Origin of the sequence: Phenylobacterium sp. (assembly GCF_019636135.1) — a bacterium.
Taxonomy (GTDB): domain Bacteria; phylum Pseudomonadota; class Alphaproteobacteria; order Caulobacterales; family Caulobacteraceae; genus Phenylobacterium.
The window spans coordinates 55,059-108,152 of record NZ_JAHBYD010000018.1 but is presented as its reverse complement, the minus strand read 5'-3'; the positions used below and the strand labels follow the sequence as shown (position 1 = coordinate 108,152).

Below are 53,094 nucleotides of genomic sequence, written 5' to 3'. Positions count from 1 at the left end.
TCTATTCCTGGCTGCCGCCCGAGCTCCGCGCCGCCTGCATGGCCTTCCTGGGCGAGCGGCTCGCGCCCGACGGGGCGGTCTTCCTCCACTACGCCGCCCTGCCCGGCAACGCCCAGATCGACGCCCTCTACGCCCTGATCCGCGAGGTGGCCGCGGGCCTGCCGGGCGACAGCGTCGAGCGCTTCCGCGCCGCCTGCGCGGTGATCGGGCGCCTGCGCAAGGCCCAGGCGCGGTTCTTCCGCGTGAACCCGCAGGCCGACGCCTGGTTCGGCCAGATCGAGAGCCAGGACCCGCGCGGCATGGCCCACGAGGTCCTGAACGCCCGCAGCCTCAGCCTCTCGGCCCGCGACGCCGTCGACGAGGCCGCGCCGCACGGCCTGGCCTACGTCGCCAACGCCCAGCTCGAGCTGAACGACCTGGCGCTCACCGCCCCCGACGCGCTCCGCGCCGACCTCCAGGGCCTCGCCCCCACCGCGCGCGAGATGCTGATGGACGCCGTGCGCAACACCCACAGCCGCATGGACGTGCTGATGCGCGATGGCGGGGCGCCCGCGGTCGAGCCGCCGCGGATGTGGGTCGATCGCCTCACCCGCGGGCCGCTGGCCGACGAGCGCCGCGACCTCTCCGGGCGCACCGGCGTCGACCTACGCGCGGCCCCGTACGGCGCGGTGCTGGAGCGCGTCGACGGCCAGGCCGCGCCGCTCGCCGACGTCCTCGCCGACCCCCGCCTCGGCGCCGACGCCGCCCAGGTCGTGCAGCGCCTCGCCGCCCTGAAGCTGGTCCACCTCCTGCCGCGGCCCTACGCGCAGGCCCCCGCCGGCCGGCCGCGGATCTCGTCCCGCCTCAACGCCCTGGTGCTGGACGAGGCGATCGACTCCGCCGGCCCCATGCCCTTCGCCTCGCCGGTGGCGGGCACCCAGGTGCTGCTGCCGCCGCAGGACCGCCTGGCGCTCCTCCACCTGGTCGGCGGCGACTTCGACGCCGCCTGGCGCCGCCTCGCCAAGGCCGGCCAGACCGCGAAGATGGACGGCCAGGCCATCACCAGCGCCGAGGGCCTCCGCACCGCCGCCGCCCGCCGCGCCCAGGCCATCGGCCCCGCCATGACCGTCCAACTCGGCCGCCTGGGCGTCCTCAGCGCCTGAGGCACAGCTTTCCCTCCATCTGAACGTCATGGCCGGGCTTGTCCCGGCCACCCATAGACACCGATTGGGCCAAGAAAGTCCGTGAGCTCGACGCCGCAGACAACCCGCAACGTCTGAGTTCATGGGTGGCCGGGACAGGCCCGGCCATGACGTCCTGGGAGTTGAGGGCCGAATGGAGGCGCTCCAACGCCCGGCGACCGCCGGTATGCACGCAGCCGCTTCGCCGCGCATAGACCTTGCGGCCCGGCAGGCCCGCCCCGCGCACTCCGAATAGAACCTTCCCCGCGCCCGGCTATCATGCGCCCCTCGCAAGGGGGTTCCTCGCATGACACGCGCTCTCCTCGGCCTGCTGGCGGCGCTGGCCGCCTTCGCCGGCGCCTCCGCGGCCACCGCCGCCGACGTGGTCGTCCACGCCGGGCGGCTGATCGACGGCACGGGCGGCCCCGTGCGCGAGCGCGTCTCGGTGGTGATCCGCGACGAGCGCATCGCGGCGGTCGAGCCCGGCTTCGTCACCCCCGCCGGCGCCCGCGTCGTCGACCTCTCGCGCGCCACCGTGCTGCCGGGCCTGATCGACAGCCACACCCACGTCACCTACCGCCGCGGCGGCTTCGCCGAGCGCCTGACCGGCAGCGACATGGAGGACGTGCTGAAGGCCACCGGCAATGTGCGCAAGCTCCTGATGGCCGGCTTCACCTCGATCCGGAACCTCGGCGCCGAGGGCGGCACGGACCTGGCGCTGAAGAAGGCCATCGCCCGCGGCGACGTCCCCGGCCCGCGCATGTGGATCTCGCTGGAGTACCTGGGCCCCACCGGCGGCCCGACCGATCCGCGCGCCGGCATCGACGAGAGCTGGCACAACGACGACTGGGGCCACAGCGTGGTCGATGGCCCCGAGGCCGCCATCCGCGAGGTGCGCGACCATAAGCGCCGCGGCGCCGACCTCATCAAGATCCTGCCCTCCGGCGCCGTCGGCGTGCCCGGCGACAGCACCAATCCGCAGGCCAAGCTGATGACCGACGACGAGATCCGCGCCGTCGTCGACACCGCCCACGGCCTGGGCATGAAGGTCGCCGCACACGCCCACAGCAAGGCCGCCATCGACGCGGCGCTGCGCCTCGGCGCCGACTCCATCGAGCACGGCGCCTACGGCGACGCCGAGAGCTTCCGGCTCTACAAGGCCCGCGGCGCCTTCCTCGTCCCGACCGTGCTGGTCCCGCAACTGGTGGCCGAGCGTGCCGACCAGCGCCCGTCGATCGGCGGCCCTTCGCCGGCCGAGAAGGCCCGCATCGTCGTCGACCAGCTCCGCGGCATGTTCCGCGAGGCCAACCGCGCGGGTGTGAAGATCGCCTTCGGAACCGACGTCACCGGCCTCGTCCCCTTCGACGGCAGCGCGCGCGAGTTCAAGGTGATGACCGACCTCGGCATGTCGCCCGCCGGCGCTATCCTGACGGCCACCCGCAACGCCGCCGAGCTGATCGGCTCGCCCGACATCGGCGCCGTCGCCCCCGGCCGCTACGCCGACCTCATCGCCGTCGCCGGCGACCCGCTCAAGGACATCACCGAACTGGAGCGCGTCGCCTTCGTCATGAAGGGCGGCGCCGTCGTCCGCGACGACCTGACCGCGCGCCCGGCGCCGCCCTGACCTTGATCGTGCGGCCGCTTCCGGCCTTCATCACCCCCGCGCGGCGCACCATCGCCGCGAGCATGGGAGAGCCTATTGTCCTGGGTCCATTTTGCGCTGGCGGCCGTCACCGGGATCGCCGGGCGCCTCGCGTTCTGGGCGTGACTGCGGCCAGCCGGTCAGCGCGTGAACACGCGTTCCCCGAACGGACCGACACACACGATCTGCGTCCCGCCGTGCGTGCAGATGGCGACCTTGCCGTTGAACTGGGCGTTGATGCAGCCCACCGTCCGCAGCATCAGCTTCGAGCCGTCCTTCGACAGCGTCTTCTCGGTGCAGGCCATGTCGAAATCCCAGATCAGGCTTTCGGTCCCCTGGGTCCACTCGGCCCTGGCGCCGGCGCCGGCGATCACCAGCGCCCCGTCGAAATCGCTGATCTGCATGACCCCGCGCGGCCCACGCCAGGTCCCCGTCCAGTCCGCCGCGGAAAGCGCCAGCGCCGGCGTGGCCGCCAGCGACGCACAGAGGGCGAGGACGCCCCAAGCGGCCCGCATCATGAACTCATCTCCCTCGGTCACCCGGCTCTGCGAGCCGGCCTAGCACCCTCCGGCGCGCCGCCGGAGTAGGCCGATCGGTCTACTCGCCGCGGCCGTGCGACCGGCGCTAGAGCTGGGCCTCTGCGCGTTGTGGAGAACACCGATGAAGACGACCGTCCTGGCCCTCGCCGCCGGTCTTGCCGTGGCGATGGGCGCCGGCCCCGCCGCGGCGCAATCCGGCCAGGGCACGCACTACTATTGCTACGCCTGGACCGACGGCTACGGCCGCGTCTACGTCACGGACAGCGTGCGCTACGCGGCGAACACCGACCTCAGCCAGGCCGTGCAGGCGTTCGTGAACACCGTGCGGGCCACCTATGGGGTCTCCACCATCCTCGCCAGCGGCTGCCGGCCGCCCAACGCCACCCCCGACCGCGACGGCGTCGAGAACGAGCGCAACGTCTTCATCCAGCAGGAGCGCGCCAACGGCAAAAACGTGGTGGTCACGCGGTGGTAGGTCGCACGCGCGCCTTGGCCGCCGCTCTCGCGCTCTGCGCCGCGGCCGTCGCCCCTCCCAAGTTCTGACTTCCCTCCCTTAATGGGGAGGGACAGACGGCGAAGCCGTCAGGGTGGGGAAGTGTGGGCCGGGACGCGGGCGCGTCGGGGTTGGTCAATCTCTCTTCGCCGAGTTCTGGATCAGGCCTCCCCACCCTGGCCGCTCCGCGGCCTGTCCCTCCCCATCAAGGGAGGGAACGCCTCTGCGACGTGTGCGCGCAGGCTCATCTGAACATTGATTAGAAATAATGATGCAACGCGGGTCTGCTCCGTTATGATCTGACGTAGCATCGTATTGCGAATGGACCCGGCCCGGAGCGAAGAGCCCGGCCGCGGCCCCTGGGAGGGATATCGGGATGACGCGCATCACCGCGCTCGCCGCCACGACGGCGGCTTCGGCTCTGCTCTTCGGCTGCTCCACGGATGGCCAGGCCCCGAACGCATTGTCGGCTGCGACGCCGACCGCCGCGGAGGTCGCCGCCGCGCCGGCCACGTCGGGCGTGATCGACAACTTCATGCTCGCCGACACCGACTACATGGGCCACGAGCTCTACCGCTCCGACGCCAAGGTGATCGTGCTGATCAGCCACGCCAACGGCTGCCCGATCGTGCGCAACCTGGCCCCGGCGATCCGCGCCCTGAAGGCCAGGTACGAGAGCCAGGGCGTCGAGTTCCTGATGGTGAACTCCGCCGTCCAGGACAGCATGGACGACATCGCCAGGGAGAAGGCCGAGTACGGCTTCGACGTGCCGATCCTGAAGGATTCGAACCAGCTCGTCGGCGAGCAGCTCGGCGTCACCCGCACGGGCGAGTTCTTCGTGGTCGATCCCAAGACCTGGAAGGTCGTCTACCGCGGCCCGCTGGACGACCGCCTCGACTACGGCTCGCAGAAGGCCGTGGCCGACCATCCCTGGGCGTCGGACGCCATCGAGGCCGCGCTGGCCGGCCGCCAGGCGATGGCCGCCACCAAGCAGAGCCCCGGCTGCCTGATCGACTTCCCCGAGCGGGGCAAGGTCGCGCAGATCTCCTACGCCAAGCAGGTCGCGCCGATCCTCGAGAAGAAGTGCGCCACTTGCCACACCGAGGGCGGCATCGGCCCGTTCGCGCTCTCCAGCTACGAGATGGCCAAGGGCTTCTCGCCGATGATCCGCGAGGTCATCCGCACCGACCGCATGCCGCCGTGGAACGTCGACGCCCACGTGGGCAAGTTCGCCGACGACAAGAGCCTGTCCCCGGCCGAGATCAAGACCCTGGTCCACTGGGTGGAGCAGGGCGCGCCGCGCGGCGACGGGCCCGACCCGCTGGCCGCCGCCGCCAAGAAGCGCGTGGTCCAGCAGTGGCCGCTGGGCAAGCCGGACCTCGTGCTCGAGATCCCGTCCTACACCATCCCCGCCTCGGGCGTGGTCGACTACCAGCGGCCGATCGCGGTCAACCCGCTGACCGAGGGCAAGTGGATTAAGGCCTCCACCTACGTGGTCGGCCAGCGCCAGGGCGTACACCACTTCCTGTCGGGCTACCTGAAGGACATCCCGAAGGACGGCCAGGGCAACGAGAGCCGCTGGGGCGCCTCCATGGGCGGCTACGCGGTCGGCGCCGAGTCGACCCTGTGGCCCAGGAACGTCGGCACCTACCTGCCCCCCGGCGGCGCGGTCGGCTTCCAGGCGCACTACACGCCCTTCGGCAAGGAGGCGACCGACAAGTCGCTGCTCGGCCTCTACTTCTACAAGGACGGCGAGAAGCCGGGCCTGATGATGCGCAACTCGGTGGTGGTCGACAACACCATCAGGATCCCGGCCGGCGAGGCGCGCCACAAGGAGACCGCCTACCTCGACGTGCCCAAGGAGATGCTGCTGTACTCGGCGTTCCCGCACGCCCACTACCGCGGCTACGCCAGCGACCTGTGGGTCCAGGCGCCCGACGGGACGAAGACGCGGATCCTCGCCATGCCGCGCTACGACTTCAACTGGCAGCGTGAATACACCTTCGCCGAGCCGCTGAAGATCGCCGCCGGCTCGAAGCTGATCGCCAACTACTGGTACGACAACTCGAAGAAGAACCCGGCGAACCCGGACGCGACCAAGACCGTCGTCTGGGGCGACCAGTCGTGGGAGGAGATGTTCTACACCGCCATCCGCTACCGCTGGACCGACGAGACCGCGACCAGGCAGGTCAACTACGACGAGCTGATGGACCAGACCCGCCTGCTGGGCATGTTCGACGACAACATGGACGGCAAGATCCAGCTCTCCGAGCTCAAGGGCGAGCTGGGCGACAAGCTGAAGCCGTTCTTCGCCCAGATGGACCGGAACAAGTCGGGCGCCATTGAGAACGACGAGCTGATGGCCGCGCTCAAGGTCATGGGCGGCCGCCGTCGCGAGCAGGCGCAGCAGCAGCCCGCGCCGGCCCCGGCTCCGGCCGCCAAGCCCGCGGCGGGCGGCGGGCGCTGACGTCCTGGCGTTCACGTCCCTCCCTGGTTAGACACGCTCGCCAGGGAGGGACCGATGCGCCTGCTGATCCACGAGAAGTCCTACCGCCGGAACCGGGCGGCGATCGACGCGCATGGCGCGGCGATCGAGCTGCTGCTGATCGACGACACCGGCGAGATCCGCCTGGGCGGCCAGGCCGTCTCGGTCGACGACGCGAAGCCCGAGGCCGCCTGGGCCAACACCGACACCTTCTTCTCCGGCGCCGGCCGGCCGTTCATGACCGCGGTGCTGAAGTCGCCCAACCTGACGTGGCTGCAGAGCGGCGCCGCCGGCTTCGACAACCCCGTCTTCGGCCAGATCGTCCAGAAGGGCGCGCGCCTGACCACCAGCCACGGCCAGGCCGTCGGCATGGCCGACTACGTGATGTGGGGCGTCCTCGACGTGCTGCAGGACGGGCCGGGCCGCCGCGCCGCGCAGGCCGCCCACGAATGGACGCGCCGGCCCTTCCGCGAGATCGCCGGCACGCGCTGGGTGATCTTCGGCTTCGGCGCCATCGGCCAGGGCGTCGCCGTGCGCGCCAGGGCCTTCGGCGCGAATGTCACCGGCGTTCGGCGCAACCCTGCGCCCGAGGCCTGCGCCGACCGCATGGCCACGCCGTCCGAACTGCCCGACCTGCTGCCCGACGCCGACGTGTGGGTCCTGGCCGCGCCCGCCACCGCCGAGACCCGCCACATCGCGGGCGCCGAGGCCTTCGCGCGCATGAAGCCCGGCTCGATCCTGGTGAATGTCGGGCGCGGCGCCCTGGTGGACGAACCCGCCCTGCTGGCCGCCCTGGACCGGGATGCGCCGGCCCATGCCGTCCTCGACGTCTTCGAGGCCGAGCCGCAGCCCGCCGACGGCCCGTTCTGGGACCACCCGAAGGTCACCCTCACCCCGCACTCGTCCGGCATGAGCGGCGGCAACGCGCCCCGCAACGACGCCACCTTCCTCGACAACCTCCGCCGCTTCCTCGCCGGCAAGCCCCTCGAAGGCGAAGCCAGGCCCGAAGACGTGCTGGCGAAGTAGCAGTCTCCGCGCTGGAGGCCGTTGGCGACTGCGGCGGATCGGCGAGAGACGGCAAGGCCCTCCTCCCCCGCGGGGCAGGACGATCGCATATGGATGCGGGCGGCCGAAAGGCCGTCGGTCGAACCGCAGAGATCGCAGAGATACGCAGAGGATTCCGGTGGACCCGCGACCCCCTCTGCGTGTCTCCGCGATCTCTGCGGTTCATGAATCGGGCGGACGAGCCGCCCACGATCCATATGCGATCGCCCTGCCCATCAAGGGCGGGGAAGCGATGAGGCACTAGAAGGCGATGCGGTAGCGGGCGCCGGTGACGTAGCTGTCCTGGCCGGCCCCGGTGTTCGGGTTCTGCGAGCCGGTCTCGACGCGGCCGAACAGCGCCACGTCGCCGTAGCCGCCGTTGACGGGCTTGAGGTACATGGCCTCGCCCGCGATGCGGCGCTTGCCCGAGATGTCGAGGCTCTGGGTCACGACGCCGATCTCGCCGGTCTGGCGGTCGACGACCTGGACGGTCTGCACGTCGAGGCGGCCCTTCTCCACGAACATCGGCTGCGACACCGAGAGCGTGAAGCGGTCGCCCCTGGCCAGCAGGTCGGCGGCCGCGAAGCCCACCTCGAACGACGAGGTCGTCAGGCCGCCCTTGCCGACCGCCAGCGACTGGCCGTCCGACGCATGGGTGCGGCCCATCGAGCCGGTGGCCATGAAGCTCAGCCTGTCGCTCGCCGTCCAGTTCACCGAGAGCGAGTAGCCGTCGGTGGTCGAGCCCTTGCGGAAGTCCTGCGGGTCGAACGACTGGATGCCGAGCAGGCCCTTGTCTTCGTTGAGCCGCGTCCACGAGCCGGTCAGCGTCAGGTCCGCGGTCGGCCTGTAGGCCAGGGCGAACCGCTGCGCGCTGGCGGCGTAGGTCGCAGCCCCGTTGCCCACGACGCCGAGGGCGGGCTCGAGGTTGCGCTGGCGCTCCTGCTCGCGGCTCAGCAGGCCGGCCTGGAACGAGAGCCGCGGCAGGACCTGGTGGTCCATGCCGGCATAGACCCCGCCCGAGGCCAGGCCCAGCAGCGGGTCGGCGCCGCCGCGGTCGATGTCGTACGAGCCGGCCGAGGCGAAGCCCGTGCTCTGGGCGAGCTGCGGAGCGCCGTCGCCGAAGCCGAAGACCAGGTGGGTCTTCTCGCCGGCGACCTGGAACCGCGACTGATAGGCCGGGCCCTCGTCGCGGTAGCCGTAGCGCGCCTGGCGCGGGGCGACCGACATGGTCAGGTCCATGCCCCACGGGTTGGCGATCGCATAGCTCTGGCTGGAGAAGCCGTTGGCGAAGGCGCCCTTGCCGCCGTTCTTCACCCAGGTGTCCATGCGGCTGAGCAGGTACGACTGGAACTGCTCCTGGCCGCCCATGTAGGTGGTCACGTTCTGGCCGATCAGCTTGCTGGTCAGCGGGATCGCGAAGTCGCGCTGGGTCAGGCCGATCGTTTCGAACGCGTAGAAGTAGGCGTCGGCGGTGGTCTTCCACGTGCCGTTCTGCACCTGCTTGTAGCGCGTGATCACGGCGCTGTTGGTCTGGGCGACCGCCTTGCCGTTCTGCACCGTGAACCACTTCAGGTTCGAGAGGCTGAGCGGCGACTGGCTGGCGGTGACGTCCAGCAGGCCCACGCCGTAGACCGGGTCGATGCCGGGAGCGCCGAGGTCCTTGGCCGAGTCCAGGATGATCTTCGCCGTCTCCGCCGGGAAGTTGGCGAGCCACGGCCAGCGGTCGTGCAGCAGCGCGATGGCGCCCGAGACCAGCGGCGCGGCGAACGAGGTCCCCGTCATGCGGGTCGTGCCGCCCTGGCCGTCGCTGACCAGGATCAGTTCGCCCGGCGCCACGATGAAGTGGTTCTTCAGCTTGTCGCCGAGGCAGAGGCCGACCAGCGTGAAGCACGCCTCGCCCGGACGGTTCGAGAAGTTCGAGATGTTCCCCTCGACGTCCACCGAACCCACGACGATCAGCGCCGGGTTCAGCGGCTGCGGCAGCCACGATATGTTGTCCTTCTGGGTCACGCCGTCATTGCCGGCGGCGACCACGAACAGCGTGTTCTTCAGGATCTGCGTGGTGTAGCCGAGATCGTTGAAGACGTTGCTCCAGCCCTTGTCGAAGGTGGAGCCGGGCACGCCCAGCGACATGTTCACGACGCTGGCGCCGTTGGCCTTCAGGGTCTTCACGCCGCGGGCGACGTCGTCCCAGTTGGCCGTCCCGGTCTCGTCGAACGGGTTGTAGGCGAGCACCTGGGCGTTGGGCGCGATGCCCATCACGCCCTTGCCGTCGTGGTGGCCGACGATCAGCGAGGCCACCGCCGCGCCGTGGCCGTTGCTGAACTCCGAGACGCCGCCCGACTTGACGATGTTGCCGGCGATCGACGCGTCGGTCGTGAAGCTCATGTCGAGGATGCCGATCCTGGTGTCGGCGCCCGAGCCCTGCGTCTTCGTCAGCGCGGGCGTCCAGTTGACGGTCTTCATCCAGTGATCGACGTGGTCGGTCCCGGCGTAGTCCATCAGCGCGTCGTAGTATTCCAGGAAGATGTAGGCCATCTCGTCCTGGTCCAGGTTGGAGAACGACGAGGCGTCGCTGCCCTCGATGCCGCGCGCGGCCAGGAACGGCTTCAGGAAGCCTTCCGTGAACGACTTGCCGGTCTTCGCCTGGATCGACGCGCCCCAGAACGCTTCGGAGTCGCTGAGGATCGTCGTGATCTTGCTGTCGATCAGCGTCCTGTCGGGGTTCGTCGAGATCGCGCTGGAGAAGGCGACCTGCCAGTCGCCGCCGGCCTTGGTCCAGAAGTCGCCGACCTTGGCGTACTCCGGCGCGCCGGCGCCGACCACCGGGTTCGACGTGGCCCAGAAGGTCGTCAGGTCGCCGTAGAAGGCGCCCGTGTCGCCCCAGAACGGGCGCAGGTTCCCCCAGAACGGCCGCAGATTGCCGTAGAACGGGCGGAGGTTCCCGTAGAAGGGCCGCAGGTTCCCGTAGAACGGGCGCAGGTTGCCGTAATACGGCTTCACCGGCCCCGCCGCGCTGCTGGTCGCTTGCGCCGCGGCCGGCGTCGCGCTCAGCGCCGCGGTGGCCAGCGCCGCCGCGGCGACGCTCATCAGCAAAGTGCTCCGAACCATACCCAACCCCCCGCGGCGCTTCTGTGCCGCAGCGCGGAAAATGGCTCGAAAGGCCTTACCGGAATGCTTACACGTAAGGTGTGCGCGCGTTAATTATAAGTTGTTTCAAGATGAAACACCGACATCGGTCGACAAATCGCGGCCAGGTTGGTCCTTGAGTTCCAATTTATACGACTTTAGGGAGAGATTTCTTCTAGATCAACTGGAGTTTTACTCTCCTATATCTTTATATCACGCGTCGTACCTTGCCCGCTCCGTGAGCAGCGTGACGTCCCGGGGCGGGGTTTGCCCTCGACGATGCATCTTCACGTTGCGTAGAGGCGCCCGGGGCGTCTCTGCTTGCCATTTTTCAAACGGCCGTTAGACCGCTGGGCATGGCGAACGATGCGACCCGGAAGACCGGTTCTTCGAAAGAAGCTCCCAAGGAGACCCCAAAGGAGACCCCCAAGGAGACCTACGACGACCGGCCGTTCCACTCCGAGGACCTGCCGCCGGAGGTGCGCGCGCCGCTGGAGCCCTATGCGGGCCGCGAACCGGAACAGCCCGCGTGGTTCAAGTGGGCGGTCGCGCAGGAGCCCGAGCGGACGTTCGTCGAGTCGAAGGGCGCGAAGATCGAGGCGCTGACCTGGGGCGAGCGGGGCCGGCAGGGGCTGCTGCTGGCGCACGGTAACTCGGCGCACGCCGAGTGGTGGAGCTTCATCGCGCCCTATCTCGCCAAGGACTACCGGGTGACCTCCATGTCGCTGGCCGGGATGGGCAACTCCGACTGGCGCGACACCTACCGCTTCGCGGACTTCGCGGCCGACGCCGAGGCCGTGGCCCAGGCGACCGGCCTGCACGACGGGCCGGCCAAGGCGATATACATCGGCCACTCCTTCGGCGGCGGGCAGGTGTTCTTCACCGCCGCGCGCTACCCCGAGCAGATGTCGGCGGCCGTCCTGGTCGACACCGGCTTCGGCGGCCCGCCGCCCGAGGTGCTGGAGGAACGCAGGAAGCGCGCCGAGCTGCTGGCCAACAACCCGAGCCCCGACCGGCCGACGCGCATCTATCCGACGGTCGCCGCCGCCCTGGCCCGCTTCCGGCTGATGCCGCCGCAGCCGGCCGAGAACCACTACATCCTCGACTACATCGCGCGCCGCTCGCTGAAGACCGTCCCGTTTCCGAATGGCGAAAAGGGGCCAGACGGCTCGGGCGAGGGCTGGACGTGGAAGTTCGATCCCAACATGTGGGAGAAGCTGGACCGCAGCGACGGGATCATGGCCGCCGACCGCGGCGCCTTCCCCGAGCTGAAGGTCCCGGTGGTCCACCTCTACGGCGACAAGAGCCGGATCATCGAGCGCCGCGCCTCGGGCGAGCCCGGTTTCCTGGACGGCCGCGTGCCCGAGATCGAGATCCCGGATTCGCACCACCACGTGATGATCGACCAGCCGCTGGCGCTGGTGGCGGCGCTTCGCACGCTGCTGGACCGTTGGCCGCATTGAACGAACCGGCCGGTTCGTGTAGGGCCGGTCTCCTGACCTCCCCATTCCTCGAAGAGTGAGAACCGATGGCCGGACACGGCTCCGACTACCAGCGCGGTCACATGGATATCGCCGAGCAATCCGCGACCTACGAACTGGTCATGGGCATGACCAAGTGGGGCTCGCTCGTGGTCGCCGCGGGCATCCTGTTCTTCACCCTGCTGTTCTGCACGCACACGGGCTTCCTGGGCTCGGCCATCACGGCCGCGGTCCTGCTGGCCCTGGGCGTCTTCTTCCTGCGCGCGAAGCCGGCGGAAGCCGGCGCGCACTGACGCGCGAAGCGTCCAGGCCGGTCTGACGGGCCTCCGCGCGAGCGGAGGCCTTGTCGTGTCCGGAGGGTCGCTGCCGCGCCTCGAAAAGCTCGGCGGGGCGCCAGGAAAGCTGGCCGGGGCGTGGCTGGACAAGCCTTGCCGGGCGCTCCTATGGTCCGCGCGCCTGCTGACGCTTTCGGGGGACGACGCGGACCAATGGCCGTCATCGCTGTGACCAAGGAACGCCGCGCCGGGGAGACCCGCGTGGCGGCCACGCCGGAGACGGTCAAGAAGCTGGTCGCGGCCGGGTTCGAGGTGGTCGTGGAGACCGGCGCCGGAGCGGGCGCCTCGATGGCCGACGCCGACTACGAAGCCGCGGGCGCCAGGATCGCCAAGACCGCCAAGGACGCCGCCGGCAAGGCCGACGTGCTGTTCAAGGTGCGCTCGCCCGAGGCCGACGAGATCGCGGCGCTGAAGTCGGGCGCGTTCGTCGCGGCCCTGCTGAACCCCTACAACGAGAAGCCGACGGTGCAGGCGCTGGCCAAGGCGGGCGTGTCGGCCTTCGCCATGGAGTTCATCCCGCGGATCACGCGGGCGCAGGTGATGGACGCGCTGTCCAGCCAGGCGAACCTCGCCGGCTACCGCGCGGTGATCGAGGCCGCCGAAGCGTACGGCCGGGCGCTGCCGATGATGATGACGCCCGCGGGCACCATCGCGCCGGCCAAGGTCTTCATCATGGGCGTGGGCGTGGCCGGGCTGCAGGCCATCGCGACGGCGCGCCGCCTGGGCGCGGTCGTCACCGCCACCGACGTCAGGCCCGCGACCAAGGAACAGGTGGAGAGCCTGGGCGCCAAGTTCGTCGCCGTCGAGGACGAGGAATTCAGGCAGGCCGAGACCTCCGGCGGCTACGCCAAGGAGATGAGCGCCGAATACCAGAAGAAGCAGGCCGAGCTGATCGGCGGCCACATCGCCAAGCAGGACATCGTCATCACCACGGCCCTGATCCCGGGCCGCCCGGCGCCGAAGCTGGTGACCGCCGACCAGGTGGCCTCGATGAAGTCGGGCTCGGTGCTGGTGGACCTGGCCGTCGAGCAGGGCGGCAACGTCGAGGGCGCCAGGCTGGGCGAGGTGGCGACCACCGCGAACGGCGTGAAGATCATGGGCGTGCCCAACCTGCCCGCCCGCATCTCGGCCGACTCGTCGTCGCTCTACGCCCGCAACCTCCTGGCCTTCGCGGGCCTGTTCCTCACCAAGGAGGGCGCCTTCGCCCCGGACCTCGAGGACGAGATCCTGAAGGCCGCTCTCGTCACCCACGGCGGCGCCGTGGTGAACCCGTCGCTCAACGCCTGAGGCTCCCATGGACGTCGATCCCACCGTCTTCCGCCTGGCCATCTTCGTGCTGGCGATCTTCGTCGGCTACTACGTGGTCTGGAGCGTGACGCCGGCGCTGCACACGCCGCTGATGGCCGTGACCAACGCCATCTCCTCGGTGATCATCGTGGGCGCCCTCCTGGCCGCCGCGGCCAGCGGCGCGGGCGGCGAACTGACCTCCAACGTCCTGATCTCCAAGGGCGCCGGCGCGGTCGCCGCGGGCTTCGCGGCGGTCAACATCTTCGGCGGCTTCCTCGTCACACAGAGGATGCTGGCCATGTACAAGAAGAAGCAGAAGTAGCCAGGACGGGCGGGGGACTACCACATGGACGCGAACGTCGCGGCGATCCTCTACCTCGTCTCCGGGGTGCTGTTCATCCTGGCGCTGCGCGGGCTGTCGAGCCCCGAGACCAGCCAGGCGGGCAACCGCAACGGCATGATCGGCATGGCCATCGCCGTCGGCACGGCGCTGGTGACGCTCTACACGCAAGGCGCGCTCGACGCGCTGACCGCGGGCCTGATCCTGGGCGGCGTGGCGATCGGCGGCGGCATCGGCGCGCTGATCGCGCGGCGCGTGGCGATGACCTCGATGCCGCAGCTCGTGGCGGCGTTCCACAGCCTGGTCGGCATGGCCGCCTGCCTGGTGGCGGTGGCCGCGATCCACACGCCGGAGGCCTACGGCATCGGCAGCACCGGCGCGATCCACGTGAACTCGCTGATCGAGCTCAGCCTGGGCCTGGCCATCGGCGCCATCACCTTCACCGGCTCGGTGATCGCCTTCGCCAAGCTAAACGGCAACATGAGCGGCGCCCCGATCCTGCTGCCCGCGCGCCACCTCCTCAACATCGCCATCGGCCTCGGCATCGTGGCGCTGATCGTCGTGCTGGTGATGAGCGGCGGCTCGGCGCTCTGGGCCTTCTGGGGCATCTTCGCGCTCGCGCTGCTGATCGGCGTGACGCTGATCATCCCCATCGGCGGCGCCGACATGCCGGTCGTGGTCTCGATGCTGAACAGCTACTCGGGCTGGGCGGCGGCGGCGCTGGGCTTCACGCTGGAGAACGTGACCCTGATCATCACGGGCGCCCTGGTCGGCTCCTCGGGGGCGATCCTCAGCTATATCATGTGCAAGGGCATGAACCGCAGCTTCGTCTCGGTGATCCTGGGCGGCTTCGGCGCCGAGGACGGCGCGGCGGCCGGCGGCGGCAAGGTCGAGACGCGGCCGGTGAAGCAGGGCTCCGCCGACGACGCGGCCTTCATCATGAAGAACGCGTCCAAGGTCATCATCGTCCCCGGCTACGGCATGGCGGTGGCCCAGGCCCAGCACGCGCTGCGCGAGATGGCCGACAAGCTCAAGGAAGAGGGCGTGGAGGTGAAGTACGCCATCCACCCCGTGGCCGGCCGGATGCCCGGGCACATGAACGTGCTGCTGGCCGAAGCCAACGTGCCCTATGACGAGGTGTTCGAGCTGGAGGACATCAACTCCGAGTTCCCCACCGCCGACGTCGCCTTCGTGATCGGCGCCAACGACGTCACCAACCCGGCCGCCAAGACCGATCCCACGAGCGCCATCTACGGCATGCCGATCCTCGACGTGGAGAAGGCCCGCACCGTCCTCTTCGTGAAGCGCGGCATGGCCGCAGGCTACGCCGGCGTCGAGAACGAGCTCTTCTTCCGCGACAACACCATGATGCTGTTCGCCGACGCCAAGAAGATGGTCGAAGGGATCGTCAAAGGACTCTGAGTGAGCGTTCCGGCGCGCACCTACATCCGCTTCGTCTGCTTCTTGCTGGTCCAGGGCCAGCGGAACAGGCTGGGGCTCTTCCAGGCTCTGAACGAGGCGCGCGACAGCGACCATGCACCGGATTGGGCGCTTAAGGAGATCGGCGAGCTCCGCGGCTGGTTCGACGACAACCTCGAAAGGCCAGAGACCTTCGGGCGTGGGCAGTCAGGCCTGTCTTGGTTCAAGCCCGCAGCCGCCGAGCATATCGCCAACATGCACAGGCTGAAGCTCGCCCTGGAGGCTTGCGGCGTGCATGTGGAGGTGCTGACGACGCGCGATCCCGGGGCCGTGGTCTGGCAGGACAAGCACCAGGTCGTCGCCCAAGCGGGCGCGCGACGCTTCTAGAGGCTGTTAGGACTCAGCGGTGCTCGATGGCAAGCGCAACGCCCTGGACAATCCGTTGAAATAAAAACCTTTCGTCATGGCCGGCCTTGTGCCGGCCACCCATGGACACCGCGTTGCGGGGCGTGCTGCGGCCGCGTCGGCCTCCATTCCGCTCGGTCAGTGTTCATGGGTCGCCGGCACAAGGCCGGCGATGACGATCTTTGAGGGCTCCCGCGGCCTCTGACAGTCAGGAAGTTCCCAACAGGCTCCAGGTCAGCCCACCGGGTCCGGCGGCAGGAGCGCGTGGCCGACGCCGGTGTTGATCGGCGGGTCCCAGTCCATGTCGCCCGCGGGCTGCGGGGGCATGGAACCGCCCCGGTGGCCGACCAGGATGTAGCCGTCGGCGACGCCGTCGCCATCGACGTCGATCTCCACCCGGACGGGCGGGTTCGGCCCGATCAGCGTCGGACCGACAGGCAGGGTGGTCGTGCCGAAGTCGAAGCTGTCGCCGTCGGTAGGCGCGGGCGTGGGCAGGCCACCGCCGTCACGGTCGCCGCCGCCCGTGGCCGGGGGCGAGGTCCGGTCGCCCGGAGCCGTGCCGGGGCCCCAGTTCACGTGTACGGCGCGGCCGGCGGCGGTGAAGATCCGGTCGCCCTCGTCCTGCGAGAAGTCGCGGATGTAGCCGAGCAGCACGTTCGGGCCGCCGCCGCGCGTCGGCGCCATGACCACGAAGGTGTCGGCGCCCGAGCCGCCCTCGACCTGGGCGCCGTCGGTGAACTCGATGCGGTCGTCGCCGGCGCCGCCCAGCAGGATGTCGTGGCCGCCGCCGCCCTTGATGGTGTCATTGCCGTCGCCGCCCTCGATGCGCTCGGCGCGCGCGGTGCCGACCAGGAGGTCGTCGCGCTCGGTCCCCCGGATGACGACCGGCGCCTCGGCCTGCGCCGGGGCGGCCGCAGGAACCTGGGGTTCGGCGTTGGCCTGGGCCGGCGCGGTCTCGACGGCCGCCGGCGGCGGGGCCGGCGCCTCGAAGGATTCGGCCCTGGCGGCCGGCGTCTCGGCCGGCGCGTTCTCCATCACCGTGACGGCGGTCGCGAGCGCCACCTTGGACACCACGCCCTGGGCGGCGATCTCGCGCTCCTGCGCCGGGGCCTCGTGGTCCGCGACCGGCGGCAGGGGCTGCTCCTCGGCGGGCGCGGACGGCGCCTTGGGCAGTTCGGCCGCCTGGGCCTCGTCGAACGCGCCGCCCGTCTCGTAGAAGAAGGCCGTGGCGATCACGAGGGCGAGGAAGGTCTGACCCTCGCGGGCGGTGAAGGGCAGGATGGTCGCCGATTTCGGCGCCACGGCGTCCTCGGTCACGTCCAGCCGCTGGCGCAGCGCCGCGTGCAGGTCGTAGCTCTCGTCGACGGTGTCATCCACGGCCGAGTGGACGACGAACTTGCCGTCGATGCGGGCCACGTGGATCAGGACGTCGCCGTTCCCGTCGGTGACGACGCACCAGGGGTCGCCTTCGTCCGTGGCGCCGAAGATCACGTCCACGTCGATCCCCTGCGCCGAGAGCTGGTCGGCGAGCGCCTCCAGGCGCGCACGCTCCGACGGCGACCAGTCGCCGCTGTCGCGCACTCGCGAGATGAAGGGAACGACCTGGCCCATGGTCTCTAGGGGATCATCTCCTGGCGGGACCTAGCCGGTCGCCCGCGCCGCGGCGGCCTCGCCGCCGAACAGCAGCCTGTAGAGTTCCGGCTCGTAGTAGCGCAGCAGGGTCTTGGCGAAATCGCCGGGCTCCAGGCCCAGCGCCTCGGCCCAGGCGCCCTGCGTCTCGATGGGAAGCCGGCCCAACCCGCTCTCCACCTGCGAGACGAAGGTGTAGTAGCGCAGGCCCACCTTCTCGGCCAGTTCCGCCTGCGTGAGGCCGGCCTCTTCGCGGGCCGTCTTCAGCCATCGACCGGCCTGCTGGCGCAGGACCTTGATGTGGGCGGCCTTGGCAGGATCGGTCGCGGGTCTCGGCATCAGGGCGCTCCGGTGGCTCCGAAATGCGCTTGCGAACGCTTCCGGAGCCTAATAATACAGTTTTTACACAACAAATAACTACGCGACGCATAGCCGCTCGTTCCGAGCTATCACGCCAAGCTGTTTCAGGGAAGCAATGAAGCGACTGTTTGTGTCCGCGGCCGTCCTGCCGCTGGTCTTCACCGCGCAGGCGCGCGCCGAGACCAAGATCTCCGCGGCGACGACCGCGCCCGTGAGCACGTCCACGGTCGCGAGCGGCGCGCCCGACGACATCAACATCGAGACCGCGGGCTCGATCGCCCCCACCGCTTCGGGCGCGGCCGTGACGATCGACTCGCCGAACGCCGTGGCGGTGAACGGCACGATCAGCTTCAACGGCGTGAACAACGCCACCGGGGTCCAGATCAACGACGGCGTCACGACCACCGTCACCAACGCGGGCAGCATCAACCTGCTCGAGGACTATACCGCCACGGACACCGACTCGGACGGCGATATCGACGGGCCGTTCGCGCAAGGGACGGGCCGCTACGGCATCCGCGCGCAGGGGACGCAGGGCGTGACCGGCACGCTCACCAACACCGGGTCCATCGGCGTCGAGGGCAACGACTCGGCAGGCATCTCGCTGGAGACGCGGCTGGACGGCACGCTGATCCACCGTGGCGGCGTGTCGGTGCTGGGCGACCGGGGCGTGGGCATCCGGGCGGATTCGATCTCGGGCGACGCGCTGATCCAGGGCGCGGTCGCGGTGCAGGGCGAGGGTTCGGTCGCGGTGCAGTTGGGGCCGGTGGACGGCGCCGTGGTGCTGCAGGGCGCGATCACCTCGACGGGCTATCGCTCGGCCGACCGGCTGACCGACGCGGTGCGGGCCAAGCTGGACGCCGACGACCTGTTGCAGGGCGGCGGGGCGGTGAAGATCACCGGCAGCGTCGGCAAGGGCGTGCTGCTGGATCGGCCGCCGACGGACACCTCCACCGACGACACCGACGAGGACCAGGACGGGATCGCCGACAGCGCCGAGGGCACGGCCTCCGTCTCCTCGTTCGGCGCGGCGCCGGCGATCGACATCGGCGGGACCGGCGCCATCACCCTGGGCGCCGTCGGCGTGGAGGGCGACGCCTACGGCTTCGTCAACCGCGGCGTCGTCACCGGCAACGGCGTCAACGACGGCGTCACCGGCACGGCGCTGCGCATCGGCCAGACGGACGGCGGTTCGGTCACGCTGGTCGGCGGCATCCACAACCAGGGCGGCGCGACCATCGTCGGTCGGTCGTACTCGGCGCAGTCGACGGCGATCCTGCTGAACTCGAACGCCATCGTGCCCGCGCTGGTGAACGCCGGCACGATCGGCGCCGAGCAGAACGGCGGCCTGCACGATGCCCGCGGCGTCGTCGACCTCTCGGGCACGCTGGCCCAGATCGACAACTCCGGGACCATCAAGTCGGTGGTGACGCCGGCGACCGGCGTGGCCCAGACCGGCAAGGCCATCGCCATCGACGTCTCGGCCAACACCTCGGGCGTGCTCGTGCGGCAGTTCAAGGTGAACTCGGGCGACACGCCGAACATCGGCGGCGACATCCTGTTCGGCTCGGGCGCCGACCGGCTGGAGCTGTCGGCCGGGACCTACGCGGGCACGCTGGACTTCGGCGCGGGCGCGGACTCGCTGCTGATCGACGGTGGCGCGACGGCGACGGCGATCATCCAGGACGCCGACGGCACGCTCGCCGTCGAGGTGCGCGACGGGCGCCTCGCGGTCTCGAACACCGGCACGGTCAGCCTCTCGACGCTGGACATCGGCGCGACCGGCGTGCTGGCGGTGAACATCGACCCCGCCCAGACCGGCAGCCGGTTCAACGTGTCGGGCGCGGCGACGCTGGCCACGGGCGCCCAGGTCGACGTGACGCTGACGTCCATCTCGCGCGGGCAGCGGGCGTTCCAGATCCTGCAGGCCGGCACGCTCTCCGTGGGCGAGACCACCGCGACGCTGGTGGGCTCGCCCTACCTCTTCCAGGCGAACCTGCGGGCCGACACGGCCAACGGCGCCCTCTTCGTCGACGTGCGGCCGAAGACGGCCGGCGAACTCGGCCTCAACCGCTCCGGTTCCCAGGCCTATGCGGCGATCTTCGAGTCGCTGGACAAGGACGAGGCCATCGAACAGGCGTTCCTGGGCCAGAAGACCGAGGCGGGCTTCGACGCCCTCTACGACCAGATGCTGCCCGACCACTCGGGCGGGGTGCTGATGTCGGCGGCGGCGGTCTCGGCGGCGGTCTCGCAGGCCGTGGCCATGCCGATGGGCATCGACAAGGACTCCGCGACCGGGACCTGGGCGCAGGAGATCGTCTTCAACATCCGCCGCGACCGCCAGGACGCACAGGGCTTCAAGAGCCAGGGCTTCGGCTTCGCCGCCGGCGCCGACATGCAGGGCATCAACAACGCCCTGGGCGCCAACGTCAGCTTCGTGACCACCGACGTGCGCGACCGCGGCGCGGCGGCCGGCGAGGACATCTCGATGAACCTCTTCGGCGCGGGGCTCTACTGGCGCTTCGACGGCGGGCCGCTGCAGGCGGCGGTGCGCGGCGGCCTGGGCTACGCCATGTTCAACGGCGACCGGCGGCTGGTCAGCCAGACGCTGAACCTGCGCGCCAAGGCCGACTGGAACGCCTGGATGGCCGACGCCTACGCCGGCGTGTCGTACGAGTTCAGCGCCGGCGGCTTCTACGCCCGGCCCGAGCTTTCGGCGGCCTATCTGCGCCTGGCCGAGGGCGGCTACACCGAGAAGGGCGGCGGCGCGGGCTTCAACCTGACCGTCGACAAGCGCACCGGCGACCTGCTCACCGGCGAGGCCCTGCTGGCGATCGGCTGGAAGATGGGCGACGAGGCCTTCTTCGCCCCGGAGGTGAAGCTGGGCTACCGCGCCAAGCTCGCCGGCGGGCCGCCGAAGACCACGGCCCATTTCGACGGCGGCGCCGACTTCACGCTGGACCCCGAGGACGTGTTCCAGGGCGGCTACGTGGTCCGGGCGGGCTTCCGCGGGGGCGCGTCGCGGGTGCTCTATTCCGTGAACGGCGGCGCCACGATCGACGGCGACTACCAGGAGTACGACGTCCGCGCCGGGGTCCGCTTCCAGTTCTAGACTCGCCCGCGGCCCGCTTTTTGCCTAGAACGCCGCGCAATCTGGGGTCCGGTCCCAGATGGATGCGGCCGCAATGGGCGGCGCGGTGGGAGGTCTTCCTTGGCCGACGGCGAGATGAGCGCGCGCGGTAGGCGCCGGGCGGCGGAGGCCGGGATCGTGGCCGTCGCCGGCCTGTCGGCGTTCGCCGTGGCCCATGCCTCGCTGCTGGTCCCCGAGACGGCGCGCCCGATCTCGGCGCCCATGGCCGCCGTCGCCAAGGCCGCGCCCGTGACGGCGCCCCCCGAGGACGACGTGCTGATCGCCTTCGAGGAACCGGTGCCGGGCCATGCGGTGGTCTCGCCCTTCGGCCTGCGGCAACTGCCCTGGGAGGGCAACGGCCGCCTGCACGAGGGCGTGGACATCTCGGCGGACGCCGGCGTGCCCGTCATCGCGGCGGCCGACGGCGTCGTCGTCGCGGCCGGGACCAAGGGCGGCTACGGCCGCTACGTGGCCGTGCGCCACGCCGAGGCGCTGACCACCTTCTACGCGCACCTGGGCGGCATCCGCGACGGCCTGAAGCCGGGGATGGCGATCAAGGCCGGCGACACCCTGGGCAGGATCGGCTCCACCGGCACGTCCACGGGCCCGCACCTGCACTTCGAGATCCGCGACGCACAGGACAGGCCGCTCAACCCGGCGATGTTCCTGGGCAAGGCGTTCGACGAGGCCGGCGACCTGCCGCTCGACAAGGCCAAGCGCTACTCCGGCCGCGTGCGCATGGCCTACGTCTCCTTCATCCCCGAGAGCAAGCGGGCGCTGATGGACGCCAGGAACGCCCCGCCGGTGCGGGTCTTCAAGCGCGCCACGACCGATGCGCAGGACGAAGCCGCCGCGACCCGCAACCTGGAAGGCAGCCTCGCCAGGGAGGCGCAGCGCCAGGAGAAGATGGACGGGCTGAAGGGCCTCTCGATCGGCCCCGACGGCCGCCCCCGCGCCCAGCTTTCGATGTAGCGAAGGCGGCCCCGGCTCCCATATCCTTGAAGGGACGAGGAGCCATTCCGATGAAGTACAAGCAACTGGGCCGCACGGGCCTCTACGTGTCCGAGATCTGCCTCGGGACCATGACCTTCGGCGGCAATACCGACGCCGGCATCTGGAAGGCGATCGGGTCGCTGCCGCAGGCCGACGTCGACGCCATCATCCGGCGCTCGCTCGACAGCGGCGTGAACTTCTTCGACACGGCCGACGTCTACTCGTTCGGCGCGTCCGAGCAGCGGCTGGGGCAGTCGCTGAAGAACCTCGGCGTGAAGCGCAGCGACGTGGTGCTGGCCACCAAGGTGTTCGGCCAGATGGGCCCCGGCCCGAACGACCGCGGCGCCTCGCGCGGGCACATCATGGACTCGGTCGCGGGCTCGCTGGAGCGGCTGCAGACCGACCACATCGACCTCTACCAGATCCATGGGAACGACAGCGTCACGCCCATCGACGAGACTCTGCGCGCGCTGGACGACCTCGTGCGCCAGGGGATGGTCCGCTACGTGGGCGTCTCCAACTGGGCGGCGTGGAAGATCGCCAAGGCGCTGGGGCTCTCCGAGGCGAAGACCTACGCGCGGTTCGAGACGCTGCAGGCCTACTACACCATCGCCGGGCGCGACCTGGAGCGCGAGCTGGTCCCGATGCTGACGAGCGAGCAACTGGGCCTGATGGTCTGGTCGCCGCTGGCCGGCGGCCTGCTCTCCGGCAAGTTCGGCCCGGGCTCGAACAATCCCGAGGACGCGCGGCGCACCAACTTCGACTTCCCCCCGGTGGAGAAGGACCGGGCGTGGGCCTGCGTCGAGGTGATGCGCGAGATCGGCCAGGCGCATGGCGTGTCCGTGGCCCGGGTGGCGCTGGCCTGGCTGCTGCACAAGCCGCACGTGATGAGCGTGATCATCGGCGCCAAGACGGTCGAGCAGCTCGACGACAACCTGGCCGCCGTGGACCTGACCCTCACCGCCGACGAGATGAAGCGGCTGGACGAGGTGAGCGAGTTGCCGGCCGAGTATCCGGGCTGGATGTTCGGGCGGCAGGGCGCGGGCCGCGTGCCGGCGCCGTTCAAGACGCCGGCATGAGCCTTCCGAAAGGCGCCCATCGCGGCGAGCGGGTCGACATCGGCGGGCGCAGCCTGCGGGTGGTGCGGGCCGGACCGGCCACGAGCGCGGCGCCGCTGATCGTGTGCGAGCACGGGGCGTTCGGCTGCGCGGCCGACTGGACGGTGGTGCAGGAGCGGCTGGCGGCGAAGGGGCTGCGCAGCCTCGCCTACGACCGCGCGGGCCTGGGCTACTCCGACCCCGGGCCGGAGCCCAGGGATGGCCGGGCGATCAACGACGACCTCGAGGCGCTGCTCGACCGGCTGGGCGAGACGGGGCCGATCGTGCTGGCGGGGCATTCCATGGGCGGGCTGATGGTGCGGCTCTTCGCGCTGGAGCGCGACCGGCGGCCGGTCGTGGGCCTCGTGCTGGTGGACGCCGTGACGCCGTCGGTGCTGTCGCTGCCGGGCGGGGCGCAGGCGGTCGAGGGCTTCGGGCGGCTCCTGCAGGCGGTGAGCCACGGGGCGCGGTTCGGCCTGATGGTCCCGGTGTCGCTGGTCAGCGCCAACCTGATCGGCCTGCCCGCCGAGGCGGCGTCGGAGAAGCGCCGCGTCCACGGCGCGGCCCCGCACGCCCGGGGTGCCTCGGCGGAGGTGCGGCAGTGGCCGGCGACGTCGAGGATGGCGGGCGCGGTGGAGCTGTCGGCCGATCTCCCCGTGGCGGTGGTCACGGCCGACGGCAAGCTGCCGCCGCCGATCCGCGAGGCGCAATACGCCCCGGCGAAGGCCTCGAAGCACGGCTTCGTGGAGCATGTCACGGGCTCGACCCACGCCAACGTCCTGGGCCCGCGCCACGCCGACGCCATCGTGCGCGGCCTGGAGCACGTGTTGGCGGCGGCCGTCTAGAGCGGCTCTCCCTCCACCAGTCCCATCGCCGCGCGGAAGCGGTCGCCGACGAGCGGGACGATCGTCGCGGCGTCGGCGCGCTCCACAAACGGGTCTCCCCTGCGGGCCGGTCGCACGACCAGGCCGGGCGCTTGCGCCGTGATCGCGAAGCGGCCGTCCCAGACCACCTCGCGCCCGGCCGGCAACTCCATGGGCTGCAGGCCGCCACGGGCCGCCTCGCCCGGCTCGCGCGTGATGCGGATGCGCGCGCCGTCGGCTTCGATGCGCGCGCCGGCCAGGGTGGAGATGAACCGCTCGGTCCCGAGGGCTGCGTCGGCCGCGCGGGCGACCCGCGATCCGGCGGGCAGGCGCTCGCCGCCGCCCGCGCAGACGCAGGCCGTGGCGACGAGACGGCGCACCTCCGTGGACGGCGCCCGTCGCAGCGCGGGGCGGTCGAAGACCAGTTCGCCGCCGGTGGCGACCCCCTCCAGCGGGAGCCCGCGATCAGGTGGCGGTTCGATTGGCGCGGGGACTGACGTGGCCGCGCGGGCGCGGCTGCGGGCGTAGCGGAGGTCGGTGTTGGCGGGATCGTCGATCCAGGTCTCGCCGCGGGCCGACAACCACGTGCGAAGGTCGGCGCGGCCGGCGGCGAGCAGCGGGCGCAGCAGGAAGACGCCGCGGCCCTGCGGCCACACTGGCGACGGCGACCACTCGCGAGGGTCCGGCGTCGTGGAGCCCGCCGCGCGCATCGCCGCCGCCTCGGCCAGGTCGCCCGCGGTGTGGCCCATCAGGATCACATGCGCGCCGGCCTCGCGGGCCGCGTCCGCCAGCAGCGCATGGCGCGCGCGCCGCGCGGCGGCGGGCAGGCCGGTGGCCGGCTTGTCGCCCTCCCATGCCAGCGCGCGGAAGGGCCGGCCCAGGCGCGCGGCCAGGGTGGCGCAGCGGTCCGTCCAGGCTGCGCTCTCCGCCTGGAGCCGGTGGTCCACGGTGAGGATCAGGAGGTGGCGCCCGTGCTCGCGCGCCCAGGCGTCGGCCATCAGGGTCAGCGCCAGCGAGTCTCCGCCGCCCGACAGCGCCACGGCGATCGGCCGCGGACTGTCGCGCAGGAGGCGGCGGTCGAGGATCGACCCCACACCCCACCGCTCATCCCGGCGAATGCCGGGACCCGGATCGAAGGTCGCGGAGGCAGGTTGGAGGGCCATCCGGGAGTCTTAGCCCAGGTCGGCGATTTTCCATCCGGGTCCCGGCCTTCGCCGGGGATGAGCCGGCAAATCTCCTGCGCGCCCCAGGCGCCGTCATTTTGGAAACCACGGAGGACACGAAGATCACGAAGGCGCCGCGGATGAGCTGAGTGCAGCGCGCTTCTCGGACCCTTCGTGGTCTCGTGGTCTTGGTGGTTGAAAATAGCGCGCCTGCGGCGCCGACAGGTTCTATTCGCCTCTCGGGACCCTAGGCCGCGCACTTGGCCTGGGTGCGGAGGGTGGCGGCGCGGCTCGCGACCGCGGCGGGCGCTTTCGGGTAGCGGCGGCCCAGCTCGCCGAGCGTCTGGCAGGCGTCGGCGGGCTTCTTCAGGGCCACCAGCGAGCGGGAGAGCTCGACGACGGCGTCGGGCGCCCAGGTGGTCTGCGGCCACCCGCGGATCGCGCTGATGTAGGCCCGCGCCGCGTCCGAGTGGGCGCCGCGGACGCTGAGCGTCTTGCCCCACCAGTAGCTGGCCTCGTTGGCGCGGGGCGCGTCCGGATAGTTGGCGACATAGGCCGAGAACGCGGCCTCGGCGCCGTCGTAGTCGCCGGCCAGCATGAGCTGTCGCGCGGCGGTGAAGTCCTTGGTGGGGTCGCCGGCGGGCGCGGCGGCGGCGGCGACGTCCGGCGGGGGCGCGAAGCCGGCGGCGATCCTGCCCTCTGCGGCCGTCAGCCGCTCGGTCAGGGCGGCCAGGTCGCGCTTGAGCTGGGCGTTCTCGCGCTTCGACTGGTCGAGCTCGCGGGTGACGCTTTCGAAGGCGCTGTTCACGCCGCGCAGCGTGCTTTCGAGGTCGCCGAGCTTCTCGTTCATCTCGGCGATGCGGGCGTCGGTGTCGGCGGGCTGCACGACCACGGGCTTGCCCGTGTCGCGCAACTGGAAGACGATCGAGCGCAGCTCGCGCAGCACCTTTTCCATGCGGTCGAGCCGCTTGGCGTCGCGGGCGTCGAGTGGGTCGGGGACCGGCAGCGGCGTCTGCGAGACGGCCGGTCCGGCCGCCACGAGGACGGCCAGCACGGCGGTGGTGAGGAACGCTCGACCGTTGCGCATCGGGCCTAGCGGGCGCCCGAGACGATGGCGGTGTGGCCGTTGCGGTTCCGGGCCCAGGCGTCCTCGCCGCTGCCGGCGTCGAGCGGCTGTTCCTTGCCGAACGAGATCGTCGCGATCCGGGCGGACTCGATGCCGCGGCCGACCAGGTAGTCCCGCACCGCATTGGCGCGGCGGGCGCCGAGGGCGAGGTTGTACTCGCGGGTGCCGCGCTCGTCGGCGTTGCCTTCGATGCGGACGTTGACCGCCGGGTACTGGCGCAGCCACGCCGACTGGGCGTCCAGGATCGGCTGGGCGTCGGCGCGCACGTCGTGGCTGTCGGTGTCGAAGTACACCCGGTCGCCGACGTTGACGATGAAGTCCTGGGCCGAGCCGGGCAGCGCGCCGACCGGGGCTTGCGACACCGGGCCCTGGGTGGGCGGCATCTGGGTCTGCGGCGCCTGCGTCTGCGGCGGCGCCTGGGTGACCGGGAAGGCCGGCTTGTCCTTCTTGGCGCACGCCGCCAGGGACGCGGCGGCCACGCCCACCAGAGCAAGCCGTACGATCGTGCGGCCGTTCAAGCTACGAACCATCTGCGTCTCCTAGGGTTGCGAATCACTATCTGGGTCTATCGGGCTGGATTGAGGCGAAGACTAGTTAAGCAAAGGCGACCAGGCCGGATCCGATCCGGCGCCAGGGTAAGGCATCGGCTGAAGGATTCGCCCCGTGACGTCCACGCTCCACAACTTGGGCGGACCGCCCGGGGTTTCGCGCGAGAACATCAGGACGCGGCCGTTGGGCGCCCACGTCGGCCCCTCGTCCAGGTAGCTGGTGGTCAAGAGCCGCTCGTCCGAGCCGTCCGGACGCATCACCCCGATGTGGAATTCGCCACCGGTCTGCTTCGTGAAGGCGATGAATTCGCCGGTCGGGCTCCAGACCGGCGTGGTGTACGAACCGCCGCCGCCCGAGATGCGCCGCGCGCCGCCGCCGTCGGCGCCCATCACGTAGATTTGCGCCGAGCCGGCGCGGTCCGAGGTGAAGGCGATGCGCGCGCCGTCGGGCGAGAAGCTGCCCGAGACGTCGATGCCGGGGTCGGTCGTCAGGCGCCGCGAGCTGCGGCTGGCGAGGTCCATCAGGTAGAGGTCGGTGTTGCCGCCGCGCTCGACCGAGAACACCACCTTGGCGCCGTCGGGCGAGAACCGGGGCGCGAACACCATACCCTGGAAGGCGCCGAGGCTTTCGCGACGGCCGCTCTGCAGGTTGTAGAGGTAGACCGTGGCGCTGTCGGGCCTGAGCGCCATGTAGGTGATCTCCTGGCTGGTGGGCGAGAAGCGGGGCGTCATGACGATCGAGTCGCCGCTGGTCAGGTAGCTGGGGTTGGCGCCGTCCTGGTCCATGATCGCCAGGCGCTTGATCGTCTTCCCCCGCGCCCCGCTCTCCGCCACGAACACCACGCGCGTGTCGAAATAGCCCTTCTCGCCGGTGAGCCGCTCGTAGACGGCGTCGGAGATCTTGTGCGCCACGCGCCGCCAGTTCTCCGGGCTGGAGGTGAACTGCTGGCCGATCATCTGGCGTTCGTACTGCACGTCCCAGAGGCGCAGGTCGACGCGGAGCTGGTTGCCTTCCACGCGGACCATGCCGCTGACCAGCGCCTGGGCGTTGATCTGCTTCCAGTCGGCGAAGCGCGGCTGCACGGCGGGCGTCAGGTCCTTCTCGATGAAGCTGGCCGGATCGAGCGGGCGGAAGAGGCCCGAGCGCTGCAGGTTGGCGGCCACCACCTGGGCGATGTCGGCGCCCACCTGGCCGCCGCCGAAGGCCGGCACCGCGATGGGCAGCGGCTGGACGTCGCCGCGGGTGACCGAGACGCCGACCCCCTCCTGCGCCTGGGCGGGCAACCCGCCGACGAGCGCCCCGAGGGCCAGCGCCAGCGCGGCGATGAAAGCGTTGATCCGCATGCCCTTAAGCTCCTGGTGTGCCGCAGTAGTCGCGGGCGGAAAAGTCGGCGTAGAAGCGCTGGCCCCAGTTCTCGCGCGGCTCCTTCACGAAGGGCTGCGAGCGGAGCACCGCCTGGCGCGCGCGGAACTCCGCGGCGTCCCTCTGGGCCTCGTTGGCGCCGCCGCGCGACTCCACCGTGACGTCGCCCACGAGGCGGCCGCCGGCGCCGATGGTGAAGTGGGTGCGCACCACCACGTCGCGCGTGGAGGCGAGGCTGCAGTCGATGCTCCAGTTGCGCTCCAGCTCGTCCTGCATGCTGGAGGACACCGCCGCGCCGGAGGTCGCCCCGAAGCCGTTGGTGGCGCGGGCGACCGGCGCGGTCGTGGGGCGTGTCGCGCCCTTCGGCGCCGATGACGGGCGCTGCGGCGCGTTGCGGGCCGGCGGGGTCAGGCTGGCGGAGAGGGCGTCCAGGTCCAAGCTCTTCTGGACCGGCCGGGTCTTCGGGGCCGGCGTGGGCGCCGGCGCCTTCTCAACGGGCTTGGCGGCCTTGGGCGTCGGTGTCGGCGCCGGAGCGGGCGTCGGGGGCGGTGGCGGCGGCGCGGGCTCGGGCGGGGCCTCGGCGACCGGCGCCTCGGTCTGCGCTTCCTGTTCGACGGGCGCCTGCTCGGCGGGGCGGGGCTCGGACGGCGCGTTGGCGACGATGGTCACCGGCACGACCGACCCGGCCGTGACGTTGCGGTTTCCCCACTGGATCATGAAGGCTGCGGCCACGGCGACGTGCAGCACCAGCGACCCGACGGCCGCCGGGTTCATCTCGAACCGCCGGGCGCGCGCGCTCGTCATTCGGCGACCTTGTCCTTGTCGCCTCCGGAAGACGGGCCGCCGGTGTCGGTGATCAGGTTGATCGCGGTGAAGCCGGAGGTGGAGAGCGAGGCCATCACCTGGGCCACGACGGCGTAGCTCGCCTTGCCGTCGGCGCGCACGTAGATCGGCCGCGTGCGGTCGGACGCCATCTCCTTCAGCCGCGGCGAGAGGTTCGCGAACGGGACCTCGCCGTCGCCGACGTAGAGCCGGCCGTCCGCGCGGATCGAGATGGTGATCGGGTCGGGCACGTCCTGCATGGCGCCCGCCTCGGTCTTCGGCAGCTCGACGGGCACGCCCGCCGTCAGCAGCGGGGCCGAGATCATGAAGATGATCAGCAGCACCAGCATCACGTCCACCAGCGGGGTGACGTTGATCTCGCTGAGCGCGCCGCGGCGGCCGCGGCCATAGCGCCGGCGTCGCGAGCCGCCCCCCGCGGCGAAGGCGTCGTTGGTCGAGAGCGCCACCGGTCAGCTCCGCTCGGCGAGGCGGCGCTGGATGGCGGTGGAGAGGTCGTCGGCGAAGCCCTCCAGCCGCGCGGCGTACTTCCCGGCCGAAGATGAGAACGCGTTATAAAAAATATAAGCCGGGATGGCGGCGACCAGGCCGATGGCGGTGGCGAAGAGGGCTTCGGCGATGGAGGGGGCGACGATCGCGAGGGAGGTGTTCTTCTGGATGGCGATGGCCTGGAAGGACTGCATGATGCCCCAGACGGTGCCGAAGAGGCCGACGAAGGGGGAGGCGGTGGCGACGATGGCCAGGGCGCCCAGGCCGTTCTCCACGCGGGCGTTCTCGCGGGCGATGGTGGCGTCCAGGTGGCGGTCGATGCGCTGGATCAGGAAGGCGGTCTGGCCCTCGGTGGCCTGGCCCTTGGCGCGGGCGTCGCGCCATTCCTTCAGGGCGCCCTGGAGCATGCGCGGGAGCGCGTGCGTGGGCCGCTCGCCGGCGTCCTGGGCGACCTCCTCGAGGCTGCGGCCCGAGGCGACGGAGTCCTCGAACCGGTCGGCCTCGCGGTTCAGGGCCGTGAAGCGGAACAGCTTGTCGATGATGATGGTCCACGACCACAGCGAGGCGACGCCCAGGCCGATCATCACCAGCTTCACCACCCAGTCGGCGTTCCTGAAGATCGTCACAAGGTCGAAGCTCTGGGGCGTGACGGCGTCCATCTTGTCTCCTGAAGGCGTGTCGGGGCGGTGTTGCTAGGGTTCGGTGGCGATCTTATGGCGCAAAGTACGGGCGTAGCTTTTCGACCATGTCGGGCGGCGGGCGGCGGGCGCGGCCGCGCAGGTCGATGCAGACGGCCTGCAGCTTCGCCTCGGCGATCAGGTCGTCGCCGCGCACGATCCGCTGGCTGACCAGCAGGCGGGCGCCCTGGACGGCGTCGTAGCGGGTGCGGACCAGGAGCGCGTCGTCGACGCGGGCGGCCTTCCTGTAGTCGACCTCGACGCGGACCAGGGTGAAGGCGGTGGGCTCGGCGAGCGCCAGGAGCTCGGTGTGGCTGATCCCGGCGAGGCGGAAGAAGTCGCTCCGCCCGCGCTCGAAATAGCGCAGGTAGTTGGCGTGGTAGACCATGCCGGTGAAGTCGGTGTCCTCGTAGTAGATGCGCACCGGCAGCACGTGCTCGCGGCCGTCCAGCCAGCCGGAGGACGGCTGCGTATCGAGGGGCGCGCTCATTCGAACAGGTCCCCGGACGTGGCCGGCGGCGGGGTGGTCCTGGGCGCGGCGAGGCCCAGGTGGTCGTAGGCCTTGGCGCAGGCCATGCGGCCGCGGGGGGTGCGCTGGATGAAGCCCTGTTGCAGGAGGAAGGGCTCGATGACGTCCTCGACGGCGTCGCGGGCCTCGGCGATCGCATAGGCCAGCGTCTCCACGCCCGCGGGGCCGCCGGCGTAGTTCTCGATGAGGGCGCGCAGGTAGCGGCGGTCGAGCGCGTCGAGGCCGTGCTCGTCCACGTCGAGGCGGGCGAGCGCGCTGGCGGCGTGGCGGCGGTCGATGACCTCGGCGCCGTCGGCGGCGGCGAAGTCGCGGACCCGGCGCAGCAGGCGGCCGGCGACGCGCGGGGTGCCGCGGGCGCGGGTGGCGATCTCGCGGGCGCCGTCCGGGGCGAGGTTGGTCCCCATCTTGGCGGCGGCGCCGAGCAGGACCTTCTCCAGCTCGTCGTGGGTGTAGAACTCCAGCCGGATTGGGATGCCGAAACGGTCCCGGAGCGGCGTGGCCAGCAGGCCCGCGCGGGTCGTGGCGGCGACGAGGGTGAAGGGCGCGAGGTCGATGCGGATGGAGCGGGCCGAGGGGCCCTCGCCGATGACCAGGTCCAGCACGTGGTCCTCCATCGCCGGGTAGAGGATCTCCTCCACGTTGGCGGCGAGGCGGTGGATCTCGTCGATGAAGAGGACGTCGCGCGGTTCGAGGTTGGTGAGGATGGCGGCGAGGTCGCCGGCCTTGGCCAGCACCGGGCCGGAGGTGGCGCGGAAGTTCACGCCCAGCTCGCGGGCGACGATCTGGGCGAGCGTGGTCTTGCCGAGGCCGGGCGGGCCGAACAGCAGGACGTGGTCCAGGGCCTCGGCGCGGTTCTTCGCGGCCTCGATGAAGATGCTGAGGTTGGCCTTGGCCTGCTGCTGGCCCACGAACTCGGCGAGCGTCTGCGGCCTGAGCGCCTTGTCCGCCGGTTCGAACGCCTGCGGCTCGCCGGAGACGATGCGGGTCATGGAACGACCCTCGCGCGGCGCACGGCCGCAGCGCCCCCTCCACCGCTTCGCGGTCCCCCTCCCCCATGAATGGGGGAGGTACTGGAAAACGCGAACCTCCCCTGCGCAGCGGGGGAGGGGGACCACGAAGTGGTGGAGGGGGCGCTGCCACGGCACGACGTCACCGGCCCAGCTCCTGGAGGGCGGCCTTGATGAGGGCGGGGGGTTCGGCGTCCTCGCCGAGGCGGACGGCGGCGGCTTCGACGACGCGGCGGGCCTGGGGCTCGGCGACGCCCAGGCCGAGGAGGGCGGCGACGGCCTCGCCGGAGGCGCTGGGCCTGCCGGGCGCGACGGGCGCGATCTGGGCGTGGAAGCCGGCGCCCGCGCCGTCGCCCAGCGGCTTGCCCTTGAGCTCGGTGACGATGCGCAGCGCCAGCTTCGGCCCCACCCCGTTGGCGCGGGCGACGGCGGCCTTGTCCTCGCGGACGACGGCGGACGCCAGCTCGGCCGGCGGCAGGACGTCGAGGACGGCCAGCGCCGCCTTCGGGCCCACGCCCTGGATCGCGCGCAACTGCACGAAGGCGCCCCGCTCGGCCCGGTCGAGGAAGCCGTAGAGGGTGAGGCCGGTCTGCTCGCCCCAGGCGCTCTCGACGTGCAGCAGGGTCTCGGCCCCGATCTCGGGCAGGCGGCCCAGCGTGCGGCTGCCGCAGCGCACGACGTAGCCCACGCCCATGACGTCGATCAGGGCGTCCTCCTCGCCGACTTCGGCCACGGCGCCGCGCAGGCGGCCGATCATGTGCGAATCACCGGGAACATGTGCGGTCCAGAGGTACCGCAGCCGGGACTCCGGGGGAACGATGGCGAACTTATGCCGCCAGTCATTGGCGGCGCCTCTCCCTTGCGGGAGAAGAGCCTGCCCCGGACCTGATCCGGGGTGGCGCGCGCAGTGTGCCGGATGAGGTGGCGCGAGCCTTTCAGCTTCGAGGGCGCGTCAGCGCCGCTTGGATTCAACCACGGAAAACGCAGAAAACACGGAAGGCGGCGGACCCCGCAGAGCCCCTTCCGTGTCCTTCCGTGTTTTCTGTGGTCCATCTCAAGGGCGCCTGCGGCGCGCAGGATGCTCGCCCGCTCAGCACGACCCCTGTCCGTCCGCCTGCGGCGGTTTCAGGCGTGGCCCTGGCCTTCGAGTTCGGCGAGCCAGCGGAAGATCAGCGGGGCGGCGGGGAGCATCACGTTGTCGTGGTCGTAGTCGCCGACCTTCACGGCGAAGGCGGGGCCGCCGCGTTCCTGCATCTCGGCGGCCGTCTGCAGGGCTTCGGCGGGGACCACGTCGCGGTCGGCGCCGCCGTAGTAGAGGCGGATCGGCGCCTTCGGGGTGAAATGGCTCGTCTCGTTGTCGGCGAGCGCGTCGAGCAGCCAGTTGGCCGTGTTGTTGTCGAAGGCGGCGAGGAAGTCCGGGTTGAACATCTGGCGCGGGCGGCGCGGCAGGCCGGCCATCACCTCCTCGGGCTTGCGGGGCGTGTCGAACACCTCGCGCACCTGGGCGGCGGCGGCGGGCGTCAGCACGCTCTCCAGCGGCCGGCCATAGCGGGCGCAGTATCCGCGTACGAGGTAGGCCAGGTAGACCGGGTGGTTCGGCGAGCCGCCGGCCAGGGCCACGGGGAAGCTGACCGTCCGCAGGTTCTGGGCGCCCGAGACCGAGGCGCTGGCGCGCACGCGCTCGCCCCGGGCCTCCAGCGCGGCATGGGCGGCGAGGCTGGCCGTGCCGCCCTGCGAGAAGCCGGCCAGGAAGGGCGGCGTCTTCGGCACGCCCGCGACCTGGCGGGCGGCGGCGAGGAGGTCGGTGACCGCGCGGGCGGTGTCGTCGGCGACGAGGTAGGGGTGGGTGAGCGGGGAGTCGCCGAGGCCGATGTAGTCGGGGGCGATGGCGGCGCGGCCGGTTCCGGCGAACACCAGGGCGGCGGAAAGGCCGTCGACGGAGAGGCGCGACGGGACGGCCGTGCGGGTGGTCGTCGTGCCGTGCTGCCAGCTCACCAGGCTCGCGGCCGGGGCGCGGGGCAGGGCCAGCAGGCCGGAGAGCCGGATCGCCCGCCCGGCGCTGTCGGTGGACGGATAGAGGATGCGCCAGGCGTCCACCGTGTGGCGCGGCGCGACGCCGCCGATGCCGGCGAGCCCCAGCAGCGCCCGGGCTTCCAGGGCCGTCCAGGTCCGCAGGTGGTCGAGCCGCACGCCCGAGGGCGCGGCCGGCGGCGGCGGCGCGCAGGCCCCGAGCGGCAGGGCCGCGGCGGCGGCGAGAACGGCGCGGCGATGCATGATCGTCCCCAGGCTCCGACGACGGCCAGGCCGCCCGACGCGCATCTTGCCCCAAGCCCCGGCGGCCTCAAGGGGCGGGGGCCATCGCATAGGGATGCGGGCGGCTCGTCCGCCCGGGTCATGACATGAACCGCGGAGATCGCGGAGATGCGCAGAGCGCGGCCGCAGCGCCCCCTCCACCCTTCGGGTCTCCCCCATGAATGGGGGAGGTACTGGAAAACGCGAACCTCCCCTGCGAAGCGGGGGAGGGGGACCGCGAAGCGGTGGAGGGGGCGCTGCGGTCGCGCATCTCCGCGATCTCCGCAGGTCATCGGGTGGACAAGTCTCAACTTATACGATTTTTATTCTCGCGATGGTGCGCGCGATAGTTGATCGTCCGCATTTCGGCCTCGGCCTGTACGGAACGATCGCGGACCGTCGGCAGGCTTCGAGGGCGAGCGTGTCGATGGAGTAGGCGTTGCTCGAGTCCATCTGTTCGCGCCTGGCGGCGCGCCGCGACAGCCCGTTCTTCCGGCAGACGTCCGCGCGGGCGCCCGTGAAGCGCTATCTCATCGCCACGACCGGGCGCACGGGCAGCACCCTGCTCTGCTCGCGCATCGCCGAGTACGGCGACCTGGGCTTTCCGAACGAGTTCCTGAACGAGAGCTATATCTCGGAATTCGAGCGCCTGTTCCCCAACCCGAGCCTCGACGACTTCGAGCGCTATGTCTCGTCCTGCTTCGCGTCCCGCGACGGGGTGTTCGGGCTGAAGACGGACTGGTGGCGGTTCCGGCTGGCCCGCGAGGCCGAGCTGCTGCGCGCCTTCTACGAGCCGCTGGACCTGATCGTATGGCTCCGGCGCGAGGACTTCGTCGCCCAGGCGGTGTCGCTGGCGCTCGCCCAGGCGACGCAGGTCTGGCACGTGCGCGGAGACGGAGACGGAGACGACGACCTGGCGGCGCGGCACGCCGAGACGCCGTTCGACGCGCGCGCGATCATCGAGCAGGCCCGCAACATCCTGAACCAGGAATACTACTGGCGGCTCTACTTCGAGAGCTGCGACACGCCGCGCGTCGAGCTGACCTACGAGGATCTCGCCCGCAACGTGGACGACGGCGTGCAGGCCATCGCCGACGCCTTCGACCTGTCGTTCGCGCCCCGGCGCAACTCGCCGGACGTGCGCAAGGCCCGCTCGGGCGTCGCCGAGGCGTGGAGCGCGCGCTTCGAGGACGAGTGCGCCGACTTCGTCGCGTTCTGGCGCGAGTACCGCGGCCTGGTCTCCGCGAGCGGCTGAGGCCGCGCGGCGCCGGGGCTCAAGGACCGGGTGGGACGGCGACCTTACCTCCCCCGCGCAGCGGCGGGAGGGGGACCGCTCGCCGAGGCGAAGCCGGAGAGCGAGTGGTGGAGGGGGCAAGCCTCAGGCTCTGCGGAACGACTTGGCGGCTTCACGGTCGTCGAGGCGGCTCGCCCCCTCCACCATCCGCTCTACAGCCGGCTCGCGCCGGCCTCGGCGGACGGTCCCCCTCCCGCCGCTGCGCGGGGGAGGTGAGGTCTTTGGGCTCGGGAGAGGAGACTCGCGCGTCCTGCGTCGTGGAACCGGGGCCGCAGTTGCTATTCGCCGGACCTGGCCGAGGCGGTCTGCGACCGGCTGCTGTTCGGGGCGCCGCTCTACAAGGTCTGCCGCGAGCCGGGGATGCCGTCGGTGGGCACGGTCTACGCCTGGCTGCGGACGCGGCCGGAGTTCCTGGCGCGCTATCGGGCGGTCAAGGCGGCCTCGTTCATGGTGGTGATGGACGCGGCGATGGAGGGCGCGGCCGAGCACGAGAGCGACGTGGCCTATATGCGCGAGCTCGCGCGGGCGGAGCGGGCGGGCCTGGCCCGCTGCGGCAAGCTCGCGCCGCGGACCTACGGCGAGGCGATCTACGGGCCGCTGGACAGCCCCTGGAGTCCGGACCCGATCGCAGACGCGGGAAAGTAACGTCCCGCGGCAAGCCCCTAGAGCGGGTTGCGATCTGATGGAATCAGATCGCCGCTCTAGGTTTTTGTTTTGTCGCGCGTTTATTCCGAAAACCGGTTCCCACTTTTCGGAACGCCCTCTAGGCCACGCGGCGCGCGGCGCGCGGTGCGGGCGTGGGCGTGGGCGATGGCGACGGCCAGGGCGTCGGCGGCGTCGGCGGCGGTCCGGCCGGCGCTGGGCAGGAGGCGGGCGATCATCCAGCCGACCTGGGCCTTGTCGGCCGAGCCGGTGCCGACGACGGCCTTCTTGACCACGGTGGCGGCGTATTCGGCGACCGGCAGGCCGGCGCGGGCCGGGACCACCAGGGCCATGGCGCGGGCGTGGCCCAGCTTCAGCGCCGAGGCGGCGTTGTTGTTCATGAAGGTCTCCTCGACGGCGGCCTCGTCGGGGGCGTGGGCGGCGATCAGCGCCTCGATCTCCACGAAGAGCACGTGCAGGCGCTCGGCGAACGGCAGGGCGGCGTCGGGCGCGATGACGCCGTGGGCGACGTGGCTGAGGCGCGCGCCCTGGCACGCGATCACGCCCCAGCCGGTGCGGCGCAGGCCCGGGTCGAGGCCGAGGATGCGGATGGGGCGAATCGGCGCGTTCATCGTCTGTTCCGAACCTGCCCCATCCGAGCGCAGAAAGCTTGCGGAAACCTTGCGCGGGGGCGGCTGCGCCTCATGCGTGTGGAATTCCCCTCTCGGGTGTTTGAGTCCGGGCAATGCGCCGCAGGCGTCAGATTATCGACATATCGCTAATTATCGATGCGATCAGGGGCCGGGGGAGCGGTGTCGGCGTTCCGGGTGCAAGGGCAAGACGCAGCATGAGAGCTGCGACGAAGGGCGTCTTCGAGACGATGGCGCAGGTCGGCGGCGGCGATGCGGGCGCGCTGGCGGTCGGGTTGCGCCACGGCGTGACCTCGGTGGGCCTGCGCGCGCTGGCCGCCAAGACCCTGCACGTGGCCGCCGCCGCGCCGGAGCGCATGGCCGACATCTACGACAACGCCGCGGCCGGCTGGCTCTCGGGCCCGATCTTCCCGCCCCGCCTGAAATCCGACGATCCCCTGCCGATCTCGCCCGGCTTCTGGCGCCTGTTCTGGGACCTGGCGAGCCTGCCCACGACGACGCCCCATGCGGTGATCGCCGAGCGGACCCTGCAACTGGCCGGAGAGCTCGACCCGGGGATCAACCCCCGGATGGCGGCGACGGCGCTCGAATGCCGCGGCGTCGCGGAGGCCGCGGCGGGCGGCCTGCCGCGGCCCCTCGACGTGGCGTCGCTGTCCCAGCGGCGTCCGGCCTCGCTGGGCTTCCTGCTCAGCCAGGAGCTGTCGCACGCCGGCGGCCTGGCCGATCCCTTCGGGCCGCCGCTGATCGCGCTCCTGCGGCACATGCCGGCGCCGCTGAACTCCATCAACATCCGGGTGATCCAGACGTTGCCCCTGCTGGGCCTGGTGGCCGGATACGGGCGCGCCGGCCTCGACCGCGCGGCGCTGGGCGGCTTCCTGATGGCCCAGGTCGCGCACCACTACTCGGCGCTCTCCACCGCGGTGACGCTGGGCGCGATGAGCGTGCGCCGGCCGCCCAGCCTGGAGCTCACGCTCGACAGCATCTTCAAGGGCTGGGCGCACGGCCGCACCACGCCGCCGCTGATCGGCGCGCCCTGGAACGACCTCATGGACCTGCGCCTCGACGACGTGCGCGCGGCGCTGGGCGTGACCGCGTTCGACTCGCCCTACGCCGCCGCCCGGCGGGCCCTGGACGCCAAGGCGACGAGGCACTGATGAGAGCCGTTCGCAGATGCACGCGAGGCGCGGGTCGTTCTCCTTTCAGGCGTGTCGCTCAGGGGGGCCGGCGGCCGGGCCTATAGTTCGACAGCCCGTCTCAGCGCGGGGAGACGGAAGGCAATTCCACCGAAGGGGTGCGTGATGAAGAAGCATGTTCTGGCCGCGAGCGCGGCGGCCCTCCTGGCGCTGGGCGCCGCGCCGGCCTCGGCGCTGACGTTCGTGACCCAGCTCGACTGGACCGACGCCGGCGGCCACCTGTCGTATTCGAAGGGCACGGTGACGGCCGAGGACCTGGGCGACGGCAAGACGGTGCGCATCACCGTCGACCTCATCGACGACCAGGACCGCATCATCGACACCGGCTCGCACTGGGCGTTCACCTGGAACCTGACCGACGTCGCGGGCAGCAGCGTGACGCTGATCTCGACGGGCGGCACGAACCCGTTCGTGAACCAGAACCCGGCGAGCGGGCCCTTCACCCAGACGGGCGCCTTCGGGACCTTCACCAACGCCTTCGCCTGCTGCGGGCCCGGCTCGAACAACGGCAAGACCTCGCTGGTGTTCGAGGTCTACAACGCGAACGGCCTGACGTTCGCGGGCCTCGGCGCGGAGATCGGCGACGACAACCGCGTCACGGCGCTCGGAACCGGCAACCGGTTCGCGTCGAACACCTCGGGCTCCGAGGGCGGCTTCGGCGGGGGCTGGTGGTTCGCGGTGGACATCTTCGACGGACCGGGCGGCACGGGGCCGGGCGCGACCTACGTCGTCGCCGGCCGCGACGCGATCTGCGACGGCGACGGCTGCCAGCCGCCGCCGCCCGGGATCCCGGAGCCGGGCGCCTGGGCGCTGATGATCATGGGCTTCGGCGCGACGGGCGCGATGCTGCGCAGGCGCCGGTTCAGGCCGATCTAGGGCCGGTCCTCGATACCGCCCATCCCGGCGAATGCCGGGATGGGCGGAAGTCATTGATTCCCTCAAAGGGATTTGAGTGCGGACCTAGGACGAGACCGCGCGCGCTGATCCACGAGCCTTGTGCGCGCCGCAGGCGCGGTCATTTGGAACCACGAACGAGCACGAAGACGCACGAACGCGTCGGGGACGATCTGGGCGCGCTGCGGTCACCTGCGGCCTGTTCGTGCGTCTTCGTGCTCGTTCGTGGTTGAATCCAAGCGGCGCTGACGCGCCAACGCAGATCGAAAAATGCCTAGGGCCCGCGCCCGGCGGCGACGAGAGCCCGGCTTCGGCCGGGGCTTCTGGCTTTGGAATCCGGGCGGCCGGCCGTGGTGTCCATGGCCCACGGGGGCTGGCCCTAGTTCAGCCGCCGCGGCACGTCGCGGACGAAGCGGCCGTCGACGAAGATCTCCACCGCCTCGCAGACCGGATAGCGCTCCAGCATGGCTTCCGCCTCGCGGACCGCGTCGTCGAACGCGCCCAGGACCCCGGCGTCGAGCGGCCGGATGAGGTCCTGTCCCACCGCGCTTAGGACATAGAGCATGACTGTTCCCCCGAACCGGCCATGGTTATCGCCGCTGCGGCCACGCTTGCCAGCAACCGCAAAGCGAAGCCGTCCCCTCTGACGTGAATCTACAGTCAAGCTTGAACTTGCGCCAGCCTGACCGCCCGCTCCTCGCACCGGCCCAGGTCCGACCAGCGAAGGCGCGACGCTATCGGGGCGTCATGCCGGGCTCAAGCGGGATCGCCGGAGAGGCGAAGCCCGGGCGCCCGCGCCCCTGAGCGGCGATCACGTCCAGAAGTGGAAGGCGTCCCAGCCGCGGGCGATGGCGGGGCCGGGCACGCCCAGGCCCGTGGCGATGGCGGCGGCGGCGCCGAAGAGCAGCGCGCTGGCCCCGGGGACGAAGAACAGCACCGCCAGCAGGCCCAGCATGGTGAGGCCCTCGTACTTCGTGAGGCCGCGGACGAGGCCGGCCGGCAGGTAGTGGCGCAGCGCGTTGAAGCCGTCGAGGCCGGGGACGGGCAGCAGGTTGAGGACCAGCGCCATGGCCTGCAGGAAGGCCAGCATGGCGAGCGCCATGAAGAGCGCGTCGGGCGGCGCCGCCCGGCTCCACAGGTTCAGCACCGACGCCAGGACGAGCAGCACGACGAGCGTCGCCGCGGGGCCGGCCAGCGAGGCGGCGGCGCGCCAGCCGGGACTGCGCATCATGTCGTTGCGCAGGTAGACCGCGCCGCCGGGGAAGCCGATGCCGCCGAGCGCCAGGGCGATCAGCGGGATCACCAGGCTGGTCCCGAGGTCGCCGTAGCGGCGCGGGTCGAACGACAGGTAGCCCTTGGCCTTCACGGTGCGGTCGCCGGCCCGGTAGGCCACGAAGGCGTGGGCGAACTCGTGCGCCATCACCGCCAGCACCCAGCCGGTGAGCACGAAGGCGAAGGTCGCGGGCGTCCGGCCGGGCAGGTCGAGGGTGAGGATCGCGCCGAACGCCACGAAGGCGGCGAGGAGGCCGGCGCCCACCAGGTTGTTCGGCGCCTTCGGAGGGGCGCCCTCGGCGGGCGGCGCAGCGTCGGTCATGACGGGAGCCTCCGGCGTTCGCCCCTCGCTGGCAAGCGTCAGGCCGGGACGACCGCCTTGCCCACGGGGCTCAGCGACAGCACGGCCAGCTTCACATGCTGCCAGGCGAACGGGATGCCGATGATGGTCACGGCGAGGGCCGCGGCCAGCACGATGTGCTGCAGGGCGAGCCACCAGCCCGCCAGCACGAACCACAGGATGTTGAGGACGAGGCTCCCCGCCCCCGGGTCGCGGTCGACCACGACGCGGCCGAAGGGCCAGCAGGTGAAGCCGGCGATGCGGAACGCCGCGGGCGTCCAGGGCAGGCCGACGACGGTGATCGCCAGGATCACCCCGGCGAGCGCCCAGGCGGCGCCCGACACGAACCCGCCGAGGACGAACCAGAGGATGTTGAGCAGGAGCGACATGGGCTCAGTCCCGCAGGTGACGGCGGCGCCCGGCCTGGGCGCCGAAGGGTCTAGTGCTGGCTCTCGGGCATGGTGACGACGAGGCCGTCCAGCTCGTCGCTGACCTTGATCTGGCAGGAGAGGCGGCTGTTCTCCTCGACGCCCTCGGCGAAGTCGAGCATCGACTCCTCCATCGCCGAGCGCTCGCCGGTCTTCTCCAGCCAGTCCTCGCGCACATAGACGTGGCAGGTGGCGCAGGCGCAGGCGCCGCCGCAGTCGGCGTCGATGCCCGGGATGTTGTTCTTCACGGCGCCTTCCATCACGGAGAGCCCGTTCTTCACGTCGATCGCGTGTTCCGTGCCGTCGTGCTCGATGTAGGTGATCTTGGCCATACGCCCCTCGTCACGCCGCGATTAGACGGCGACCTCTTTCATGGAAACGGACGGGTCCGCAAGCTTCGCCTTGTTCACGGGCTTGCGGCCGAGGATGAGGTTCTTCCCCATCATGAATTCGGGCGGCGCGTTGATCGCCTCCACCGACTGCACGAGATCGCCCTTCAGGTGGAAGACGGCGAACTTCGCCGTGGCGGGGTCGCCGCGGATCAGGATCTCGTCGACGTCGAAGGCGTAGCCGGCGATCTGGAGCTTCAGGTCGAACTGGTCCGACCACTGCCAGGGGCACTCGCCCGGCGGCCGCGGGCGCCCGGCGATGGCGCTGGCGGCCTGCTTGGCCTGTTCGAGCGCGTTGGGCACGCTCTCCATGCGGAACATGCGCTCGTAGATCGGCATCGGCCGGTGGGCGACGTCGCCGATGGCGAAGATGTCCGGGTCGGTGACGGACCGGGCGTCCAGGTCGACGACGACGCCGCGGGCGCATTCGAGGCCGGCGGCCTTGGCGAGCTCGTCGTTCGGATGGGCGCCGACGCCCACCACCACCGCGTCGCAGGCGATGGTGCGGCCGTCGGCCAGCTTCACGCCGGTGACGTGGCCGTCCCGGCCCTCGAAGCCGGTGACGCTGGCGCCCAGCTCGAACATCACGCCGTGCTTCTCGTGGTAGCCGGTGAAGAAGTCGGAGAGCGCCTGGCAGGCGACGCGGGCCAGGATGCGGTTCTCGCGCTCCAGCACCACCACCTCGGCGCCCAGCGCCCGGCCGGACGCGGCGACCTCCAGGCCGATGTAGCCGCCGCCGACGACCGCCAGCCTCTTGCCGGGGCCGACCGCGGCCTTCAGCGCCTCGGCGTGCGCCGCCGTGCGCAGGAAGAGGATGCCGCCGAGGTCCTTGCCCTCGATGGGCAGCGCGATGGCGCGCGCGCCGGTGGCCAGGATCAGGACGTCGTAGGGCAGGGCCGAGCCGTCGGAGAGGGTGACGGCCTTGGCCCCGCGGTCGATGGCCGTGGCGGTGACGCCGGGCCGGAAGTCGATGTCCGCCTCGGCGTAGAACTCGGTCGGCTTCAGCGCCAGGGAGTCGGCGTCGGCCTCGCCCTTCAGCCAGGCCTTGCTGAGCGGCGGGCGCTGGTAGGGCGCGATCGGCTCGTCGCCGATCAGGGCGATCGGGCCCTCGTGGCCGTACTGGCGCAAGAGCGCCGCCGCCGTCCCCCCGGCGTGGCCCGCGCCCACGATGACCACCTTGGCCTGGCTCATGCTGTGTTCGATGCCCAAAAGTGACACGGGCGTCAACTTCCGCAACGGAAGCGTGGCCTGTCCGACCCTGCTTCAACCGACCTTTCCGCGTCAGATCAAGTCACCCGCGAAACGCCTTGCCGAACGGCGTTTGGATCGGCGCCATGGCGGCAAGGGCCGTAAGCGCCCCGCATCGTTCCGGGGAGGAACATCATGGACGACGGCTCCGTCGACTTCCGCGCGGCCGCAGCGGCCGAGGCCGCGAACCTGCCGCTCGAGGCGCTGAACCCCGCGCAGACCGACCTCTTCGTGAACGACGCGCACTGGGCGATCTTCGACCGGCTGCGCAAGGAATCGCCGGTCCACTGGACGCCGCGCGGCGACGAGTACGACGGCTTCTGGTCGATCACCCGCTACCAGGACATCATGGCCGTCGACACCAACCACGAGGTGTTCTCCTCGGCCGACGGCATCGTGCTGCAGACGCTGGAGGGCAAGGCCGAGTCCGACAAGCGGCCGCGCGGCAACAGCTTCATCGCCATGGACCCGCCGGGCCACGACGTGCAGCGCAAGACCGTCTCGCCGGCCGTGGCGCCCGCGAACCTGCAGGCCATGAGCCCGATCATCCGCGAGGAGGCGGGCAAGATCCTGGACGGCCTACCGATCGGCGAGGAGTTCGACTGGGTCGACACGGTCTCGAAGGAGCTGACGGCGATGACGCTCGCCACGCTCTTCGACTACCCGCAGGAAAGGCGCCGCGAGCTGACCTTCTGGTCGGACATGTTCACCAATGCGCCCGGGTTCGGCCCCGCCAAGAGCTGGGAGCACAAGCGCGAGCAGGCCGACGCGTGCTTCGACGCCTTCGACAAGCTGTGGGCGGCGCGGGTGAACGCCCCGCCGAAGTTCGACCTGATCTCGATGATGGCCCACGCCGAGGCCACCCGGAACCTCAACGTCCACGACTACCACTCCAATGTCGTGCTCCTGATCATCGGCGGCAACGATACGACCCGGAACACGATCTCGGGCTCGGTCTACGCCCTGAACAAGCACCCGGACCAGTACGCGAAGCTGCGCGCCAACCCGGGCCTGATCCCGGCCATGGTGAGCGAGACCATCCGCTGGCAGACGCCGCTGGCGCACATGGCGCGGACGGCCACGCAGGACTTCGAGATGCACGGCAAGACCATCAGGGCCGGCGACCGCGTGGTGATGTGGTACGTCTCGGGCAACCGCGACGAGGACCAGATCGCCAACCCCAACGCCTACGACATCGAGCGCGAGCGGGTGCGCAACCACCTGTCGTTCGGCTTCGGCATCCACCGCTGCGTGGGCAACCGCTTGGCCGAGCTGCAGCTCTGCATCATCTGGGAGGAGATCCTGAAGCGCTTCCCCGAGATCCGCCTGGTCCGCGAGCCCCTGCGCACCCACTCGGTGTTCGTGAAGGGCTACGAGACCCTGCCGGTGGTGATCCCGGCCCGGAACTAGGGGCGCGGGCTCTTCAAGGATTGAACCACGGATTTCACGGATTTCACGGATGGGGTCAGAGCACGAAGCGCTCGACTTCCGCGCTCAGGGCTCCGAAGTTGACCAGCAAGCCAACCCTCATATCGGCGGCGCGCATGTAGTTGATGGTTTGCGCCCGATGCTCGCCGAGTTTGCGGTTCGCCCCCTCCACCAACCGCTCTACGCCCGGCTGAGCCGGGCTCGGCGGTCGGTCCCCCTCCCGCCATCGCTGCCGCGATGGGGGAGGTGAGTGAAATCCGTGGTTCGATCCTGGGGCCGTGGCCTATGGTCCGCCCATGGAGGCGGGCCGGAGATATCATGTGGGGGATCTTCGCGGGCGGTTGCTGCGCGAGGCGCGCGGCATGCTCGAGGAGGGCCAGCCGCTGCACCTGCGCGCGCTGGCGGCGCGGGCGGGCATCACGGCCGCCTCGATGTACCACCACTACGAGAGCAAGACCGAGCTGCTGGGCGAACTGGCGGCCGGCGGCTTCAAGGAACTGCGGCGCGAGCTGGAGGCGGCCGACGACGCGTCGGGACAGGGCCAGCGGCTGCGCGCCTGGGCGACGGGCTATTTCCGCTTCGCGCGCCGCGAGCCCGCGCTGTTCGCCCTGATGTTCGACCCCGAGGTCGCCGCGCTCGCGCCGGTCGCCGAGGCGCGGGCGGCGGCCCTGGCGGGGCTGCACGGGATCGTGGGCGAGGTCGCCGCCGCGCAGGCGCGGGTGAACCCGCCGCTGGACCAGATCACGCTGGCCGTCTGGGCCGCCTCGCATGGGGCGGCCAGCCTGGGCGACACCGCGCGCGGACAGTCCGACCTGATCGACCAGGTGATCGTGGGCCTCGAGGCGCTGTTCCGCCCTGACCGGCGCTAGTCGGCCTCCGCGCACGCGGAGGCGCAGTCGTTCGGAACCGCGGAATACGCGGAATGACGCGGAAGCCAGCCCGGACCCCTTCCGCGAGATTCCGCGTATTCCGCGGTTCATTGAATCGGAACGCGCCACTTCGCGGCCTTGCCGCTGGCCCGGCTGGGGGCGGCGCTCGATGGAGTCGCCCCAAGACACCGCGTCATCCCGGCCGGGATGACGATCTATATCATTGAACCTGGCCTTCCGAGGTTCAGCGCCTCAAACCACCCGTTCCACCAGCATCTTCTTGATCTCGGCGATCGCCTTCGCCGGGTTCAGGCCCTTGGGGCAGACCTGGGTGCAGTTCATGATGGTGTGGCAGCGGTAGAGCTTGAAGGGGTCTTCCAGCTCGTCCAGGCGCTCGCCCGTGGCCTCGTCGCGGCTGTCGATGATCCAGCGGTAGGCGTGCAGCAGCGCCGCCGGGCCCAGGTACTTCTCCTGGTTCCACCAGTAGCTGGGGCACGAGGTCGAGCAGCAGGCGCAGAGGATGCACTCGTAGAGGCCGTCCAGCTTCTCGCGATCCTGCGGGCTCTGCTTCCACTCCTTCTGCGGCTCGGGCGTCTCGGTGTGCAGCCAGGGTTCGACCGAGGCGTACTGCGCGTAGAAGAGGGTCAGGTCGGGGACCAGGTCCTTCACCACCGGCATGTGCGGCAGCGGGCTGATCGAGACCTTCGCGCCCGAGCACTCCTCATGGCCCTGGATGCAGGCCAGCGCATTGCGCCCGTCGATGTTCATCGCGCACGAGCCGCAGATGCCCTCGCGGCACGAGCGCCGGAAGGTCAGCGTCGGATCGACCGTGTTCTTGATGTGGATCAGGATGTCGAGGACCATCGGCCCGCACTGGGCGGTGTCGACGTCGTAGGTGTCCCAGCGCGGATTCTCGCCCGAGTCCGGATCGTAGCGGTAGATCTTGAACGTCCTGACCTTCGAGGCGCCCGCCGGGGCCGGGAAGTGCTTCCCGGTCGGCTTGATCTTCGAGTTCTTGGGAAGGGTGAGCTGGACCATCTGTCTTATCCCTTCCTAGTAGACCCGCGCCTTGGGCGGGAACGGCGCGATCTCGTCGGTCATCGTGTAGTCGTGGACCGGGCGGTAATCGATCTTCACCTTGCCGGTCTTGTCGTCGAACCAGGCGAGCGTGTGCTTCATCCACGTCTTGTCGTTGCGCTCGGGGAAGTCCTCGTGCGCGTGGGCGCCGCGGCTTTCGGTGCGGTTGTGCGCGCCGACCACGGTGACGACGGCCTGGCCGATCAGGTTGTCGAGCTCCAGGGTCTCCATCAGGTCCGAGTTCCAGATCATCGAACGGTCGGTGACCTTCAGGTCGGGCCGCCTGGCGTTGACCGCTTCCATCCGCTTCACGCCGGACGCCAGGGCGTCGGACGTGCGGTAGACGGCGGCGTCCTCCTGCATGGCCATCTGCATCTCGAGGCGCAGGGCCGCCGTCGAGACGCCGCCGCCGGCGTTGCGGAAGCGGTCGAGGCGCGCGAGGTGGCCGTCGGTCATGGCGGGCTTCAGCTCGGGCTGGGTCGCCCCGGCCTTCACGGTGTCGGCGGCGCGCAGGGCGGCGGACCGCCCGAACACCACGAGGTCGATCAGGCTGTTCGAGCCCAGGCGGTTGGCGCCGTGGACCGACACGCAGGCCGCCTCGCCCACGGCCATCAGGCCGGGCACCACCTTGTCCGGGTCCTTGCCGGCCTTGGTGACGACCTCCGAGTAGAAGTTCGTGGGGATGCCGCCCATGTTGTAGTGGACGGTCGGGAGCACCGGGATCGGCTCCTTGGTGACGTCGACGCCGGCGAAGATCTTGGCGCTCTCCGAGATGCCCGGCAGGCGCTCGTGCAGGATCTTCGGGTCCAGGTGGTCCAGGTGCAGGAAGATGTGGTCCTTCTTCGGGCCCACGCCGCGGCCCTCGCGGATCTCCATGGTCATGGCGCGGCTCACCATGTCGCGCGGCGCGAGGTCCTTCACGGTGGGCGCATAGCGCTCCATGAACCGCTCGCCCTCGGAGTTGGTGAGGTAGCCGCCCTCGCCGCGGGCGCCCTCGGTGATCAGGCAGCCCGAGCCGTAGATGCCGGTCGGGTGGAACTGCACGAACTCCATGTCCTGCAGCGGCAGGCCGGCGCGCAGCGCCATGCCCCCGCCGTCGCCGGTGCAGGTGTGCGCGCTGGTCGCCGAGAAGTAGGCGCGGCCGTAGCCGCCGGTGGCCAGGATCACGAGTTGCGCCTGGAAGCGGTGCAGCGTGCCGTCGTCCAGCTTCCAGGCCGTGACGCCACGGCACACGCCGTCGTCCATGATCAGGTCGAGGGCGAAGTACTCGATGAAGAACTCGGTCTCGTGCGCCAGGGACTGCCCGTACATGGTGTGCAGCATGGCGTGGCCGGTGCGGTCGGCCGCGGCGCAGGTGCGCTGGATCGGGGCCTCGCCGTAGTTCTTCGTCATGCCGCCGAAGGCGCGCTGGTAGATCTTGCCGTCGGCCGTGCGGCTGAACGGGACGCCCCAGTGCTCCAGCTCGTACACCGCGGCCGGGGCGTTGCGGCACAGGTATTCGATGGCGTCCTGGTCGCCCAGCCAGTCCGACCCCTTGACGGTGTCGTACATGTGCCAGCGCCAGTCGTCCTCGCCCATGTTGCCGAGGCTGGCCGAGATGCCGCCCTGGGCCGCGACCGTGTGCGACCGGGTCGGGAAGACCTTGGTGACGCAGGCCGTCTTCAGGCCGGCCTGGGCGCAGCCCAGCGCGGCGCGGAGGCCCGAGCCGCCGGCGCCGACCACCACGACGTCGAACTTGTGGTCGATGAACTCGTAGGCCGCCATGGGATCAGGCGCCCCCCAGCGCGACTTTGAGGATCGAGAAGATGGCGAGCGCGCCCGCCAGCCAGCCAATGAACAGGTTGAGCAGCAGGGCCGCGGCCTTGCTGAGGTTGCTGTAGACGTAGTCCTCGATCACCACGCGGACGCCCGAGATCATGTGCGTGGTGGCGACGAAGATCGTCAGGATCATGAGGGTGGCGTTCAGCGGCTCGGCGATCCACGAGGCGGCCTCGTAGTAGTCCATGCGGGCCAGCAGGATGACGCTGTAGGCGCCCCAGAGCACCAGCGGCACCAGCGCGATGGCGGCGACGCGCTCGGAGAGCCAGTGGCCGACGCCGTGCTTGGCGGAGCCCAGGCCGCGGGCCTGTGAGAGCGGGGTGCGGTAGCTCATGCCAGGGCTCCCGTCATGTAGGCGATCGCCCAGGCCGCGGCGGTGGCCGCGATGGTGAAGCCGAAGACCATGTAGGCCGAGGCGTTGGCGCTTTCCTTGCCGAGGCCGCGGCCGAAGTCCCACACCAGGTGCCGGACGCCGTTGGCCAGGTGGTAGAACGCCGAGGCGCTCATCCCGAGCATCACGAACCTGCCCAGCGGCGAGCCCAGCAGGCTCTTGAAGGTCGCGTAGGCCTCGGGCCCCGCCGCCAGCGAGATCGCCCACGCGGCCAGGATCAGGCCGCCGAGATAGAGCCCGCAGCCGGTCACCCGGTGCAGGATCGAGGTCAGCATGGTGACGTGCCAGCGCCATATCTGCAGGTGCGGCGACATCGGGCGGTCCGATGGACCGCGTGGAACGCTCGTCATGGCTAAGCCGCCGCCTCCCCTAATGCCCCCGGCCCTGCGGTTTTAAGCGCCGGGCGAGGGGTGTCAACGAACGGTGGGGGCGTGACGCCCCGCCCGACCGCGTCCCGGGAACCTGCGGCGCCGCTAGTTGCGAATGCTTCGCAATTGCCGAAGTCACAAGGTTCGTACACGCCGAAGTCTGTCGCGCCCCGCCCTTGGAGGCAATGCGCGATCGGTCTAGGTTTCCTTCGCGAAAGGCGAAGGATGCGGTTCGACCTCACCGACCTGCGATTGTTCTGCGACGTCGTCGACGAAGGCTCGATCACGGCGGGCGCCGAGAAGAGCGCGCTGGCGCTGGCGGCGGCCTCGACGCGGATCCGCAACATGGAGGGCGCGCTGGGCGCGACGCTGCTGACGCGCTCGCGGCAGGGCGTCACGGCCACGCCCGCGGGCCGCATGCTGCTGAAGCACGCCCGCGCGATGCTGGAGCAGGCGGCGCGGATGCGCGAGGACCTCTCGGCGTTCGCCGGCGGGCTGTCGGGCGAGGTGCGGCTGCTGGCCAACACCAACGCGCTCACCGAATTCCTGCCCGAGGCGCTGGGCGCGTTCCTGGCCGCGCGCCCCCACGTCAGCGTCGACCTGGAGGAGCGGCTGTCGGACGAGATCGTGGGGCTGATCGCCGAGGGCGTCGGCGACGTGGGCATCGTCGCCGGCACCGTCGAGGTGGGCGCCCTGGAGACCTATCCGTTCCGCGAGGACCGGTTCGCCGTCGTGGCCGGCGTCGGCCATCCGCTGGCGAGCCGGACGCGCGTCTCCTTCGCCGAGGTGCTGGACTACGACTTCGTGGGGCTGGAGCGTTCGGCGTCGCTGCAACGGTTCCTGACCGCCAAGGCCGCGCGCGAGGGCCGGCCGCTGAAGCTGCGCGTGCAGTTGCGCAGCTTCGACGCCGTCTGCCGGATGGTCGAGGCGGGGGTGGGCGTCGGCGTGGTGCCGCAGACCACGGCGCGGCGGGCGGCCAGGACCATGAGGCTGGCCGTGATCGACCTCGCCGACGACTGGGCCCTGCGGAAGCTCACCATCGTCGTGCGCGCCGAAGCCGAGCTGCGGCCCTACGCGCGGGAACTGGTCGACGCGCTACGGGCGTGAGCCTCTGGTTGCGCCCCATCGGGAGAGGGCGATCGCATATGGTTTGTGGGCGGCTCGTCCGCCCGATTCTTGAACCGCAGAGATCGCGGAGACACGCAGAGAAGCTCTCCCACGATTGTCATCCCGGTTTCGCCGCAGGCGAAGACCGGGACCCAACCGTCCGGTGCTCTGAGGTTGTTATCTGCCCCCGCTCGCCAGGGGCCGGCCCCCAACCATCGACGCACCGGAGGGTTGGGTCCCGGTCTTGGGCTGCGCCCAAACCGGGATGACAAACGGGGAAAGCCTCCGCGTATCTCCGCGATCTCTGCGGTTCGACTGACGGCCTTTCGGCCGCCTGCATCCATATGCGATTACCCTGCCCATCAAGGGAGGGGAGGTTCCGGCTCCGGCCCGGTGTAGCGCGCCCGGGGGCGGATCAGGCGGTCCTGCTGGCCCTGTTCGATGGCGTGGGCGATCCAGCCGGCGCATCTCGCGACGGAGAACAGGGCGAAGGGCGCGTCGTCGGGCAGCTTCAGGGCGTCGCAGGCGGCCATGAGGGCGAAGTCGACGTTGGGCGGGTGGCCGGTGATCGCCTCCACCAGTTCGGCGAGGCGGGCGAGCTCGGGGGGCGGGACGAAGCGTTCCAGCAGGGCGGCCGCGCGGGGGTCGCCGTCCGGATAGAGGTTGTGGCCGAAACCCGGGAGCGCGCGGTCGTCGGCGAGGCGGGCCTGGATCGCCTCGCGCGGGCCGAGCTCGGCGGCCTCGGCGGCGAAGCGGCGGACGGCGGCGGTGGCCCCGCCGTGGCGCGGGCCTGACAGCGTCGAGAGCCCGGCCAGCGCCGCGGCGGCGAGCGAAGCGCCGGTCGACGCCGCCACGCGGGCGGCGAAGGCGGACGGGTTCAGCTCATGGTCGGCGACGAGGACCAGGATGCGGCGGATCAGGTCCGCGCCCGGCCCGCCCGGCCCCTGGCCCCAGGCCAGCGCCAGGCGGTTGTGGATCGGCCCGCTGCCGACGTCGGCGGCCACGGCGTCGGTCAGCATCGTCCAGTAGGGTGGCGGCCTCCACGCCGCGCCAGGGATGGCGCGGCCGCGGGTCAGCGGGTCGGCGGCGGCGCGGGCCGCCAGTGCCGTAGGCGCGGGCGCGCATGTCGGCGGCTCCGGGGCGGTCGCTTCGGCCGGTCGGTGCGCTTGAGCGCCGCGCCGTGGCCGCCGCGCAGCAGCCGCGCCACCGCCTCCAGCGTCTCGGCCTCGGCCAGCCGGATGGCGTCGCGGCCGCGGTAGTAGAGCCGCCCGCCCTGCACCGTGGTGATCTCGGAGGAGAGCACCGGCTCGCCCCAACTGATCGCGCCCTCCGCCACCTCGGAGATCTTGCGGCTGCGCGACTTCCGCTCGGCCAGCGCGGCGATGTCGGCGGCCCGGTAGAGGCTGCGGCGCGGATCGCCGGGGTCGGGCCGCACGCCGACGCGGCCGCGGCTCACATAGGCGTACAGCGTCTGCGGACGCACCCCCAGGCGGTCACGGGCTTCCTCGGCGGCGATCCAGTCGGTGTGGGGCATCTTATATTGATCATATTGATCAATCTTGATCTCACAAGGCATCCGGCGAATTTGTCTCCGCACAAGAGACGGAGACCTTCCCATGACCCAACTGACCGACGGCTCCGACGGCCTCGAGACCGTCATCGCCGCGCGCACCGTGCTGAGCGAGGTGGACGGCGCCGCGGGCCGCCTGATCATCCGCGGCCACTCGCTGGACGAGCTCGCCGGCCGCACCACGTTCGAGGAGGCCGTGGGCCTGCTGTTCGACGGCTTCTACGACGACCTGCCCACCGACATCCGCGCCGCCCTGGGCCGCGCCCGCACGCAAGTGTTCGCCGAGGTGGCGGCGCTGGACACCGGCCTGCTGGACCGCACGCCGGTGGAGGCCATGCGCGCGCTGACCGCCCGGCTCGCCGACGGCGACGACGCCGAGGCGGCGTTCCGGCTGCTGGCCGCGCCGGCGGTGTTCACCGCGGCCGTGGTCCGCGCCCAGGCCGGCGAGGCGCCGGTCGCGCCGGACCCCGCGCTGCGCCACGCCGCCGACGTCCTGCGCATGCTGCGCGGCGCCCCGGCGAGCGACGCCGAGGCCGACGCGCTCGACACCTACCTCGTGACGGTCAGCGACCACGGCCTGAACGCCTCGACCTTCGCCGCAAGGGTGGTGGCCTCGACGCGGGCCGGGCTGACCTCGGCGGTGCTGGCCGGGATCAGCGCGCTGAAGGGCCCGCTGCACGGCGGCGCGCCGGGGCCGATCATCGACATGCTGGACGAGATCGGCGAGCCGGCGAACGCGCGCGCCTGGATCGAGGCGGCGCTGGGCCGCGGCGACCGGCTGATGGGCTTCGGCCATCGCGTCTACAAGGTCCGCGACCCGCGCGCCGACGCGCTGAAGCAGGCCGTGCGCTGGCTGGACGCGCGCCAGGGCCGGCTGGAGTTCGCCGAGGTGGTCGAGGCGGCCGTCCTCGACATCCTGCGCGAGCACAAGCCGAACCGCCCCTTGCAGACCAACGTCGAGTTCTACACCGCGCTGCTGCTCGAGGCGCTCGCCTTCCCGCCCGGCGCCTTCACCTGCGTCTTCGCCATGGGCCGTGTCGCGGGTTGGCTGGCCCACGCCCGCGAGCAGGTGGTCGGCGGCCGCCTGATCCGCCCGGCGAGCCTCTACATCGGGCCGATGCCGAAGAAGGCGGCGTAACGCCTCCCCGCGGGGATGGGCGGAAGACGGCGTGTCACAGGTCGGGCCGGATGATGGTCTTGCCGACCACCTTGCGCTGGGCCAGCGTCTCGAACGCCTCGCGCCAGCCGGTGAGCGGATACTCCCGGTCCACGCGCGGGCGCACCCTGCCGTCCTCGGCCAGCTTCCAGATGGCCGCGTTGTTCTCGCGGCCCCTGGCGGGGAACTGACGGCCGTATTCGCCGGCGCGCACGCCGTGGACGGAGAAGCCCTTGATCAGCGCGATGTTGACCGGCAGCACCGGCAGCCGGCCGCTGGTGAAGCCGATCGAGAGGATGCGGCCGCCGAAGGCGATGCAGCGGATCGACTCGTCGAAGACGTCGCCGCCGACGGGGTCGTAGATCACGTCCGCGCCGCGCCCGCCGGTGAGCGCCTTCACCCGCTCGCGGAAGCCGCGGGTGACGTTCACCGTCGCGTCGACGTCGTATTCCTTCTCGATGACTGCCAGCTTCTCGTCCGAGGCCGAGGCGGCGATCACCCGGGCGCCCAGCACCTTGGCGTAGTCGACGGCCGCCAGGCCCACGCCGCCGGCCGCGCCGTGGACCAGCACCCACTCGCCGGGCTGGACCATGCCGCAGCGGCTGAAGGCGACGTAGGCGGTGAGGTACGCCACCGGATAGCCCGCGGCCTCGGCGAACGACAGCCGCTCGGGCTTCCGGCGCAGCGTCGCCGCCGGCAGGATCGCATATTCCGCAAAGCCCCCGCGCCCGCCGCTGCACACCGCGTCGCCCACGGCGAAGCCGGCCACGCCCTCGCCCAGGGCGTCGATCTCGCCGGCCAGCTCCATGCCGCCCACGAAGGGGACCGGCGGCTTGTGCTGGTGCTCGCCGCGCGTCTGCATCAGGTCGGGGAAGTTCACCGCCGCCGCGCGGACCCGGATGCGCACCTCGCCCGGCCCCGGCTGCGGGACCGGCACGTCGCGGATATGGACGCCGGCGTAGTCGGGCAGCAGTTCTTCGACGACCAGGGCGCGCATCGGTCCGACCTCGTGGGGGTTCTCGTTGGCGCAGCTAGCCCTGCCTCACGCGAGGGCAGGCCAGCCTCAGTGCTGGCCGGCGCCCGGCAGGCCCTTCA

The 53,094-nt window shown here is 71.2% G+C and carries 53 protein-coding genes (1 of these 53 cut by a window edge); 23 read left to right on the top strand and 30 right to left on the bottom strand.

What is annotated here, in order from left to right; genetic code table 11:
• Together KF737_RS14020 and KF737_RS14015 are read left to right on the top strand one after the other, a co-directional pair.
• A partial coding sequence (locus tag KF737_RS14020; RefSeq protein ID WP_296455808.1) for a methyltransferase regulatory domain-containing protein occupies positions 1 to 1,142 on the top strand: 1,142 nt, incomplete at its 5' end.
• 325 nt (positions 1,143 to 1,467) lie between these two features.
• Complete coding sequence (locus KF737_RS14015; protein WP_296455805.1) at positions 1,468 to 2,784, top strand: amidohydrolase family protein; 1,317 nt, start codon at positions 1,468 to 1,470, stop codon at positions 2,782 to 2,784.
• A 158-nt stretch (positions 2,785 to 2,942) separates the two neighbouring features.
• Here KF737_RS14015 and KF737_RS14010 read toward each other — a convergent pair whose 3' ends face one another.
• Positions 2,943 to 3,320: a hypothetical protein gene (locus KF737_RS14010; RefSeq protein ID WP_296455802.1), complete on the bottom strand. Its 378-nt coding sequence runs from the start codon at positions 3,318 to 3,320 to the stop codon at positions 2,943 to 2,945.
• Positions 3,321 to 3,462: 142 nt separating this feature from the next.
• Between KF737_RS14010 and KF737_RS14005 the strand changes: the two genes are divergently transcribed.
• From KF737_RS14005 to KF737_RS13995, 3 genes are all read left to right on the top strand, one after another.
• Positions 3,463 to 3,816 carry a hypothetical protein gene (locus KF737_RS14005; protein WP_296455799.1) on the top strand — a complete coding sequence of 118 codons (354 nt, stop codon included), beginning with the start codon at positions 3,463 to 3,465 and terminating at the stop codon, positions 3,814 to 3,816.
• A gap of 394 nt (positions 3,817 to 4,210) precedes the next feature.
• Positions 4,211 to 6,301 (top strand): redoxin domain-containing protein, encoded by a 2,091-nt coding sequence (locus tag KF737_RS14000; RefSeq protein ID WP_296455795.1) that lies wholly within the window; start codon positions 4,211 to 4,213, stop codon positions 6,299 to 6,301.
• A gap of 54 nt (positions 6,302 to 6,355) precedes the next feature.
• Positions 6,356 to 7,345 (top strand): D-2-hydroxyacid dehydrogenase, encoded by a 990-nt coding sequence (locus KF737_RS13995; protein WP_296455792.1) that lies wholly within the window; start codon positions 6,356 to 6,358, stop codon positions 7,343 to 7,345.
• Positions 7,346 to 7,624: 279 nt separating this feature from the next.
• Here the strand turns inward: KF737_RS13995 and KF737_RS13990 are convergent, their stop codons facing one another.
• Positions 7,625 to 10,453, bottom strand: a complete 2,829-nt coding sequence (locus KF737_RS13990; RefSeq protein WP_296455790.1) for a S8 family peptidase — start codon at positions 10,451 to 10,453, stop codon at positions 7,625 to 7,627.
• A 395-nt stretch (positions 10,454 to 10,848) separates the two neighbouring features.
• Here KF737_RS13990 and KF737_RS13985 point away from each other — a divergent pair, with 395 nt between their 5' ends.
• From KF737_RS13985 to KF737_RS13960, 6 genes are all read left to right on the top strand, one after another.
• Positions 10,849 to 11,955, top strand: coding sequence for an alpha/beta hydrolase (locus KF737_RS13985; protein WP_296455787.1), 1,107 nt, complete (start codon positions 10,849 to 10,851; stop codon positions 11,953 to 11,955).
• A gap of 65 nt (positions 11,956 to 12,020) precedes the next feature.
• Positions 12,021 to 12,266: an aa3-type cytochrome c oxidase subunit IV gene (locus tag KF737_RS13980; protein ID WP_296455784.1), complete on the top strand. Its 246-nt coding sequence runs from the start codon at positions 12,021 to 12,023 to the stop codon at positions 12,264 to 12,266.
• Between the two features lie 150 nt (positions 12,267 to 12,416).
• Positions 12,417 to 13,595: a Re/Si-specific NAD(P)(+) transhydrogenase subunit alpha gene (locus KF737_RS13975; protein ID WP_296455813.1), complete on the top strand. Its 1,179-nt coding sequence runs from the start codon at positions 12,417 to 12,419 to the stop codon at positions 13,593 to 13,595.
• Between the two features lie 7 nt (positions 13,596 to 13,602).
• The gene (locus tag KF737_RS13970; RefSeq protein WP_296455780.1) at positions 13,603 to 13,917 is read left to right on the top strand and encodes a proton-translocating transhydrogenase family protein; all 315 of its coding nucleotides are present in this window, start codon (positions 13,603 to 13,605) and stop codon (positions 13,915 to 13,917) included.
• Positions 13,918 to 13,941: 24 nt separating this feature from the next.
• Positions 13,942 to 15,357, top strand: a complete 1,416-nt coding sequence (locus KF737_RS13965; protein WP_296455779.1) for an NAD(P)(+) transhydrogenase (Re/Si-specific) subunit beta — start codon at positions 13,942 to 13,944, stop codon at positions 15,355 to 15,357.
• Positions 15,358 to 15,741 (top strand): hypothetical protein, encoded by a 384-nt coding sequence (locus tag KF737_RS13960; RefSeq protein WP_296455776.1) that lies wholly within the window; start codon positions 15,358 to 15,360, stop codon positions 15,739 to 15,741.
• 252 nt (positions 15,742 to 15,993) lie between these two features.
• On the opposite strand, the gene KF737_RS13955 is transcribed toward KF737_RS13960, so the two are convergent.
• Complete coding sequence (locus KF737_RS13955; protein ID WP_296455774.1) at positions 15,994 to 17,370, bottom strand: hypothetical protein; 1,377 nt, start codon at positions 17,368 to 17,370, stop codon at positions 15,994 to 15,996.
• 30 nt (positions 17,371 to 17,400) lie between these two features.
• Positions 17,401 to 17,727, bottom strand: a complete 327-nt coding sequence (locus KF737_RS13950) for a helix-turn-helix transcriptional regulator (protein ID WP_296455771.1) — start codon at positions 17,725 to 17,727, stop codon at positions 17,401 to 17,403.
• A 136-nt stretch (positions 17,728 to 17,863) separates the two neighbouring features.
• Between KF737_RS13950 and KF737_RS13945 the strand changes: the two genes are divergently transcribed.
• From KF737_RS13945 to KF737_RS13930, 4 genes are all read left to right on the top strand, one after another.
• The gene (locus KF737_RS13945; RefSeq protein ID WP_296455770.1) at positions 17,864 to 20,860 is read left to right on the top strand and encodes an autotransporter domain-containing protein; all 2,997 of its coding nucleotides are present in this window, start codon (positions 17,864 to 17,866) and stop codon (positions 20,858 to 20,860) included.
• 99 nt (positions 20,861 to 20,959) lie between these two features.
• Entirely contained in the window at positions 20,960 to 21,850 is an 891-nt protein-coding gene (locus tag KF737_RS13940; RefSeq protein ID WP_296455767.1) for a M23 family metallopeptidase, read from the top strand.
• A gap of 50 nt (positions 21,851 to 21,900) precedes the next feature.
• The gene (locus KF737_RS13935) at positions 21,901 to 22,950 is read left to right on the top strand and encodes an aldo/keto reductase (protein WP_296455763.1); all 1,050 of its coding nucleotides are present in this window, start codon (positions 21,901 to 21,903) and stop codon (positions 22,948 to 22,950) included.
• Complete coding sequence (locus tag KF737_RS13930; protein ID WP_296455760.1) at positions 22,947 to 23,813, top strand: alpha/beta fold hydrolase; 867 nt, start codon at positions 22,947 to 22,949, stop codon at positions 23,811 to 23,813. The genes KF737_RS13935 and KF737_RS13930 overlap by 4 nt, the downstream gene beginning before the upstream one ends.
• Here the strand turns inward: KF737_RS13930 and tilS are convergent.
• From tilS to KF737_RS13875, 11 genes are all read right to left on the bottom strand, one after another.
• Complete coding sequence (gene tilS / locus KF737_RS13925; RefSeq protein ID WP_367273236.1) at positions 23,810 to 24,949, bottom strand: tRNA lysidine(34) synthetase TilS; 1,140 nt, start codon at positions 24,947 to 24,949, stop codon at positions 23,810 to 23,812. The genes KF737_RS13930 and tilS overlap by 4 nt on opposite strands.
• Before the next feature lie 292 nt (positions 24,950 to 25,241).
• On the bottom strand, positions 25,242 to 26,081 hold the full coding sequence (gene ybgF, locus KF737_RS13920; protein WP_296455754.1) for a tol-pal system protein YbgF: 840 nt from the start codon (positions 26,079 to 26,081) through the stop codon (positions 25,242 to 25,244).
• Positions 26,082 to 26,086: 5 nt separating this feature from the next.
• Positions 26,087 to 26,650, bottom strand: a complete 564-nt coding sequence (pal, locus tag KF737_RS13915; protein ID WP_296455751.1) for a peptidoglycan-associated lipoprotein Pal — start codon at positions 26,648 to 26,650, stop codon at positions 26,087 to 26,089.
• Between the two features lie 60 nt (positions 26,651 to 26,710).
• A complete protein-coding gene (gene tolB / locus KF737_RS13910) occupies positions 26,711 to 28,012 on the bottom strand; it encodes a Tol-Pal system beta propeller repeat protein TolB (RefSeq protein ID WP_296455748.1) in 1,302 nt (433 codons plus the stop codon).
• A 4-nt stretch (positions 28,013 to 28,016) separates the two neighbouring features.
• Entirely contained in the window at positions 28,017 to 28,835 is an 819-nt protein-coding gene (locus KF737_RS13905; RefSeq protein WP_296455745.1) for an energy transducer TonB, read from the bottom strand.
• The gene (locus KF737_RS13900) at positions 28,832 to 29,320 is read right to left on the bottom strand and encodes a biopolymer transporter ExbD (protein ID WP_296455734.1); all 489 of its coding nucleotides are present in this window, start codon (positions 29,318 to 29,320) and stop codon (positions 28,832 to 28,834) included. Before KF737_RS13900 ends, KF737_RS13905 begins: the two co-directional genes overlap by 4 nt.
• A 3-nt stretch (positions 29,321 to 29,323) precedes the next feature.
• Positions 29,324 to 30,019, bottom strand: coding sequence for a protein TolQ (tolQ, locus tag KF737_RS13895; protein ID WP_296455731.1), 696 nt, complete (start codon positions 30,017 to 30,019; stop codon positions 29,324 to 29,326).
• A 52-nt stretch (positions 30,020 to 30,071) separates the two neighbouring features.
• On the bottom strand, positions 30,072 to 30,527 hold the full coding sequence (locus KF737_RS13890; RefSeq protein ID WP_296455727.1) for a YbgC/FadM family acyl-CoA thioesterase: 456 nt from the start codon (positions 30,525 to 30,527) through the stop codon (positions 30,072 to 30,074).
• Entirely contained in the window at positions 30,524 to 31,555 is a 1,032-nt protein-coding gene (gene ruvB, locus KF737_RS13885; protein WP_296455725.1) for a Holliday junction branch migration DNA helicase RuvB, read from the bottom strand. Before ruvB ends, KF737_RS13890 begins: the two co-directional genes overlap by 4 nt.
• A 160-nt stretch (positions 31,556 to 31,715) precedes the next feature.
• Positions 31,716 to 32,330, bottom strand: a complete 615-nt coding sequence (gene ruvA / locus KF737_RS13880; protein WP_296455721.1) for a Holliday junction branch migration protein RuvA — start codon at positions 32,328 to 32,330, stop codon at positions 31,716 to 31,718.
• A gap of 368 nt (positions 32,331 to 32,698) precedes the next feature.
• Positions 32,699 to 33,847 carry a hypothetical protein gene (locus tag KF737_RS13875; RefSeq protein ID WP_296455719.1) on the bottom strand — a complete coding sequence of 383 codons (1,149 nt, stop codon included), beginning with the start codon at positions 33,845 to 33,847 and terminating at the stop codon, positions 32,699 to 32,701.
• Between the two features lie 457 nt (positions 33,848 to 34,304).
• On the opposite strand from KF737_RS13875, the gene KF737_RS13870 reads away from it, so the two are divergent.
• Positions 34,305 to 35,120, top strand: a complete 816-nt coding sequence (locus KF737_RS13870) for a Stf0 family sulfotransferase (RefSeq protein WP_296455717.1) — start codon at positions 34,305 to 34,307, stop codon at positions 35,118 to 35,120.
• A gap of 330 nt (positions 35,121 to 35,450) precedes the next feature.
• Positions 35,451 to 35,804 carry a hypothetical protein gene (locus tag KF737_RS13865; RefSeq protein WP_367273235.1) on the top strand — a complete coding sequence of 118 codons (354 nt, stop codon included), beginning with the start codon at positions 35,451 to 35,453 and terminating at the stop codon, positions 35,802 to 35,804.
• 80 nt (positions 35,805 to 35,884) lie between these two features.
• Here the strand turns inward: KF737_RS13865 and ruvC are convergent, their stop codons facing one another.
• A complete protein-coding gene (gene ruvC, locus KF737_RS13860) occupies positions 35,885 to 36,433 on the bottom strand; it encodes a crossover junction endodeoxyribonuclease RuvC (RefSeq protein ID WP_296455711.1) in 549 nt (182 codons plus the stop codon).
• A 215-nt stretch (positions 36,434 to 36,648) separates the two neighbouring features.
• Between ruvC and KF737_RS13855 the strand changes: the two genes are divergently transcribed.
• Both KF737_RS13855 and KF737_RS13850 read left to right on the top strand, forming a co-directional pair.
• Positions 36,649 to 37,605: a hypothetical protein gene (locus KF737_RS13855; protein WP_296455708.1), complete on the top strand. Its 957-nt coding sequence runs from the start codon at positions 36,649 to 36,651 to the stop codon at positions 37,603 to 37,605.
• A 144-nt stretch (positions 37,606 to 37,749) separates the two neighbouring features.
• Complete coding sequence (locus KF737_RS13850) at positions 37,750 to 38,520, top strand: PEPxxWA-CTERM sorting domain-containing protein (protein ID WP_296455706.1); 771 nt, start codon at positions 37,750 to 37,752, stop codon at positions 38,518 to 38,520.
• Positions 38,521 to 38,917: 397 nt separating this feature from the next.
• On the opposite strand, the gene KF737_RS13845 is transcribed toward KF737_RS13850, so the two are convergent.
• From KF737_RS13845 to KF737_RS13825, 5 genes are all read right to left on the bottom strand, one after another.
• Positions 38,918 to 39,103: a hypothetical protein gene (locus KF737_RS13845; RefSeq protein WP_296455704.1), complete on the bottom strand. Its 186-nt coding sequence runs from the start codon at positions 39,101 to 39,103 to the stop codon at positions 38,918 to 38,920.
• 246 nt (positions 39,104 to 39,349) lie between these two features.
• Entirely contained in the window at positions 39,350 to 40,132 is a 783-nt protein-coding gene (locus tag KF737_RS13840; protein ID WP_296455701.1) for a site-2 protease family protein, read from the bottom strand.
• A 38-nt stretch (positions 40,133 to 40,170) separates the two neighbouring features.
• The gene (locus tag KF737_RS13835) at positions 40,171 to 40,539 is read right to left on the bottom strand and encodes a YccF domain-containing protein (protein ID WP_296455696.1); all 369 of its coding nucleotides are present in this window, start codon (positions 40,537 to 40,539) and stop codon (positions 40,171 to 40,173) included.
• 50 nt (positions 40,540 to 40,589) lie between these two features.
• Positions 40,590 to 40,910 (bottom strand): 2Fe-2S iron-sulfur cluster-binding protein, encoded by a 321-nt coding sequence (locus tag KF737_RS13830; protein ID WP_296455693.1) that lies wholly within the window; start codon positions 40,908 to 40,910, stop codon positions 40,590 to 40,592.
• Positions 40,911 to 40,931: 21 nt separating this feature from the next.
• Entirely contained in the window at positions 40,932 to 42,158 is a 1,227-nt protein-coding gene (locus tag KF737_RS13825) for an FAD-dependent oxidoreductase (protein ID WP_296455692.1), read from the bottom strand.
• Between the two features lie 192 nt (positions 42,159 to 42,350).
• On the opposite strand from KF737_RS13825, the gene KF737_RS13820 reads away from it, so the two are divergent.
• Positions 42,351 to 43,625 (top strand): cytochrome P450, encoded by a 1,275-nt coding sequence (locus KF737_RS13820; protein WP_296455689.1) that lies wholly within the window; start codon positions 42,351 to 42,353, stop codon positions 43,623 to 43,625.
• Between the two features lie 55 nt (positions 43,626 to 43,680).
• Here the strand turns inward: KF737_RS13820 and KF737_RS13815 are convergent, their stop codons facing one another.
• Positions 43,681 to 43,815, bottom strand: coding sequence for a GxxExxY protein (locus KF737_RS13815; protein ID WP_296455686.1), 135 nt, complete (start codon positions 43,813 to 43,815; stop codon positions 43,681 to 43,683).
• A 148-nt stretch (positions 43,816 to 43,963) separates the two neighbouring features.
• On the opposite strand from KF737_RS13815, the gene KF737_RS13810 reads away from it, so the two are divergent.
• A complete protein-coding gene (locus KF737_RS13810) occupies positions 43,964 to 44,512 on the top strand; it encodes a TetR/AcrR family transcriptional regulator (RefSeq protein WP_296455683.1) in 549 nt (182 codons plus the stop codon).
• A 252-nt stretch (positions 44,513 to 44,764) separates the two neighbouring features.
• Here KF737_RS13810 and KF737_RS13805 read toward each other — a convergent pair whose 3' ends face one another.
• From KF737_RS13805 to sdhC, 4 genes are read right to left on the bottom strand one after another with little or no spacing between them, the layout of a single operon-like run.
• On the bottom strand, positions 44,765 to 45,550 hold the full coding sequence (locus tag KF737_RS13805; protein ID WP_296455680.1) for a succinate dehydrogenase iron-sulfur subunit: 786 nt from the start codon (positions 45,548 to 45,550) through the stop codon (positions 44,765 to 44,767).
• Between the two features lie 15 nt (positions 45,551 to 45,565).
• Complete coding sequence (gene sdhA, locus KF737_RS13800) at positions 45,566 to 47,353, bottom strand: succinate dehydrogenase flavoprotein subunit (RefSeq protein ID WP_296455677.1); 1,788 nt, start codon at positions 47,351 to 47,353, stop codon at positions 45,566 to 45,568.
• Between the two features lie 4 nt (positions 47,354 to 47,357).
• Complete coding sequence (gene sdhD / locus KF737_RS13795; RefSeq protein ID WP_296455674.1) at positions 47,358 to 47,741, bottom strand: succinate dehydrogenase, hydrophobic membrane anchor protein; 384 nt, start codon at positions 47,739 to 47,741, stop codon at positions 47,358 to 47,360.
• Positions 47,738 to 48,112, bottom strand: a complete 375-nt coding sequence (gene sdhC / locus KF737_RS13790; RefSeq protein ID WP_296455671.1) for a succinate dehydrogenase, cytochrome b556 subunit — start codon at positions 48,110 to 48,112, stop codon at positions 47,738 to 47,740. The genes sdhD and sdhC overlap by 4 nt, the downstream gene beginning before the upstream one ends.
• Before the next feature lie 279 nt (positions 48,113 to 48,391).
• Here sdhC and KF737_RS13785 point away from each other — a divergent pair, with 279 nt between their 5' ends.
• Positions 48,392 to 49,273 carry a LysR substrate-binding domain-containing protein gene (locus KF737_RS13785; RefSeq protein WP_296455668.1) on the top strand — a complete coding sequence of 294 codons (882 nt, stop codon included), beginning with the start codon at positions 48,392 to 48,394 and terminating at the stop codon, positions 49,271 to 49,273.
• A 362-nt stretch (positions 49,274 to 49,635) separates the two neighbouring features.
• Here KF737_RS13785 and KF737_RS22470 read toward each other — a convergent pair whose 3' ends face one another.
• The gene (locus KF737_RS22470; protein ID WP_367273234.1) at positions 49,636 to 50,292 is read right to left on the bottom strand and encodes a citrate/2-methylcitrate synthase; all 657 of its coding nucleotides are present in this window, start codon (positions 50,290 to 50,292) and stop codon (positions 49,636 to 49,638) included.
• A 53-nt stretch (positions 50,293 to 50,345) separates the two neighbouring features.
• The gene (locus tag KF737_RS22465) at positions 50,346 to 50,807 is read right to left on the bottom strand and encodes a hypothetical protein (protein ID WP_367273233.1); all 462 of its coding nucleotides are present in this window, start codon (positions 50,805 to 50,807) and stop codon (positions 50,346 to 50,348) included.
• Positions 50,808 to 50,889: 82 nt separating this feature from the next.
• Here KF737_RS22465 and KF737_RS13775 point away from each other — a divergent pair, with 82 nt between their 5' ends.
• Positions 50,890 to 51,981, top strand: coding sequence for a citrate synthase/methylcitrate synthase (locus KF737_RS13775; RefSeq protein WP_296455664.1), 1,092 nt, complete (start codon positions 50,890 to 50,892; stop codon positions 51,979 to 51,981).
• A 34-nt stretch (positions 51,982 to 52,015) separates the two neighbouring features.
• Here KF737_RS13775 and KF737_RS13770 read toward each other — a convergent pair whose 3' ends face one another.
• Complete coding sequence (locus KF737_RS13770) at positions 52,016 to 52,996, bottom strand: NADPH:quinone oxidoreductase family protein (RefSeq protein WP_296455661.1); 981 nt, start codon at positions 52,994 to 52,996, stop codon at positions 52,016 to 52,018.
• 66 nt (positions 52,997 to 53,062) lie between these two features.
• Positions 53,063 to 53,094: the 3' end of a TetR/AcrR family transcriptional regulator gene (locus KF737_RS13765; RefSeq protein ID WP_296455656.1), read on the bottom strand. 595 nt of this gene lie beyond the right edge of the window; only the last 32 of its 627 coding nucleotides appear in the window; the start codon falls outside the window, past its right edge; the stop codon is at positions 53,063 to 53,065.

Bases quoted from the DNA above. Each gene is read 5' to 3' on its own strand.
- KF737_RS14015 (WP_296455805.1), top strand. From the start codon at position 1,468: ATGACACGCGCTCTCCTCGGCCTGCTGGCGGCGCTGGCCGCCTTCGCC.
- KF737_RS14010 (WP_296455802.1), bottom strand. From the start codon at position 3,320: ATGATGCGGGCCGCTTGGGGCGTCCTCGCCCTCTGTGCGTCGCTGGCG.
- KF737_RS14005 (WP_296455799.1), top strand. From the start codon at position 3,463: ATGAAGACGACCGTCCTGGCCCTCGCCGCCGGTCTTGCCGTGGCGATG.
- KF737_RS14000 (WP_296455795.1), top strand. From the start codon at position 4,211: ATGACGCGCATCACCGCGCTCGCCGCCACGACGGCGGCTTCGGCTCTG.
- KF737_RS13995 (WP_296455792.1), top strand. From the start codon at position 6,356: ATGCGCCTGCTGATCCACGAGAAGTCCTACCGCCGGAACCGGGCGGCG.
- KF737_RS13990 (WP_296455790.1), bottom strand. From the start codon at position 10,453: ATGAGCGTCGCCGCGGCGGCGCTGGCCACCGCGGCGCTGAGCGCGACG.
- KF737_RS13985 (WP_296455787.1), top strand. From the start codon at position 10,849: ATGGCGAACGATGCGACCCGGAAGACCGGTTCTTCGAAAGAAGCTCCC.
- KF737_RS13980 (WP_296455784.1), top strand. From the start codon at position 12,021: ATGGCCGGACACGGCTCCGACTACCAGCGCGGTCACATGGATATCGCC.
- KF737_RS13975 (WP_296455813.1), top strand. From the start codon at position 12,417: ATGGTCCGCGCGCCTGCTGACGCTTTCGGGGGACGACGCGGACCAATG.
- KF737_RS13970 (WP_296455780.1), top strand. From the start codon at position 13,603: ATGGACGTCGATCCCACCGTCTTCCGCCTGGCCATCTTCGTGCTGGCG.
- KF737_RS13965 (WP_296455779.1), top strand. From the start codon at position 13,942: ATGGACGCGAACGTCGCGGCGATCCTCTACCTCGTCTCCGGGGTGCTG.
- KF737_RS13955 (WP_296455774.1), bottom strand. From the start codon at position 17,370: ATGGGCCAGGTCGTTCCCTTCATCTCGCGAGTGCGCGACAGCGGCGAC.
- KF737_RS13950 (WP_296455771.1), bottom strand. From the start codon at position 17,727: ATGCCGAGACCCGCGACCGATCCTGCCAAGGCCGCCCACATCAAGGTC.
- KF737_RS13945 (WP_296455770.1), top strand. From the start codon at position 17,864: ATGAAGCGACTGTTTGTGTCCGCGGCCGTCCTGCCGCTGGTCTTCACC.
- KF737_RS13935 (WP_296455763.1), top strand. From the start codon at position 21,901: ATGAAGTACAAGCAACTGGGCCGCACGGGCCTCTACGTGTCCGAGATC.
- KF737_RS13930 (WP_296455760.1), top strand. From the start codon at position 22,947: ATGAGCCTTCCGAAAGGCGCCCATCGCGGCGAGCGGGTCGACATCGGC.
- ybgF (WP_296455754.1), bottom strand. From the start codon at position 26,081: ATGCGCAACGGTCGAGCGTTCCTCACCACCGCCGTGCTGGCCGTCCTC.
- pal (WP_296455751.1), bottom strand. From the start codon at position 26,650: ATGGTTCGTAGCTTGAACGGCCGCACGATCGTACGGCTTGCTCTGGTG.
- tolB (WP_296455748.1), bottom strand. From the start codon at position 28,012: ATGCGGATCAACGCTTTCATCGCCGCGCTGGCGCTGGCCCTCGGGGCG.
- KF737_RS13905 (WP_296455745.1), bottom strand. From the start codon at position 28,835: ATGACGAGCGCGCGCGCCCGGCGGTTCGAGATGAACCCGGCGGCCGTC.
- tolQ (WP_296455731.1), bottom strand. From the start codon at position 30,019: ATGGACGCCGTCACGCCCCAGAGCTTCGACCTTGTGACGATCTTCAGG.
- KF737_RS13890 (WP_296455727.1), bottom strand. From the start codon at position 30,527: ATGAGCGCGCCCCTCGATACGCAGCCGTCCTCCGGCTGGCTGGACGGC.
- ruvB (WP_296455725.1), bottom strand. From the start codon at position 31,555: ATGACCCGCATCGTCTCCGGCGAGCCGCAGGCGTTCGAACCGGCGGAC.
- ruvA (WP_296455721.1), bottom strand. From the start codon at position 32,330: ATGATCGGCCGCCTGCGCGGCGCCGTGGCCGAAGTCGGCGAGGAGGAC.
- KF737_RS13875 (WP_296455719.1), bottom strand. From the start codon at position 33,847: ATGCATCGCCGCGCCGTTCTCGCCGCCGCCGCGGCCCTGCCGCTCGGG.
- ruvC (WP_296455711.1), bottom strand. From the start codon at position 36,433: ATGAACGCGCCGATTCGCCCCATCCGCATCCTCGGCCTCGACCCGGGC.
- KF737_RS13855 (WP_296455708.1), top strand. From the start codon at position 36,649: ATGAGAGCTGCGACGAAGGGCGTCTTCGAGACGATGGCGCAGGTCGGC.
- KF737_RS13850 (WP_296455706.1), top strand. From the start codon at position 37,750: ATGAAGAAGCATGTTCTGGCCGCGAGCGCGGCGGCCCTCCTGGCGCTG.
- KF737_RS13845 (WP_296455704.1), bottom strand. From the start codon at position 39,103: ATGCTCTATGTCCTAAGCGCGGTGGGACAGGACCTCATCCGGCCGCTC.
- KF737_RS13840 (WP_296455701.1), bottom strand. From the start codon at position 40,132: ATGACCGACGCTGCGCCGCCCGCCGAGGGCGCCCCTCCGAAGGCGCCG.
- KF737_RS13835 (WP_296455696.1), bottom strand. From the start codon at position 40,539: ATGTCGCTCCTGCTCAACATCCTCTGGTTCGTCCTCGGCGGGTTCGTG.
- KF737_RS13830 (WP_296455693.1), bottom strand. From the start codon at position 40,910: ATGGCCAAGATCACCTACATCGAGCACGACGGCACGGAACACGCGATC.
- KF737_RS13825 (WP_296455692.1), bottom strand. From the start codon at position 42,158: ATGAGCCAGGCCAAGGTGGTCATCGTGGGCGCGGGCCACGCCGGGGGG.
- KF737_RS13820 (WP_296455689.1), top strand. From the start codon at position 42,351: ATGGACGACGGCTCCGTCGACTTCCGCGCGGCCGCAGCGGCCGAGGCC.
- KF737_RS13805 (WP_296455680.1), bottom strand. From the start codon at position 45,550: ATGGTCCAGCTCACCCTTCCCAAGAACTCGAAGATCAAGCCGACCGGG.
- sdhA (WP_296455677.1), bottom strand. From the start codon at position 47,353: ATGGCGGCCTACGAGTTCATCGACCACAAGTTCGACGTCGTGGTGGTC.
- sdhD (WP_296455674.1), bottom strand. From the start codon at position 47,741: ATGAGCTACCGCACCCCGCTCTCACAGGCCCGCGGCCTGGGCTCCGCC.
- sdhC (WP_296455671.1), bottom strand. From the start codon at position 48,112: ATGTCGCCGCACCTGCAGATATGGCGCTGGCACGTCACCATGCTGACC.
- KF737_RS13785 (WP_296455668.1), top strand. From the start codon at position 48,392: ATGCGGTTCGACCTCACCGACCTGCGATTGTTCTGCGACGTCGTCGAC.
- KF737_RS22470 (WP_367273234.1), bottom strand. From the start codon at position 50,292: ATGCTGACCGACGCCGTGGCCGCCGACGTCGGCAGCGGGCCGATCCAC.
- KF737_RS22465 (WP_367273233.1), bottom strand. From the start codon at position 50,807: ATGCCCCACACCGACTGGATCGCCGCCGAGGAAGCCCGTGACCGCCTG.
- KF737_RS13775 (WP_296455664.1), top strand. From the start codon at position 50,890: ATGACCCAACTGACCGACGGCTCCGACGGCCTCGAGACCGTCATCGCC.
- KF737_RS13770 (WP_296455661.1), bottom strand. From the start codon at position 52,996: ATGCGCGCCCTGGTCGTCGAAGAACTGCTGCCCGACTACGCCGGCGTC.